At 71.9% G+C, this 57561-nt stretch carries 50 protein-coding genes (2 of these 50 cut by a window edge); 25 read left to right on the forward strand and 25 right to left on the reverse strand.

Going from position 1 to position 57561, the window contains the following annotated elements; all coding sequences use genetic code 11:
• Positions 1 to 73 carry the end of a response regulator transcription factor gene (locus HA039_RS21385; RefSeq protein WP_167032446.1) on the forward strand. 605 nt of this gene lie to the left of the window's left edge, so only the last 73 of its 678 coding nucleotides appear in the window; its start codon lies off the left edge, out of view; its stop codon occupies positions 71 to 73.
• A gap of 5 nt (positions 74 to 78) precedes the next feature.
• Positions 79 to 1371, forward strand: a complete 1293-nt coding sequence (locus HA039_RS21390) for an ATP-binding protein (RefSeq protein WP_167032448.1) — start codon at positions 79 to 81, stop codon at positions 1369 to 1371.
• Positions 1372 to 1385: 14 nt separating this feature from the next.
• On the opposite strand, the gene HA039_RS21395 is transcribed toward HA039_RS21390, so the two are convergent.
• Positions 1386 to 1883, reverse strand: a complete 498-nt coding sequence (locus tag HA039_RS21395) for a GtrA family protein (RefSeq protein WP_167032450.1) — start codon at positions 1881 to 1883, stop codon at positions 1386 to 1388.
• Positions 1884 to 2170: 287 nt separating this feature from the next.
• On the opposite strand from HA039_RS21395, the gene HA039_RS21400 reads away from it, so the two are divergent.
• The 3 genes from HA039_RS21400 to HA039_RS21410 are packed head-to-tail and all read left to right on the forward strand — an operon-like array spanning position 2171 to position 5009.
• Positions 2171 to 3289 (forward strand): 5-(carboxyamino)imidazole ribonucleotide synthase, encoded by a 1119-nt coding sequence (locus HA039_RS21400; RefSeq protein WP_243870202.1) that lies wholly within the window; start codon positions 2171 to 2173, stop codon positions 3287 to 3289.
• Positions 3286 to 3810: a 5-(carboxyamino)imidazole ribonucleotide mutase gene (gene purE, locus HA039_RS21405; RefSeq protein WP_167032454.1), complete on the forward strand. Its 525-nt coding sequence runs from the start codon at positions 3286 to 3288 to the stop codon at positions 3808 to 3810. The genes HA039_RS21400 and purE overlap by 4 nt, the downstream gene beginning before the upstream one ends.
• Positions 3807 to 5009: a dipeptidase gene (locus tag HA039_RS21410; RefSeq protein WP_208298680.1), complete on the forward strand. Its 1203-nt coding sequence runs from the start codon at positions 3807 to 3809 to the stop codon at positions 5007 to 5009. Before purE ends, HA039_RS21410 begins: the two co-directional genes overlap by 4 nt.
• Before the next feature lie 253 nt (positions 5010 to 5262).
• Here the strand turns inward: HA039_RS21410 and HA039_RS34150 are convergent, their stop codons facing one another.
• Positions 5263 to 7293, reverse strand: a complete 2031-nt coding sequence (locus tag HA039_RS34150) for a sensor histidine kinase (protein ID WP_243869642.1) — start codon at positions 7291 to 7293, stop codon at positions 5263 to 5265.
• On the reverse strand, positions 7283 to 8077 hold the full coding sequence (locus HA039_RS21420; RefSeq protein WP_167032456.1) for a response regulator transcription factor: 795 nt from the start codon (positions 8075 to 8077) through the stop codon (positions 7283 to 7285). The genes HA039_RS34150 and HA039_RS21420 overlap by 11 nt, the downstream gene beginning before the upstream one ends.
• 457 nt (positions 8078 to 8534) lie before the next feature.
• Between HA039_RS21420 and HA039_RS21425 the strand changes: the two genes are divergently transcribed.
• Entirely contained in the window at positions 8535 to 9698 is a 1164-nt protein-coding gene (locus HA039_RS21425) for a dipeptidase (RefSeq protein ID WP_167032458.1), read from the forward strand.
• A gap of 82 nt (positions 9699 to 9780) precedes the next feature.
• On the opposite strand, the gene HA039_RS21430 is transcribed toward HA039_RS21425, so the two are convergent.
• Positions 9781 to 11127 (reverse strand): UDP-glucose dehydrogenase family protein, encoded by a 1347-nt coding sequence (locus HA039_RS21430; RefSeq protein WP_167032460.1) that lies wholly within the window; start codon positions 11125 to 11127, stop codon positions 9781 to 9783.
• A gap of 219 nt (positions 11128 to 11346) precedes the next feature.
• On the opposite strand from HA039_RS21430, the gene HA039_RS21435 reads away from it, so the two are divergent.
• Complete coding sequence (locus HA039_RS21435) at positions 11347 to 12519, forward strand: acyl-CoA dehydrogenase family protein (RefSeq protein WP_167037295.1); 1173 nt, start codon at positions 11347 to 11349, stop codon at positions 12517 to 12519.
• Between the two features lie 75 nt (positions 12520 to 12594).
• On the opposite strand, the gene HA039_RS21440 is transcribed toward HA039_RS21435, so the two are convergent.
• The 5 genes from HA039_RS21440 to HA039_RS21460 all read right to left on the reverse strand — a co-directional run bounded on the left by HA039_RS21440 (position 12595) and on the right by HA039_RS21460 (position 17007).
• Positions 12595 to 13704 (reverse strand): methyltransferase domain-containing protein, encoded by a 1110-nt coding sequence (locus HA039_RS21440; RefSeq protein ID WP_167032462.1) that lies wholly within the window; start codon positions 13702 to 13704, stop codon positions 12595 to 12597.
• Between the two features lie 221 nt (positions 13705 to 13925).
• Positions 13926 to 14774, reverse strand: coding sequence for a helix-turn-helix domain-containing protein (locus tag HA039_RS21445; RefSeq protein WP_167032464.1), 849 nt, complete (start codon positions 14772 to 14774; stop codon positions 13926 to 13928).
• 26 nt (positions 14775 to 14800) lie between these two features.
• Positions 14801 to 15331, reverse strand: a complete 531-nt coding sequence (locus tag HA039_RS21450) for a DUF6879 family protein (RefSeq protein ID WP_167032466.1) — start codon at positions 15329 to 15331, stop codon at positions 14801 to 14803.
• On the reverse strand, positions 15306 to 15563 hold the full coding sequence (locus HA039_RS21455; RefSeq protein WP_167032468.1) for a hypothetical protein: 258 nt from the start codon (positions 15561 to 15563) through the stop codon (positions 15306 to 15308). Before HA039_RS21455 ends, HA039_RS21450 begins: the two co-directional genes overlap by 26 nt.
• Before the next feature lie 214 nt (positions 15564 to 15777).
• On the reverse strand, positions 15778 to 17007 hold the full coding sequence (locus HA039_RS21460; protein WP_167032470.1) for an LCP family protein: 1230 nt from the start codon (positions 17005 to 17007) through the stop codon (positions 15778 to 15780).
• A 130-nt stretch (positions 17008 to 17137) separates the two neighbouring features.
• On the opposite strand from HA039_RS21460, the gene HA039_RS21465 reads away from it, so the two are divergent.
• Positions 17138 to 17701 carry an acyl-CoA thioesterase gene (locus HA039_RS21465; protein WP_167032472.1) on the forward strand — a complete coding sequence of 188 codons (564 nt, stop codon included), beginning with the start codon at positions 17138 to 17140 and terminating at the stop codon, positions 17699 to 17701.
• A gap of 28 nt (positions 17702 to 17729) precedes the next feature.
• Here HA039_RS21465 and HA039_RS34155 read toward each other — a convergent pair whose 3' ends face one another.
• From HA039_RS34155 to HA039_RS21490, 5 genes are all read right to left on the reverse strand, one after another.
• Positions 17730 to 19451 carry an LCP family protein gene (locus tag HA039_RS34155; RefSeq protein ID WP_481906680.1) on the reverse strand — a complete coding sequence of 574 codons (1722 nt, stop codon included), beginning with the start codon at positions 19449 to 19451 and terminating at the stop codon, positions 17730 to 17732.
• 130 nt (positions 19452 to 19581) lie between these two features.
• Complete coding sequence (locus tag HA039_RS21475; protein WP_167032474.1) at positions 19582 to 21324, reverse strand: LCP family protein; 1743 nt, start codon at positions 21322 to 21324, stop codon at positions 19582 to 19584.
• A gap of 50 nt (positions 21325 to 21374) precedes the next feature.
• Positions 21375 to 23213, reverse strand: coding sequence for an LCP family protein (locus tag HA039_RS21480; protein ID WP_167032476.1), 1839 nt, complete (start codon positions 23211 to 23213; stop codon positions 21375 to 21377).
• A gap of 231 nt (positions 23214 to 23444) precedes the next feature.
• Entirely contained in the window at positions 23445 to 25013 is a 1569-nt protein-coding gene (locus HA039_RS21485; RefSeq protein WP_167032478.1) for an LCP family protein, read from the reverse strand.
• A gap of 236 nt (positions 25014 to 25249) precedes the next feature.
• A complete protein-coding gene (locus tag HA039_RS21490) occupies positions 25250 to 26029 on the reverse strand; it encodes a TIGR03089 family protein (protein WP_167032480.1) in 780 nt (259 codons plus the stop codon).
• Between the two features lie 137 nt (positions 26030 to 26166).
• On the opposite strand from HA039_RS21490, the gene HA039_RS21495 reads away from it, so the two are divergent.
• Both HA039_RS21495 and manB read left to right on the forward strand, forming a co-directional pair.
• Complete coding sequence (locus HA039_RS21495; protein ID WP_167032482.1) at positions 26167 to 27669, forward strand: N-acetylmuramoyl-L-alanine amidase; 1503 nt, start codon at positions 26167 to 26169, stop codon at positions 27667 to 27669.
• Positions 27670 to 27805: 136 nt separating this feature from the next.
• Positions 27806 to 28888 carry a mannose-1-phosphate guanylyltransferase gene (gene manB, locus HA039_RS21500; RefSeq protein ID WP_167032484.1) on the forward strand — a complete coding sequence of 361 codons (1083 nt, stop codon included), beginning with the start codon at positions 27806 to 27808 and terminating at the stop codon, positions 28886 to 28888.
• Positions 28889 to 28953: 65 nt separating this feature from the next.
• Here manB and HA039_RS21505 read toward each other — a convergent pair whose 3' ends face one another.
• On the reverse strand, positions 28954 to 29160 hold the full coding sequence (locus HA039_RS21505) for a DUF397 domain-containing protein (protein ID WP_167032486.1): 207 nt from the start codon (positions 29158 to 29160) through the stop codon (positions 28954 to 28956).
• Positions 29157 to 29993, reverse strand: a complete 837-nt coding sequence (locus HA039_RS21510) for a helix-turn-helix domain-containing protein (protein ID WP_167032488.1) — start codon at positions 29991 to 29993, stop codon at positions 29157 to 29159. The genes HA039_RS21505 and HA039_RS21510 overlap by 4 nt, the downstream gene beginning before the upstream one ends.
• A 498-nt stretch (positions 29994 to 30491) precedes the next feature.
• On the opposite strand from HA039_RS21510, the gene HA039_RS21515 reads away from it, so the two are divergent.
• Positions 30492 to 30695, forward strand: coding sequence for a hypothetical protein (locus tag HA039_RS21515; RefSeq protein ID WP_167032490.1), 204 nt, complete (start codon positions 30492 to 30494; stop codon positions 30693 to 30695).
• A gap of 242 nt (positions 30696 to 30937) precedes the next feature.
• On the opposite strand, the gene HA039_RS21520 is transcribed toward HA039_RS21515, so the two are convergent.
• Complete coding sequence (locus tag HA039_RS21520) at positions 30938 to 31261, reverse strand: hypothetical protein (RefSeq protein WP_243869644.1); 324 nt, start codon at positions 31259 to 31261, stop codon at positions 30938 to 30940.
• Between the two features lie 352 nt (positions 31262 to 31613).
• Here HA039_RS21520 and HA039_RS21525 point away from each other — a divergent pair, with 352 nt between their 5' ends.
• Positions 31614 to 32735 carry a DNA-3-methyladenine glycosylase family protein gene (locus HA039_RS21525; RefSeq protein ID WP_425086369.1) on the forward strand — a complete coding sequence of 374 codons (1122 nt, stop codon included), beginning with the start codon at positions 31614 to 31616 and terminating at the stop codon, positions 32733 to 32735.
• Positions 32736 to 32791: 56 nt separating this feature from the next.
• On the opposite strand, the gene HA039_RS21530 is transcribed toward HA039_RS21525, so the two are convergent.
• The 5 genes from HA039_RS21530 to HA039_RS21550 form a co-directional block, all read right to left on the reverse strand.
• Positions 32792 to 33061 carry a hypothetical protein gene (locus tag HA039_RS21530; protein WP_167032492.1) on the reverse strand — a complete coding sequence of 90 codons (270 nt, stop codon included), beginning with the start codon at positions 33059 to 33061 and terminating at the stop codon, positions 32792 to 32794.
• A 221-nt stretch (positions 33062 to 33282) separates the two neighbouring features.
• Entirely contained in the window at positions 33283 to 33780 is a 498-nt protein-coding gene (locus HA039_RS21535; RefSeq protein ID WP_167037307.1) for a hypothetical protein, read from the reverse strand.
• Between the two features lie 255 nt (positions 33781 to 34035).
• Entirely contained in the window at positions 34036 to 35340 is a 1305-nt protein-coding gene (locus HA039_RS21540) for a coenzyme F420-0:L-glutamate ligase (protein ID WP_167032494.1), read from the reverse strand.
• A complete protein-coding gene (cofD, locus tag HA039_RS21545; RefSeq protein WP_167032496.1) occupies positions 35337 to 36293 on the reverse strand; it encodes a 2-phospho-L-lactate transferase in 957 nt (318 codons plus the stop codon). The genes HA039_RS21540 and cofD overlap by 4 nt, the downstream gene beginning before the upstream one ends.
• Before the next feature lie 58 nt (positions 36294 to 36351).
• Entirely contained in the window at positions 36352 to 36867 is a 516-nt protein-coding gene (locus HA039_RS21550; protein WP_167032498.1) for a cysteine dioxygenase, read from the reverse strand.
• Between the two features lie 754 nt (positions 36868 to 37621).
• On the opposite strand from HA039_RS21550, the gene HA039_RS21560 reads away from it, so the two are divergent.
• From HA039_RS21560 to HA039_RS21570, 3 genes are all read left to right on the forward strand, one after another.
• On the forward strand, positions 37622 to 37885 hold the full coding sequence (locus HA039_RS21560; protein WP_014046372.1) for a WhiB family transcriptional regulator: 264 nt from the start codon (positions 37622 to 37624) through the stop codon (positions 37883 to 37885).
• A 298-nt stretch (positions 37886 to 38183) separates the two neighbouring features.
• Complete coding sequence (locus tag HA039_RS21565) at positions 38184 to 42167, forward strand: glycosyltransferase family 2 protein (RefSeq protein WP_167032500.1); 3984 nt, start codon at positions 38184 to 38186, stop codon at positions 42165 to 42167.
• Positions 42164 to 43789, forward strand: a complete 1626-nt coding sequence (locus HA039_RS21570; RefSeq protein WP_167032502.1) for a DUF5719 family protein — start codon at positions 42164 to 42166, stop codon at positions 43787 to 43789. The genes HA039_RS21565 and HA039_RS21570 overlap by 4 nt, the downstream gene beginning before the upstream one ends.
• Before the next feature lie 66 nt (positions 43790 to 43855).
• On the opposite strand, the gene HA039_RS21575 is transcribed toward HA039_RS21570, so the two are convergent.
• Positions 43856 to 44452, reverse strand: a complete 597-nt coding sequence (locus HA039_RS21575; RefSeq protein WP_167032504.1) for a TetR/AcrR family transcriptional regulator — start codon at positions 44450 to 44452, stop codon at positions 43856 to 43858.
• A 190-nt stretch (positions 44453 to 44642) separates the two neighbouring features.
• On the opposite strand from HA039_RS21575, the gene HA039_RS21580 reads away from it, so the two are divergent.
• Positions 44643 to 45602: an alpha/beta hydrolase family protein gene (locus tag HA039_RS21580; protein WP_167032506.1), complete on the forward strand. Its 960-nt coding sequence runs from the start codon at positions 44643 to 44645 to the stop codon at positions 45600 to 45602.
• A gap of 25 nt (positions 45603 to 45627) precedes the next feature.
• On the opposite strand, the gene HA039_RS21585 is transcribed toward HA039_RS21580, so the two are convergent.
• Positions 45628 to 46056 carry a metallopeptidase family protein gene (locus HA039_RS21585; protein ID WP_167037310.1) on the reverse strand — a complete coding sequence of 143 codons (429 nt, stop codon included), beginning with the start codon at positions 46054 to 46056 and terminating at the stop codon, positions 45628 to 45630.
• Between the two features lie 275 nt (positions 46057 to 46331).
• On the opposite strand from HA039_RS21585, the gene HA039_RS21590 reads away from it, so the two are divergent.
• The 9 genes from HA039_RS21590 to HA039_RS21630 all read left to right on the forward strand — a co-directional run bounded on the left by HA039_RS21590 (position 46332) and on the right by HA039_RS21630 (position 56950).
• Positions 46332 to 46787 (forward strand): DUF3499 domain-containing protein, encoded by a 456-nt coding sequence (locus HA039_RS21590; RefSeq protein ID WP_167032508.1) that lies wholly within the window; start codon positions 46332 to 46334, stop codon positions 46785 to 46787.
• Positions 46788 to 46978: 191 nt separating this feature from the next.
• Positions 46979 to 48619: an L-lactate permease gene (locus HA039_RS21595; RefSeq protein WP_167032510.1), complete on the forward strand. Its 1641-nt coding sequence runs from the start codon at positions 46979 to 46981 to the stop codon at positions 48617 to 48619.
• A gap of 164 nt (positions 48620 to 48783) precedes the next feature.
• Positions 48784 to 50169, forward strand: coding sequence for a phosphomannomutase/phosphoglucomutase (locus HA039_RS21600; RefSeq protein WP_208298681.1), 1386 nt, complete (start codon positions 48784 to 48786; stop codon positions 50167 to 50169).
• Between the two features lie 438 nt (positions 50170 to 50607).
• Positions 50608 to 50790: a Trm112 family protein gene (locus HA039_RS21605; RefSeq protein WP_167032512.1), complete on the forward strand. Its 183-nt coding sequence runs from the start codon at positions 50608 to 50610 to the stop codon at positions 50788 to 50790.
• A gap of 124 nt (positions 50791 to 50914) precedes the next feature.
• A complete protein-coding gene (locus tag HA039_RS21610) occupies positions 50915 to 52057 on the forward strand; it encodes an SIS domain-containing protein (protein ID WP_167032514.1) in 1143 nt (380 codons plus the stop codon).
• 178 nt (positions 52058 to 52235) lie between these two features.
• Entirely contained in the window at positions 52236 to 53405 is a 1170-nt protein-coding gene (gene manA / locus HA039_RS21615; protein WP_167032516.1) for a mannose-6-phosphate isomerase, class I, read from the forward strand.
• Positions 53406 to 53492: 87 nt separating this feature from the next.
• Positions 53493 to 54470, forward strand: coding sequence for a cation diffusion facilitator family transporter (locus tag HA039_RS21620; protein ID WP_167032518.1), 978 nt, complete (start codon positions 53493 to 53495; stop codon positions 54468 to 54470).
• A 257-nt stretch (positions 54471 to 54727) separates the two neighbouring features.
• Positions 54728 to 56185 carry an adenosylhomocysteinase gene (gene ahcY / locus HA039_RS21625; RefSeq protein WP_167032519.1) on the forward strand — a complete coding sequence of 486 codons (1458 nt, stop codon included), beginning with the start codon at positions 54728 to 54730 and terminating at the stop codon, positions 56183 to 56185.
• A 150-nt stretch (positions 56186 to 56335) separates the two neighbouring features.
• On the forward strand, positions 56336 to 56950 hold the full coding sequence (locus tag HA039_RS21630; RefSeq protein WP_167032522.1) for a hypothetical protein: 615 nt from the start codon (positions 56336 to 56338) through the stop codon (positions 56948 to 56950).
• Positions 56951 to 56983: 33 nt separating this feature from the next.
• On the opposite strand, the gene HA039_RS21635 is transcribed toward HA039_RS21630, so the two are convergent.
• On the reverse strand, positions 56984 to 57561 hold the 3' portion of the coding sequence (locus HA039_RS21635; RefSeq protein ID WP_243869646.1) for an RDD family protein. Its footprint extends 370 nt past the window's final position; the window shows 578 of its 948 coding nt (coding positions 371–948); its start codon lies off the right edge, out of view — the gene reads right to left on this strand; the stop codon is at positions 56984 to 56986.

Here is a 57561-nt window from a genome sequence, read left to right on the forward strand (position 1 = left end):
CGGCGACGACGCGGCGAACCCCCGGTACATCGCGACGGTACGGGGCGTCGGCTTCCGCTTCGAGAAGAGCTAGGCACCTTGCGCCGTCGTCTCATCCAATCCACGCTCGCGGTGGTGCTCGTCGTCATCGCGGTGTTCGGGGTGTCGCTCGTCATCGTCGAGACCCGCACCATCAGCAGCAGCGCCCAGGAGAGCGTGGACAACGAGGCCGTCCGGATCGGCAGCATCGTCGACAGCCGCCTCCTCGGCGGCGAGAACATCACCCCCGGCATGCTGGCCGACCAGATCAGCAAGGACCGCTACGCCCGGGTCGACATCCCCGGCCACCCGCCCGTCCAGTTCGGCGACCACCCCACCGGCAGCGTCATCCGGGGCAAGGCGACCGGCGAGCAGGGCGAGAAGGTGGTGGTCGAGGAGCGCCGTTCCTCCGTCACCCGTGAGGTCGGCCGCACTCTCCTGATCATCGGCGGGGTCGCGCTCCTCGCCGTCATCGCCGCCGTCCTGCTCGCGGTGCGGCAGGCCAACAAGCTGGCCTCGCCGCTCACCGACCTCGCCGAGACCGCCGAGCGCCTCGGCTCCGGCGACCCGCGCCCCCGCCACAAGCGGTACTCGGTGCCCGAGCTGGACCGGGTCGCCGACGTCCTCGACTCCAGCGCCGAGCGGATCGCCCGCATGCTCACCGCCGAGCGGCGCCTCGCCGCCGACGCGTCGCACCAGCTCCGTACCCCCCTCACCGCGCTGTCCATGCGGCTGGAGGAGATCTCCGCCACCGACGACCTGGACACCGTCAAGGAGGAGGCCACGATCGCGCTCACGCAGGTCGAGCGGCTGACGGACGTGGTGGAGCGGCTGCTCACCAACGCGCGCGACCCCCGTACCGGCTCCGCCGTCGCCTTCGACATCGACGAGGTCGTCAAGCAGCAGCTGGAGGAGTGGCGCTCCGCCTACCGCAGCGCCGGGCGGGCGATCGTCTGTTCGGGCCGCAACGGCATGCGGGCCGTCGGCACCCCGGGCGCGGTCGCCCAGGTCCTCGCCGCCCTGATCGAGAACTCACTCATGCACGGCGGCGGTACGGTCGCGCTGCGCACGCGCGTCACCGGCAACCAGTCCGTCATCGAGGTGACCGACGAGGGGCCCGGGGTGCCCGCCGACCTCGGCGCCCGGATCTTCGAGCGGTCCATCAGCGGCCGCAACTCCACCGGCATCGGCCTGGCCGTGGCCCGCGACCTCGCGGAGGCGGACGGCGGGCGGCTCGAACTGCTCCAGCAGCACCCGCCGGTCTTCGCGCTCTTCCTCAGCCGGGAGGCGCGCACCCGCAAGGCGCCGCACACGTCGCGGGGCGACGACGGCGGCGACCGCCCGGTGCGCTGAGCGGCTCGTACGGCTCAGCTCTGGATCCGATCGGCGGGCCGCCGCTCCAGGAACGATTCGCCTGCCTCGTCCTCCGGCCGCGGCACGGACAGGAACACCCAGCTGCGGTACGACCAGAAGCGGAACAGCGTCGCGACCCCGATGCCCAGGAACTTGAACACGTTGCTCTGGAGCGGGGTGTCCCAGCCGAACCCGTACGTCGCGGCGTAGAGGATCCCGTTCTCGATCACCAGGCCGACCACGCTGAACAGCAGGAACAGCGACAGTTCCTTCGTACGCCGGGTCTTGTCGCGGTCCCGGTACGTGAAGTGGCGGAAGCCCACGTAGTTGAAGACGATCGCCACGACCGTGGCGAGGATGCCGGCCCGTACCACCGGTACGTCCGTGCTGTGCCGTACGAGGTTGAAGACCACCAGATTGACCAGCAGCCCCACGGCGCCCACCGCACCGAACTTGGCGGCCTCGCGCGCGAGCCGGTCCAGCCGCACACGGAGTGCGCCCCGTTCGCCCATGCCCGTTCAGCCCCGTCCGGTCGATGTCCCTGTGCCGGACATGCTAACCAGCGACCCTGTCCGCCGACGGTGGCCGGGGACCGTGGCCAACGACACACCTGGGGCCACGCAAGGACATGTCGGGGGCCACGGAAGGACACACCTGGGGCCCCGGTGACGCGCTGTAGGCCCTCCGCGGCCCCCTCCCGACGGCTCCACCGGCCCCTCCGACCCCTCCGGGACCTCTCGCGGACTCCGTCCCTTCGCGCGCCGGATACCCTGGGGGCGTGACGTTCCCGGTAGTCGGCATGGTCGGCGGCGGTCAGCTCGCCCGTATGACCCACGAGGCGGGCATCCCCCTCGGCCTCAGGTTCAAGCTCCTCAGTGACACCCCCCAGGACTCCGCGGCGCAGGTCGTCGGCGATGTGGTCATCGGCGACTACCACGACCTGGACACGCTGCGTGACTTCGCGCGGGGCTGTGACGTGATCACGTTCGACCACGAGCACGTGCCCATCGAGCACCTGCGCGCGCTGGAGGCGGACGGCATTCCCGTACGCCCGGGTCCTGACGCGCTCGTCCACGCCCAGGACAAGGGCGTGATGCGCGCCCGGCTGACCGAGCTGGGCGCCCCCTGCCCGCGCCACCGCATCGTGGCCGACCCCGCCGACGCCGCGGCTTTCGCCGCCGAGGTGGGCGGCTTCCCGGTCGTCCTCAAGACCGTGCGCGGCGGCTACGACGGCAAGGGCGTGTGGGTCGTACGGTCCGAGCGCGACGCCGAGCAGCCCTTCCGGGCGGGCGTCCCGGTCCTCGCCGAGGAGAAGGTCGACTTCGTACGGGAACTGGCGGCGAACATCGTCCGCTCCCCGCACGGCCAGGCCGTCGCCTACCCCGTCGTCGAGTCCCAGCAGGTCGACGGGGTCTGCGACACCGTCATCGCGCCCGCGCCCGGCCTCTCCGACGAGCTGGCGGGCGAGGCCCAGCAGCTCGCCCTGCGCCTCGCCAAGGAACTGGGCGTCGTCGGGCACCTCGCGGTCGAGCTGTTCGAGACGGCCGACGGCCGGATCCTCGTCAACGAGCTGGCCATGCGCCCGCACAACTCCGGGCACTGGACGCAGGACGGCGCGATCACCTCGCAGTTCGCCAACCACGTGCGGGCGGTGCTCGACCTGCCGCTGGGCGACCCCCGGCCGCGCGCGCCCTGGACCGTCATGTGCAATGTCCTCGGCGGCGACTACCCCGACATGTACCAGGCGTACCTGCACTGCATGGCGAGGGACCCGCAGCTCAAGATCCACATGTACGGCAAGGACGTGAAGCCCGGCCGCAAGGTCGGGCACGTCAACACCTACGGCGACGACCTGGACGACGTGCTGGAGCGCGCCCGCCACGCCGCCGGATACCTGCGAGGAACGATCACAGAATGAGCACCCCTCTCGTCGGCGTGGTCATGGGTTCGGACTCCGACTGGCCCGTCATGGAGGCCGCGGCGAAGGCCCTCGACGAGTTCGAGATCCCGTACGAGGTCGACGTCGTCTCGGCGCACCGGATGCCGCGCGAGATGATCGCGTACGGCGAGCACGCGGCCGGCCGCGGCCTGCGCGCCATCGTCGCGGGCGCGGGCGGCGCGGCGCACCTGCCCGGCATGCTCGCCTCGGTGACCCCGCTGCCGGTGATCGGCGTCCCCGTACCGCTCAAGTACCTCGACGGCATGGACTCCCTGCTGTCCATCGTCCAGATGCCCGCGGGCATCCCGGTGGCGACGGTGTCGGTCGGCGGCGCGCGCAACGCGGGGCTGCTGGCGGCGCGGATCCTCGCGGCGCACGACCCGGAGCTCCAGGCCCGGATGCGGGACTTCCTCCAGGAGCTCAACGAGCAGGCGACGGACAAGGGCAAGCGGCTGCGCGCCAAGGTCCAGGGTGTGGACAGCTTCGGTTTCGGGAAATGACCGCCATGGACTCCACCGACTTCCTCGAAGAGGCCCGTGACCTGCTGGCCGAGTTTCCCGTGGTCGACGGCCACAACGACCTGCCGTGGGCGCTGCGTGAGCAGGTACGTTACGACCTCGACCGCCTCGACATCGCCGACGACCAGTCGGCCCATCTGCACACCGACATCCCCCGGCTGCGGAAGGGCGGGGTCGGCGCGCAGTTCTGGTCCGTGTACGTCAGGTCCGACATGGCCGGGGACGACGCGGTCAGCGCGACGCTGGAACAGATCGACGTCGTCGGGCGGCTCCTCGCGCGCTACCCCCAGGACCTGGTCCGCGCGCTGACCGCCGACGACATGGAGACGGCCCGCCGGCAGGGCCGTATCGCCTCGCTGATGGGCGCGGAGGGCGGCCAGTCGATCAACAACTCGCTGGCCACGCTGCGGGCGCTGTACACGCTGGGCGTGCGCTACATGACGCTCACCCACAACGACAACCTCGCCTGGGCGGACTCGGCGACGGACGTGCCGTCGGTGGGGGGTCTCTCGGCGTTCGGCCGCGAGGTCGTCCGGGAGATGAACCGGCTCGGCATGCTGGTCGACCTCTCGCACGTCGCGGCGACGACGATGCGGGACGCGTTCGCGGTGACCGAGGCGCCGGTGATCTTCTCGCACTCGTCGGCGCGGGCGGTCTGCGACCATCCCCGCAACGTCCCGGACGACGTCCTGTCGCTCCTCCCCGCGAACGGGGGCCTCGCGATGGTCACCTTCGTCCCGAAGTTCGTCCTGCCCGAGGCGGTGGCGTGGTCGGCGGCGGCCGAGGCGAACATGACCGCGCACGGGGTGCACCCGCTGGCCACGACGGCGGAGGCGATGAAGGTCCACGAGGCGTTCGAGGCGGCGAACCCGCGGCCGCGCGCGTCCGTGGCGACGGTGGCGGACCATCTCGACCACATGCGCGAGGTCGCGGGCGTCGACCACATCGGCATCGGCGGCGACTTCGACGGCACGCCGTTCACCCCCGTGGGGCTGGACGACGTGGCGGGCTACCCGAACCTGATCGCGGAACTGCTGGCGCGCGGGTGGTCGCGGGCGGACGTCGCGAAGCTGACGTGGGGGAACGCGGTGCGCGTGCTCCGCGCGGCGGAGGACGTAGCGCGAGCACTGTCCACAGAACGCCCCCCTTCCCAGGCAACACTCCCCACCCTGGACCACTGACGCCCACGGACGTCCTCAAGCGCCGGACGGGCTTCGGGGCCGGTGGGCCGCGCGGGTCAAGGACGTCCTCAAGCGCCGGACGGGCTGGGGTGGGCGCTGTGCGGGCTGGGAAAGCCGGGGTGGGCCAGCCTGTCTTGGCGCGCGCCCCCGGCGACAACCCGCACCAGCGCACCCGGCCCGCAGCGGCACCATCAAGCCTGTCCGGCGATTGAGGACAACAGTGACCGCAACGCGGTCGCCACCCGCGCCCCGGCTACGCACCCGGCATGGGCAGCGTCAGCGTGAACACCGTCCCCACGCCCAAAGAACTCGACGCGCTCACCACACCCCCATGCGCCTCCGCCAACTTCCGCACGATGGACAGCCCCAACCCACTCCCTCCCGTCCCCCGACTCCGGGACTTCTCCGCCCGCCAGAACCGGTCGAAGACATGCGGAAGCTCGTCCGGAGCAATCCCACTCCCCGTGTCCTCGACCTCGATCAGCACCCGAAGCCCCTCCACCCGCGCCCGGAGCGTGACCTCACCACCCCGCGGGGTGTGCCGGATCGCGTTCGAGACCAGGTTCCCCAACGCCTGCCGCAGCCGCACCGGATCCGCTTCCAACAACAGCCCCAGCGGGGACCCCGCGACCGAGAGCGCCACCCCCGCCTGTTCCGCGCTCGCGCGGTGCGCCACCGCCGTCTGCGCCAGCAGGTCCCCCACGTCCACCCACTCCTTCCGCAGCCGCAACTCACCCGCGTCCGCCGCCGACAGATCCCGCAGGTCGTCGATGACGTGCTGGAGCAGCAGCGCCTCCTCCAGCAGCGAGGTCAGCAGGACCTGGTCGTGCGCGACCACCCCGTCCTCCGCCGCCTCCAGCCACCCGCGGATGTTGCTCAGCGGCGTCCGCAGCTCGTGCGCGACGTCGCTGACCATCGCCTTGCGTACGGACTCCAGTTGCTCGCGCCGCTCCGACATGGAGTTGAACGCGACCGCGAGGCGCGCCAGTTCGTCGCCGCCCGTCACCCGCACGCGCGCGGCCGTGTCGCCGCCCTCCATGCGCCGGGCCGCGTGGGTCAGGGCCCGGAGGGGCCGTACGAGCCGGATGCCCGCCAGGGTGGTGACCGTGACGGTCACCAGCAGGACCAGCGCCGCGCCCCCGGCGATCCGCGCCCGATTCCCCGCCGACAGGTCGAAGAACGTCGTGGCCGCGCGGGCGGGACTGCTGACGTACAGGAGCGCGGAGGGCGCCACGTACGGTGCCAGCTGCTCGGCGCGGCTCGTGCTGACGCAGGTGTTGACGAGCGAGGTGTTGGCGTCGGAGGGCGCCTTGACCGGAGCGGGGGCGGCAGCCGTGTCCTGAGGCGGGCTCGCACGCGGCGTGGCCACCGCCTCCGCCGCGCCACCCGGCCCCGTACCAGGAACCCGGCCCGTACCAGGAACCCCGCCCGCCCCCGGAACCCCTCCCCACCCCGGAGCCACCCGCGTCGCGTCACTCGGCACCACGCGGGCGGCCCCCGGCGCCGACGTGGGCGCCTGGGACATCGGCGACCACGTGTAGTCCCTGGCCAGCACCACCGGCTCCGCGTGCACCCGGTCCAGGCACTTGTCGACCAGCGTGCTCAGCGCCCCCAGCGCCCGCGTCTCCGTCCGCGTCGAGGCGTCCAGCGCCGTGTTGGCGCAGCGCTGCCCGGAGGCGTTGGCGTCGTCGCCGTTCGGGACCACCAGGCGCGGGCGGCCGTTGGGCTCGTTCGTGATCTGGGCGGTGACGCCCCACGTGTCGCTCAGGCACTTCACGGTCCGCGACGCGGCCTCCCGCAAGGCCGTACGTTCCTTCCCCGTCAGCCGGAAGGGCCCCACCGCGCGCGGGTCGATCCGGTCGGCCGACCCGGTCCGTGACAGTTCCGGGCTGACCGACAGCGGGTTGACGACGGCGGTCGGCTTCGACGGAGGCCGGTACGGGTGTCCCCGTACGGGCGCGGAGTCGGCGACCGGCACCTCGCCCTGGAGCAGCACGATGCGGTGGTTGGTGTCGTCGGCGAGGGCCGCGACCGTGGGGCCGACCCCGGCCCAGTTCGGATGGGTCGCCGCGTACCCGAGAAGGTGGTCGTAGATCTTCGCGTCGTCCGCGAGGGCCTGGCCCTGCTCCTTCTGGATCGCGACCGCCGTCGTCCGGACGACCACCCACGCGGTCGCGGCGACCGAGCACACGGAGACGAGGACGGTCACCGCCAACAGCCGCAGCAACAGGCTCCGGCGCAGCGGTACGTCCCGGCCACCGGCGGCCGGCTCCCTACGCCACACGGAAGCCCCCCTCGGCGCCCCCGGACCCGCCACCGTCCCCACGGGCGCCCCCCTCACCAGCGCCGGCCCCTGTCCCCGCCCCCGCGGCCTCCCCGTCCGCCAGCTTGTACCCCACCCCGTACACCGTGACCAGCGTGCGCGCCCGGCGCGGATGGGGCTCGATCTTCTTCCGGAGGTTCATGACGTGCACGTCCACCGTCCGCGACGTGATGTAGCGGTCGAAGCCGTGCAGCTGCTCCAGGATCTGCGCGCGCGTGAAGACCTGCCCAGGCCGCTCCGCCAGCACCTCCAGCAGCCGGAACTCGCCCGGAGTGCACTCGATCCGCCGGCCGTGCGCCCACACCTCGTGCCGCCCGGGGTCGACCCGCAGCGCCCCGACGGTCAGGACGGGGTCGGGGGCCGGCGCGGCGGCAACCGTACGGGCGCTCCTGCGCAGCAGCGAACGGATCCGCGCCATCAGCTCGCGCGGGCTGAACGGCTTGGTCATGTAGTCGTCCGCCCCCAGGTCGAGCCCCAGCAGCAGGTCGTCCTCGGTGGAGCGCGCGGTGAGCATCAGCACCGGCAGGTCGGACTCGGTCCGCAGGATCCGGCACACGTCGAGACCGTCGACCTTGGGCATCATCACGTCCAGGACGAGGAGGTCCGGGGGCCGGTGCCGTACCTGTTCCAGCGCGGCCCTGCCGTCGTGCACGACCACCACGTCGTGGCCCTCCCGCTCCAGGTAGCGGCGGACCAGCTCGGCCTGCTTCTTGTCGTCCTCGGCGACCACCACGTACGCGCACATGCGAACGAGTCTAGGAACGGGCGCCGCCCAGGAGGCCCGCGAGGGGTCCCCCCGACCCGCGGACCACGAGCGCCACACCGTTCCCTGACAAGTCTCTGACATTCCGCCGGGCGTACCCCCCCACCCCTCACCGCCCACCCCCACGGCCCCACCCGCCCCCGCACCCGCACGTGTCCGTCCCAGCCCCGTCGGCTCGACGGCTCGGAGGCATGCCGCACCCACCCGCACGGCGGCCGCACAGGGCAGCCCCCCGCCCCGCACCCGCAGGCGGCCGCACACCCCCGCCCGCACCACGGCCTCGCAGCCCCCGAACCACGCCCCCGCAGCCCCCGCGCAGGCCCCCCGCACAGCTCCCCGCAGCCCCCCGTACCCCCGAACGCCCCGTCCGCCGCGACCCCCGGCCGGTCCCGTGACACGGTGGCCTGACTGCCGTCACCGACGACCCCGGAGCCTCGTAATGGCAGATTTGCAGGACGATCCGTACACCGACACCACGACCGCCCCGTCCACCCCACCGGACACGGCCCCGGCCGACGCCGTCGACACGACCCCCGTCGACGCGACCCCCTTCGACGTGGTCGACCCCCGGGTCGGCTCCGACGAGCGGGCCCGGGCGCTGCTCGCCGCCCACCCCGTCATCGACGGCCACAACAGCCTGGCCCAGGCGCTCCGGCACATGAGCCCGCACGACCTGGAGCTGGGCGAGGCGGCGCTCGACACCGACATCCCGCGGATCCGCGCGGGCGGCGTCGGGGGACAGTTCTGGTCCCTGGTCGTCCCCGGACAGGCCGCCGACCAGAACCGCGCGATCAGCTCCACCCTGGAGCTGATCGACCTCCTGCGGTCACTGATCTCCGACTGCCCGGAAGGCCTGCGGCTCGCGCTGAACGCCGGTGACCTGTCCGACGCCCGCAACTGCGGCCGGGTGGCCTCGTTCCTCGGCCCGGTCGCCGGGTACGCCCTGGGCGACTCCATCGGCACCCTGCGCGGCTACCACGCGCTCGGCGTCCGGTGTGTCGCGCTCGCCGGCGCCGGCTGGGCGGCCGACGGGCTGACCCGCTTCGGCCAGGAGATGGTCAGGGAGATGAACCGCCTCGGCGTACTTGTCGACCTGTCGGGCACCTCCGGCGCGACGATGCGCGCCGGGCTCGCGGTCGCGAAGGCGCCCGTCCTGCTGTCGCGTTCGGCGGCCGGCGCCCTGACCGACCACCCGGCCAACGTCGCCGACGACGTCCTGGCGCTGCTCCCCGCCAACCACGGCGTCTGCATGGTGAGCTTCGCCCCGGAACAGGTCGTCCGTGCCGCGGGCCGGCCGTCTGTCCGGGACGTCGCCGACCATGTCGAGCACGTACGGAAGGTGGCGGGCCCGGAGTGCGTGGGCCTGTCGGGGACGTACGGCCTGGCCGCCGACACCCCTCGTACCGCCGGGCTGGAGGACAGCTCCCGCTACCCCGCGCTGATCGCGGAACTGTTCGACCGGGGCTGGGACGAGACCGATCTGGCGGCCCTGACCTGGGGCAACGCGGCGCGGGTGGTACGGGACGTGGAGTTCGCGGCCCGCGCGGCGCAACAGCGCCGAGGCCCGTCGAGCGCCACCATGGAGGACCTGGACGGCAGATGACCCCACGCGGCGCGTGCCCAAGGACCGGAGCCACGCGCCGACCCCCACCTCCGGGCCCCCGCCCTACGCCCCCGCCCCCACCTCAGGCGCGGGGGCGTCCCATGGCCCGGTACGTCCAGCCCGCCGCGCGCCACACCCGCGGGTCCAGGGCGTTGCGGCCGTCCAGGATCAGCCGGCGCGACGCCGCCGCGCCCAGGGCCGCCGGGTCCAGCTCCCGGAACTCCCGCCACTCCGTGAGGTGCAGGACGACATCGGCGCCCCGTACCGCCTCCAGCGCGGAGTCCGCGTACCCGAGCGTCGGGAACAGCCGCTTGGCGTTCTCCATGCCCTTGGGGTCGTACACCGTCACCTGGCCGCCCTGGAGGTGGATCTGCCCGGCGACGTTCAGCGCGGGGGAGTCCCGTACGTCGTCCGAGTCCGGCTTGAAGGTCGCGCCCAGCACCGCGACCCGCTTCCCGAGGAACGACGAGTCGCCGCCCACGGCCTCGCGGGCCAGCTCCACCATGTCGCGGCGGCGGCGCATGTTGATCGAGTCGACCTCGCGCAGGAAGGTCAGCGCCTGGTCGGCGCCCAGCTCCCCGGCGCGCGCCATGAACGCGCGGATGTCCTTCGGCAGGCAGCCCCCGCCGAAGCCGATGCCGGCCCGCAGGAACTTGTTCCCGATCCGCTCGTCGTACCCGAGCGCCTCCGCGAGCTTCTGCACGTCCCCGCCCGCCGCCTCGCAGACCTCGGCCATCGCGTTGATGAAGGAGATCTTCGTGGCGAGGAACGAGTTCGCGGCCGTCTTGACCAGTTCGGCGGTGGGGAAGTCCGTCACCACGAAGGGCGAGCCCTCGGCGATCGGCGTCGCGTACACCTCGCGCAGGACCCGCTCCGCGTGCTCGCTGCGCACCCCGACGACCAGCCGGTCCGGGTGCAGGGTGTCCTGTACGGCGAACCCCTCGCGCAGGAACTCGGGGTTCCAGGCGAGCTCCACCTCCCCGCCCGCCGGGGCCAGCTCGGCGATCCTGGCGGCGATCCGCTCGGCGCTGCCCACCGGCACGGTGGACTTGCCGACCACCAGCGCCGGCCGGTGCAGGTGCTTGGCGAGGCTCTCCATCGCGGAGTCGACGTAACTCATGTCGCAGGCGTACTCGCCGTGCTTCTGCGGGGTGTTGACGCAGACGAAGTGCACGTCGCCGAACTCCGCGACCTCCGCCCAGTCCATCGTGAAGCGCAGCCGCCCGCTGGATCCCTCGACGCCGGCGACGTGCCGGGCGAGCATCTCCTCCAGGCCGGGTTCGTACATCGGGACGCGCCCCGCCGACAGCATCGCGATCTTCTCGGGCACCACGTCGAGCGCCAGCACCTCGAAGCCCAGTTCCGCCATGGCCGCGGCGTGCGTGGCGCCGAGGTATCCGGTGCCGATCACGGTGATCTTGAGGGCCATGCGGAGCTCCTGGGGGGTGCGGGCGGGGGTGCGGTGCCTGAGCATAGCCGCGTGTCACGGGCGTTCAGCAGGGGCATTCCAGGTGTGCGGGGCGGTCGCGGGACCGCCGTCACCGAACGCGCCCGCGGCTGTCGTCAAACTCACGTAGGCCCCTTCGGCACCAGGCGCCTAAAATCGAGTTACTTAACGGTAGTTAGCATCCCTGGGGAGTGAATGACCGTGGCCGGATCGGCTGATTTCGACCTGTACCGCCCCTCCGAGGAGCACGACATGCTCCGCGAGACCGTCCGCGCGCTCGCCGAGGCGAAGATCGGCCCGTTCGCCGCCGCGGTCGACGAGGAGGCCCGCTTCCCGCAGGAGGCGCTGGACGCGCTGGTCGCGGCCGACCTGCACGCCATCCACGTCCCGGAGGAGTACGGGGGCGCGGGCGGCGACGCGCTCGCCACCGTGATCGTCGTCGAGGAGGTCGCCCGCGTCTGCGCCTCGTCCTCCCTGATCCCCGCCGTGAACAAGCTGGGCTCGCTGCCGGTGATCCTCGCCGGCTCCCCGGACCTGAAGAAGAAGTACCTGGGTCCGCTGGCCAAGGGGGACGCGCTGTTCTCGTACGCCCTCTCCGAGCCGGACGCGGGCTCGGACGCGGGCGGGATGAAGACGCGGGCGGTACGGGACGGCGACCACTACGTCCTCGACGGCGTGAAGCGCTGGATCTCCAACGCCGGTGTGTCCGAGTACTACACGGTGATGGCCGTCACCGACCCCGAGAAGCGCACCAAGGGCATCAGCGCCTTCGTGGTCGAGAAGTCCGACCCGGGCGTGTCCTTCGGCGCCCCGGAGAAGAAGCTCGGCATCAAGGGCTCCCCGACCCGCGAGGTCTACCTGGACCAGGTCCGCATCCCCGCGGACCGCCTCATCGGCGCGGAGGGTACGGGCTTCGCCACCGCGATGAAGACCCTGGACCACACCCGCATCACCATCGCGGCCCAGGCCCTCGGCATCGCCCAGGGCGCCCTGGACTACGCGAAGGGGTACGTCCAGGAACGCAAGCAGTTCGGCAAGCCCGTCGCCGACTTCCAGGGCGTCCAGTTCATGCTGGCCGACATGGCGATGAAGCTCGAAGCGGCCCGCCAGCTCACCTACGCGGCGGCGGCCCGCTCGGAACGCGTCACGGCGGGCGGCACCAAGGAGGACCTGACCTTCTTCGGCGCGGCGGCCAAGTGCTTCGCCTCGGACGCGGCCATGGAGATCACCACGGACGCGGTCCAACTCCTCGGCGGCTACGGCTACACCCGCGACTACCCGGTGGAACGCATGATGCGCGACGCGAAAATCACGCAAATCTACGAAGGCACCAACCAGATCCAGCGCATCGTCATGGCCCGCAACCTCCCGTAACGGCGACGCGGCGGCTCGAACGCTGTCCACCAAGGGCAAGCGGGCGGTATCGCGTACCGCCCGCTTGTGACCGGCCTACCGCCGTCGGCCGACGACGTGGTGTGGGTCGTCCATCCAGACCCGCTGCCCGTCCCCGTCCACCGACAGCCCGAAGCGGGCGCGCTCCGGCGTCCCCAGGTCGTGCCACTGAAGGAACGCCTCGCGTACGTCGTCCCACAGCGCCCGCGAGCCGTACTGCTCCACCTCGTACGTCTCCGAGTCCGGGACGTACTCCACCGTCGCCCATGACGCGCCGTCGTCGGCGAAGAACCACAAGGTGGCTTCCCCACTGTTGTCGTCGGCCTCGCACCACCGGAACCACGCGTCGGTGAGGGTCAGGCCGATGAAGAAGGCCGGATCGTCCTGGACAACATTCTGCGGCGGGATGTCCGTCGTCCCCTTCACCCCTTCCTCCGCGCGGTACAGGTCCGCGATACGCCCGGCCCCGCCCCGGTGGGCGCGATCCCACATGAAGGCCGGCGACCCGGAGAACGTGCCCTGGGCCTTCCCGTCCACCACGTCCAGGGTGGCGAACGAGCCGCTGAAGAAACTGCTCCCCCAGGGCGTGACGATCCGCCCGTCCGGACACTGCTCCAACCACGCTCCAGGCACGTCACGCATCGTGCAGGTGCAGACGATCCGGTCGTACGGCGCTCCTTCGCGATGCCCGTCGCGGCCGTCACCGAGAATCGTCGTCGGCCGGAACCCGGCCCGCTTCAGATTCGCCTCGGCCAGGGACAGCACCTGTTCGTCCACCTCCACACTGGTCACCCGGGTCTCGCCCAAGCGGTGGGAGAGCCATGCGGCGTGGTAGCCGGTACCGGTGCCGATCTCCAGAACGCGATGCCCGTCCCGTACGTCCAGCAGGGCGAGCATTTCGAGCATGACCGACGGCATGGACGAGGACGACGTGGGCAACCGGAAGGCATCGTCGGGCGCGGGGTGCCCGTCGTTGACCTGGGTCACGACCGGCCTGTCCGCGTAGACGATCCGTAACCATTCCTCCGGGTCCTCGGCGAAATCACCACCGACGATCACCTCAGGAATGAACAGCGCCCGATCCACCGACGCCACGGCGTCGCGCCACTCCGGTGGCAGCGCGCCCTTCCCCACGAGGCTCCGAACAAGCCGCTGCTGTGTTGTCATCGAGCCTCACTTCTTCTTGGGCGGCGGCTCGTAGGGCCGGGTCGGCCCCGGCGGCTTGTCCCGGTGGCCGTCGCTGCTGGAGGTGTCCGGCGTCCCGGAGTGGCTTCCACCCTTCTTGCTCATCTCGGACTCGCTTCCCGTTGAGTGCGGATGGTCACGACAACGACGCTACGAACCGACGAAGGTCTTGGTCCACGTTCTTGCACGACCTTGCGTGCGGACTATCCGAGACGGGTGATCGATTCCGAGATCAGAGCGCGTGCGGGAGCGCCGTGAACAGCGATCCTGGACAGCTCGGAGAAGGCTTTCGCGTAGGTGGCGACCTCGCTCGGCGCCGAGACGTTCACGGCGGCGGTCAGCAGCTCGACGCTCGCTTGCCGGCTGTCGAACAAATAGAAGGCCTCCAACGGCCAGACGCGCCGCTGAGCCGTGAAGGGGATCACCCCCAGGCTCACGTTCGGCAGAGCCATGACCGCCAACAGGTAGCCGAGTTGGCCGGCCATGGTGGCATCGTCACCGATGCGGTACCGGAGAACCGTCTCTTCCAGGAGCAGGGCGAACCGGTGGTCCCCTTCATGCAGGACGCGTGAGCGCTCGACCCGGGAGGCAGCCGCCGTATCGGAGTCGTCGGGGGTGCCCTGGAACGCGGCGATCGTGGACAGCAGGGCGGCTGCGTACGCCTCGGTTTGGAGTATGCCCGGTACCACGTTCGAGCAGTACACACGGAAGTGGCGGGTCCGCTCGTACAGCGGAACAACTTCCTCCTGGGCCCGGCGCATGCCGTGCCGGTGCAGCTTCTGCCAGTGGACGTACATCTGGTCGGCCTGGCGGTTCGCCGCGATCAGGTCGTCCGTCTGGTCCACCGCACCGCACGCTTCGCACCAGGCGCGGATGTCCGCGGCCGACGCGGGTGTCTTCGCCCGCTCGATGCGGGACGACTTCGCAGGACTCCACCCGCACCGGAGAGCCAGCTCATGCCCGGTCAGCTCCGCGTCCTTGCGCAGGTCCCCGAGGCGGGCGGCGATGGCTTCACGGGCGGCCTGGGCGCTGGAGGAGGGGGATGCGGACATGAGTGGGCTCTTCGTTCTCCGTCGGGTCAGACCGTGTAGTTCTCGTGCGGGATGCCGCGTTCCCAGACCGCCTCGAACGCAGCCGAGGCCAGTCCTGCCACCGCGGGTTCGGAACGAACCTCCCAGCCCGGCTCGGACCAGTCCCCCTCACCGGAGAAGTGGTTGAAGAGCACGATCGCTCCGTCGAACACCCAGCAGTCGTTTCCGGGAAGCGCGATGTCCGAAGCGCGCCGCCTCGGCAGCCAGCGAACCCGTTCCCCGGCGTGCAGGTTGACCACCGTGCCCGCGTGCTCGTACCGGATGTAATCGGTCACCGGTTCCGACACGACCCGAGCGCGGCGGACCACCACGCCTCGGGCGACCGTGCTCCGAACCAGATCAACCCACGGCGTCCAGTAGGAGGACGTCGGTTCGATGTCGCGCCGGCCGGTGCGCTTCCAGGTCTCGAAGTCGTCGGCTTCGTCCCCGACGCCGTACGAGTCGCGCATCTCCAGGTGTACGGCGGAGCGCTCGGCCGCGGCCAGCAGCTCGTCAAAGCCCGGCTCGTTCTGCGACATCGCACGCCTCCCTGAGCATCGGCACCATGCGGGCCGGAATCCGAATCACGGCTTCGTGCGGCGGGATGCCCGGAGCGTGCCCGGGAAGCTCGAACAGCGCGCACTCCGCCTCCAGCTTCTCGTCCGGCCGCCAGCCCTGGAGCACCAGCTCTCCCTTCTCCTCGTCCACCCATACCGTGGGGGAGCCCTGCTGCCCGGTGTCTGGATCGATTCCGATGAACCGTAGTGCCATGACTGCCTCCGGCGTTGAGGGGCTTACGCCAACTTGCACGAGCGTCATCCCTGAACCGCTTGGACGTCAAGAGGGCAGCCGGGCCCCGCAGCAGGCGACCGACGCTCCCGTGCGGCCCGCAATCGGGCGTGGCCACCGAGCCGCCGCTCAACGTGCCGCAGGGGCGCCCGGTTCGGGTGCCCCTGCGGTGGTTCCGCGCGGTGTGGTGGTCGGGTCAGTTGCCCTTGACCGTGACCTTTTCGTCGTTGTTGAGCTGGTTCACCAGTTCCTTGACCTTCGCCGTGTCCCAGAGCAGGTTGCCGCCCGAGCTGCCCGCGAGCGGGATGTTCATCGACGTGCCGTCGCCGCCCGTGACGCCCTTCATCGCGAAGAACATCTTGCCGAGCGAGTACAGGGACATGTCCTTGTCCACGATCAGGGTGTCCAGGCCCGAGCCCATGGTCGGGTAGAACTTGAACGGGTTGAGGACCGTGCCCGGGGTCGCCGTCTGGGAGGCCAGGGCCGCGAGGAACTTCTGCTGGTTCTTCGTACGGTCCAGGTCACTGCCCGCGAACGCGTACCGCGTCCGGACGAACGCCAGCGACTGCTCGCCGTCCAGGGTCTGCTTGCCCGCCTTGAAGTCCGCGCCGGACTTCTTGTCCTTGAAGGCCTTCGGGATGTCGAGCTCCACCCCGCCGATCGAGTCCACGATGTTGGCGAAGCCGGCGAAGCCGATCTCGACGTAGTGGTCGATCCGCAGGCCGGTCTTGGCCTCGACGGTGCGGACCAGCAGGGTAGGGCCGTCCTCGGCGTAGGCCGCGTTCAGCTTCTTGTGCTGGTTCGGCTGGGCCGGGAACAGCTTGCCCGACTCCGAGCCCTTGAACGACGGGATCGTCACGTCCGAGTCACGCGGCAGCGAGATCAGCGTCGGACCGTTCGACCCCGTGTGCAGGATCATCATCGAGTCGGTGCGCTTGCCCTCGGCCGAGCCGGTGTGGAGGTCCTTCTTCTCCTCCGACGACATGCCCTCGCGGCTGTCCGAGCCGACGATCAGGTAGTTCGTGCCGTCGCCCTGCGCCGGGCGGTCGATGACCTGCGACAGGTCGACCTCGCGCTTGAGCTTGCCGTCCGCCCAGAAGTACGTGCCGATGGAGACACCGAGGACCGCGACGACCAGCACCAGCGAGCCGATCTTGAGCCGGCGCCGCCAGTCCGGCGCCTGCCGCGGCGCGGATCCCGCCGGGGGCGGGGGATAACCGCCCCGGCCACCGCCGCCCGCGCCCCCCGCGGGCGAGCCGTAGACCTGGCCCGTGTTGTAGCCGCTGTCGTACCCCTGCTGCTGGGGTACGCCCTGCGGTGCCTGTACGTGGGGCATCGCGCGGGCGCCCTCGGGCTGCGCGCCCGTACTGCCGCGTCCGTAACGCCCGCCGCTCTCGCCGTTCCGCCCCTCGGGCCACTCGTTCATGTCAGCCAGTGTGCCGGGCCGTGCCCGGCCGCTGACAGGGAGGATGGGGAATCGGGTCGGCCCTGTTGCCAAGCTGATGCAATGCGACCCGTATCGGAACGCCACAGACCTCCCACATAGGGTGGAGGGCATGACAGCCCAGCCGGACCGTCCGGACCTTCCCGGGAAACCGACCTCCGCGTCCCGGACCACGCTCAGCCACATCATGACCGGCAGCGACACCAATCTGCTGGGTACGGTGCACGGCGGCGTGATCATGAAGCTCGTGGACGACGCGGCGGGCGCCGTCGCGGGCCGGCACTCCGGCGGCCCCGCCGTCACCGCCTCCATGGACGAGATGGTCTTCCTGGAGCCGGTCAGGGTCGGCGACCTCGTCCACGTACGCGCCCAGGTCAACTGGACCGGCCGCTCCAGCATGGAGGTCGGCGTACGGGTCATGGCCGAGCGCTGGAACGAGTCGACGCCCGCGACCCAGGTCGGCACCGCGTACCTCGTCTTCGCCGCCGTCGACGCGGACGGCAGGCCCCGCCCCGTACCGCCGGTGGTCCCGGAGACCGAACGGGACCGGCGCCGCTACCAGGAGGCGCAGATCCGCCGTACGCACCGGCTCGCCCGGCGCCGCGCGATCAAGGAACTGCGCGAGAAGCGCGCGGCCGAGGGCTTCGACGACACGCGCGAGGCGCGGGAGAACTGACCGCCGGCCGAGGACAGGGCGTGCCGTCTCAGGGGCACGCCACCTGGTCGCCCGTCATCGCCTCGAACCGACCCGCGGGCGTCGCCTCGACCCGTACCGGCGCCACCGTCCGGTACTCCGACCCCGCCATCACCTTCAGCGTCCCGCCCTGCCCCTTCACGGCCCGCAGCTCGCTGCCCGGCAGCGCGGCCGCCAGGGACCGCGCCGAACGGTCCCAGCGCGGGTCGTAGAGCACCTGTGTGCGCTTGACGTCCCGTACGCCGGCGGCGAGCGGCGCGCCCGTCGTACGGAAGCCGGTGGCGCGCAGCGCGTCGTCCACCTGCTTGCCCAGGCCGTCCGTACGGGTCGCGTTGTAGACCTGCACCCGGATGTCCGCCGGCTTCACGTCGACGAGGGCGGCCTTGGGAGCCGCGGAAGGTGCCCCCGGAGGTGCCGCGGAAGCTGCCGCGGAGGGTGCCGCGGAAGGCGCCCCGGCCGCCGCCGTCCCCGGGGCCTTCGACGCGGCGGGCGGCGGTACGGACGCCGGCGGCGCGGCGGACGGCCCCGGCGCACCCGCCGCCCCAGGTGCCGGCCCGGCGGCCGGGTCCCGGGGGACCGACGGTCCCGGCAGCGCCAGCGGCTTGTCCTCGCGCAGCGCCCGGAACAGCTTCTTCGACTTCTCCGGGTCCCACTTCACCGTCGAGCCGATGCCCGGCAGCGACACTCCCTTGGCCAGCAGAGGTACGGAGGTGAACTCCGAGGACGACGGGGAGAAGCCGCGCATCGCCTTGTTCAGGCTCAGCAGCTGCTGCGCGCCGAAGCCCGCGTCCGCCCGTACCGAACCGAGCAGGGCCCGCGTCACGTCGCGGAACTTCACCGGGTTCAGCAGCACCCCGTTGCTCGTGGCCCGGCTGATCAGCGCCGCGACGAAACGCTGCTGGCGTTGCATCCGGCTGAGGTCGGCGTTGCCGTCGATGTGCCGCGACCGCACGTACTGGAGGGCCTGGCCGCCGTCGAGCCGGTGCGTGCCGGGGGTCAGGTCGAGTCCGGTGTACGAGTCCTTCAGCGCCCGCGGCGTGCAGATCTCGACCCCGCCGATCGTGTCCACCGTCTTCATGAAGCTGGTGAAGTCGACCTCCAGGTAGTGGCTGATCTTCACGCCCGTCATGTGCTCCACGGTCCTGACCGTGAGGTTGGGACCGCCCTCCGCGTACGCCGCGTTGATCTTCACCGGGTGCGCCTTGTGCTTCTTGCCTGTGGTGGAGTCGGTGTGCGCGGGGATCTCGGCGTAACTGTCGCGGGGCAGGCTCACGACGCTGGCCCGCTTCCCGTCCTCCGAGAGGTGGACCAGCATGATCGTGTCGGTGCAGTGGCAGGGCGCGCCGCCCAGCCGGTACTTCTGCCGCTCGGCCTCGGTGATCCTGTCCCGGCCGTCGGTGCCGACGAGGAGGAGGTTGAGGCCGTGGCCCGCGTCGGGCCTGTTCTTCATGTCCTTGAAGGCGTCGACCCGGTCGATCCCGGTGTCGAGGCTGGTCACCACCGCGTGGCCGATCCCGCCGGCGCCCAGCACGAGCACGGACAGGGTGGTCGCCGCGCGCATGCCCCAGCGGGGCCGCCCGTCACGCCGTACCGGCTGCCGTCCGGCGCCGCGCCGGGCGGGCGGCCTCGGGCGGGCGGCGGCCGGGCGGCGGGCGGGACGGGGGGAGCGGGGCGGCGTGGGCACGGGGGACACCTCCGCGGTGGGTAGGGATCGTGAGCACCGTAGGCCCATACGATCAGCGACCTCGGAAGCGACCGGACGGCGCGCGCCGCTGTCCCCCGTTCGCGGTAACGCGACGGCCGCGCCTTGCCCGCCGTACCCCCTCCTACCTACCTGCCTGCCTGCGTGCCTGCCCGCCCGCTCAGAAGCGGTACGGCGCGTACACGTCCATGCACGCCTTGCTGTCCGACCCGTTGATGGCGTCCGCCGTACCGGGGATGCCCCCCGCCTTCGGCTTCGCCTTCGCCGGGTACGACGTGCCGGTGCGCCAGTCGGCGCCCACGACGACCGTGATCCCCGAGACGCTCGTGGACTGTGTGACCGACGTCAGCGGGATCCCGAGGGCCTTCGCGACGGCCTGGGCGTCCCCCTCCAGGTCCGCGCTCGGGTACGTCACCTCCGTGGCCTCCTGCGGGCTCTGCTGCGTGCCCGCCTCGGCCCGCGTGAAGCCCTTGCCGTCGAGCACGTCCGCGACGGCCCGCGCGCGGCCCGACACCGGGGCCTGCTCCCCGCCGGTCCCGTTGAGCACCGTCACGCCCGTGTCGGCGGGCGCGTCGGACGGCGCCTTCGACGCGGGCCCGGTGGGCTTCCCGGCCGCCTCGGCCTTGTCGCCGTTGGCGTCGAACGCCACGTCGTCGCGGATCATCGTCCACATGCGGTCGGCGTCCGCCTTGTTGGGGACGACGTGGTTCCGGTTCTGCGGGTCCTCGATCCACGGCATGGTCGTCATCGTGAGGCGGTTGGTCGGCACGGCCTTGAGCTGCATGCCGAGGTCGAACAGCTTCTTGACCGTACCGATCTCCTTGGAGACCTCCAGCGACTTCGTGGCCGCCTCGGCGAGGCCCCTGAGCCGCAGCGAGTCGGTGAAGACGTTCTGCGACTTGAGCTCACGGATCATCGAGTTCATGTACATGTGCTGGGCCCTGGCCCGGCCGATGTCGCTGGAGAACGCGTGCCGCGTCCGCAGCCACTGCAAGGCCTGCTTGCCCTGGATACGGGTCGTGCCCTTCTCCAGCTTCAGCCCGGAGCCGCCCGGCACGCCCGGCAGCGGCCGGTCCCAGACGTTGTCCTTGACGCAGACGTCGACCCCGCCGATCGCGTCGGCCATCTGCACCACACCGGAGAAGTCGATCGTCATCCAGTGGTCGATGTAGACGCCGGTGAGGTTCTCCCAGGTGCTGAGCGTGCAGCCGGGGCCGCCGCGCCCCAGGGTCTCGTTGATGATGCCGTTGGTCTTCGGGTAGACCTTGCCGGTCGCGCTGTCCTTGCACTCCGGGATGTCGACGCGGGTGTCGCGGGGGATGCTGACGACCGAGGCGTTCTTGCGGTCGGCGGAGACGTGGAACAGCATCTGCACGTCCGCGAGCGGGGGATTGCCCGCGGTGTCCTTGCTGCCGCCGAGCTTGACGTTCTCCGGATCCGCGCGGCTGTCCGAGCCGATCAGCAGGATGTTGAGAGGGGTCTGCCCGGCCTCGTTGGCCGCGGGCTTCTTGAGGCCGGTGTCGCCGTTGTTGCGGTCGTCGGTGCGTATGTTGCCGTTGAGGTGCCGGTAGTACAGGTATCCGGCCCCGGCGGCCACGAGCAGCAGCAGGGCGAGGACACCCGCGGTCCAGCGGACGACGCGCCAGCCCCGGCGTCTGGGGGGTTTCCCGCCTTTACGGGCCTTGCGGGGCGCGGTCCCGTCCGTACCGTGCCCGTCCGCCCCGCCGGCCCTGTCAGCCCCGTCACCGGCCGGCCCGTCCACCGCGCCGCCCGAGCCGCCCGTACCGTCCGACGGTGCGCCGCCGTCGGAGCCCGCGTCGTACAGGCTGTCGTCCCAGCCCAGTTCACGGGCGTGCGGCTGGCGCCGCCGCGACCGCTCCCTGGGCGTGCTGCTGTGACCCACGCGGGTCCCCCTTGCTCAGGCCGCCGTGCGCGTGAGCCGGGAATCCGGCGTCACTTGGCGCAGACCTGTTTGTCGGCTTTTGTGGTCGGCACCGGCGCCTTTGCCGGACCGGTGATGGGCACCCCCGCGCCCTTGAAGTCCTTGCCGAGGGTCAGCTCCATCGCCTGGAGACCCACCGCGTCCTCCGTCCCCTGCTTCAGCGCCGCGCCCGGCAGCCCCATCATCGCGGCGAGCGCGCGGGCCTGGTCGGCCTGGTTGGGCGCGTACACGAGGGTCGTCTTGGCCAACGGCGCCGGCGCGTTGCCCTTGTTCGTGGACTTGAGCACGCCCTCGTCGTTCTGGAGCCAGTTGAGCGTCGTCTGCGCCGAGCCCTGCGGGCCGCCGCCGTTGAAGACGTCCACGCGCACGTCCGCGGCATCCGCCTTCGGGCCCTGGAGGACCTTGTTCTGCGCGGCCTTGGCCGCGCTCTCCTTCTCCTTCACCTCGCTCAGCGAGGTGTCGTTCGCGATCAACGAGAACAGCTGCTCGGCCGGCGCCTCGTTGACGACCACCGTGGCCCTCCTCGTCGGGGCCTCGCCCGGGTTGTCCAGCACCGGGACGGTGGCGAAGGTGATGTTCTTGGGACTGACCTTGGCGATTTCCTTCGCCAGCGACACGAGCTTGGTGATGGAGCCGATGCCGGAGTCGACCGTCAGCGACTTCGTCGCCGCCTCGGCCAGGTCCGTCACCTTGGAGACGTTGGTGAGGGTGTCCTTGGACGCCATCTGCCGCAGCAGCGAGCTCAGGAACTGCTGCTGCGTCTTGATACGGGTCAGGTCGCTCCCGTCGCCGAAGGCGTGGCGCGTACGGACGAAGGCGAGCGCCTGCTCGCCCGCGATGGTGCTCTCGCCCGCGGGAAGCTTGAGGTGCGACTTGGGGTCGTCGACGGCCTTGTCGACACACACCTGGACCCCGCCCACCGCCGTGCTCATCGTCTTCACGGCGTTGAAGTCGGCCATCATGAAGTGGTCCGGTGTGATCCCGGTGAGTTCCTTGACCGTGGCCATCGTGCAGCCGGGGTCGCGGCCGTCCTGGCCGAGGCTGGTGTTGAACCGCGGTTCCGACACACTGTGCGGTGTGGCCGGAATGACCTTGGTCTCGCCGTCCGCGGTCTTGGTCGTGCACTCCGGGATGTCGAGGACGAGGTCACGCGGGATGGACAGCACCGTCGCGTTCGTCCGGTCCTGGGAGACGTGGAAGAGGAGGGTCGTGTCGGCGTGGCCGACGCTGCCCGCGTCGCCGTAGCTCTGGTTCCCGGCTCCGGTGCGCTTGTCCGTGCCGATCACGAGGATGTTGATGGGCTTGTCCTTCTCGAAGCCCTTGTCGCTCGCGCCCGCCACGTCGATGGTCGAGATGTTGCCGTTCAGGTGCCGGTAGTACAGGTACCCGCCGGTGGACGCGGCGATGAGTACCACCGCCATCGTGCCGCCGGTCCACAGCAGCACCTTCTTCGCCCGCGACTTCTTCTGCTTGCGCTTGCGCCGGCCGGCCGCCGCCTGCGTCTCGTTCGCGGGGCCCTTGCCGGCCCGGCGGCTGCGCTGCCCCGGTACGTCGGCGGCGCGCGTCCCGCTGTCCGCCGCGCCGCCCTTCCCCCGGGCACCGCCGCGCCGGGGCGTGCCCCCGGCGGGCGTGTCCGTCCTCGGCGTGTCCCTGCCCCGCCCGGGCGCCTCCGACTTGGCGCTCGGCGGCGTGCCACGCCTGCCGGAGCGGGCCCCCGGCGGCGGCGACGCGGGGGCCGACTGCCCTCCGGAGTGGTCCAGTCGCAGTTCGTAATTACCGGTTCGCGGGTTGAGTACCCACTGGTCGGCGGGGTCGATCTCGTCCGCCTGTCCACGGTTCTGCGCATCCACGGTTGCTTGAATCCTCCGTCGGTGCCACGCGAGGCGCCTCCCCCCGAAAGCGCTCGGTCAGTCGATCCAGCAGTGCGCGGCCCGAAGGCCGGACGCACCGGATCGCGTCACACTATCCGCCCCGTCTGGCGTCCAGTGACGCCAGTGACCCATTGCACGCTCCTTACAAGCGGGCAATACGCCTATTCCTCATCGATCCCCGCCGGACCCGCGTTCTCCTTGGGCCCTGCTTTACCCGCACATCCCCACTGCGGCGTTCGTGCCCGAGAACGTGGGACTCTCCTCGGGGCGTTCCGACGGCTCGGGCGTTGACGTCCCGTCGCTGTCGCCCGCCGCCTCGGTGTCCCCGCTGTCACGCGCCGTGACGGAGATCGGGGCGTCCTCGCGCAGCGCCTTGAACAACTGGTCGGCCTGCGGCTGCACCAGTTCGTCCCGGTTCCTGTTGCCCGAGTACGGTTGGCGCGGAGCCGTCAGGAACTGCACCTTTTCCGTCGGTACGTTCCGCATGGAACTCGCCAGGTCGTACAGGTCCTTGAGGCTGTTCAGCCCGGGGTCCGTGGTGATGGACTTCGTCGCCGCGTTGAGCACCGGGTAGAGCCGCGTCGGGTTGAGCAGGACGCCGTTGCTCTGCACCTTCTTGAACAACGCGCCCAGGAAGCGCTGCTGGCGGTCCATGCGCTGCGTGTCGCTGCCGTCGCCGAATCCGTGGCGGCTGCGCACGAACCCGAGGGCCTGCTCGCCGTCGAGCTTCTGGCGGCCCTTGGGGAGCTTGAGGTGGGCGTCCACGTCGTCGACGGGCTCGGCGAGGCAGACCTCGACGCCGTCGACCGCGTTCACCATGTCCTTGAATCCGCTGAAGTCGATCACCATGTGGTGGTCGATCCTGATGCCGGTGAGCTTCTCGACGGTACGGATGGTGCAGGCGGCGCCGCCCAGCTCGAAGGCCGAGTTGAACTGCGCGAACTGCTCCCGGCTGCGGGAGCCGTCCGACTCGCGGCAGCTGGGGATCTCCGCCATCAGGTCGCGCGGTATCGAGACGGCCGTCGCGCTCTTCCGGTCCGCGGCCAGGTGCAGCAGGATCACGGTGTCCGAGCGCTGCGAACCGCCGTCGTCCTTGCCGTACTTGTCGTTGTCGCCGGCCCGGCTGTCGGACCCGATCATCAGGATGTTCGTCGCGTCGGTCACGACCGGTACGGGGCGTTCCTTCTCGTACGTACGCAACTCGGAGGCGGCGGCGGTGTCCGTCGTGATGTTGCCGTCGAGCTTCCGGTAGAGCCACCAGCCGGCCGCCGAGACGCCGAGCAGGACGACGGAGGTGCCGACGGCGGTCCAGCGCAGCCAGTGCCGACGCCGCCGGGCGCGGCCGGTCCCGCTCTCGGCATCGTTGTCGCCGAGCGCGGCGACGGGGGTGGGCGCGGTGGGCGCGGCGGGTGCGAAGGGGAGTGCGGAGGCGCCGGAGACCGGGAGCTTCTCGGGGGCGTCGGCGGCGTCCGCGGTGCCCGCGCCGCTGTCCGCGCTGCCGTCCGGGGTGTCGGTGGTGACCGCGTTCTCCGCGCTGTCTGTTGTGTCTGTTGTGTCCGTACGGGAGGTGGCGTCCGCCTCCGGGGTCGCCGCGGGGGCGGGAGCCGTACGGTCGTCGGCGTCCCCGTCCGCGGTGGGTTCCGCGGGCGGGTCGGTCACGGGGGGCCGGGGCGCCGTCGCCTTCTCGTCAAGCCCAGGCGCCCCGCCCTGCGGCTCGTCCTCGGCCGGGTTGTCCGGTTCGGCCGGGGTGCCGGCACTGTCGGTCACGTCTGCGTCCATCCTTCAAGGCGTCGGCGGCGCGCTGGGCCACCGGTTGCAGGGGTAGACGGGCGAACCCCGCGCTTGGTTGTGCGAAGTGCCGCACGTTTCGCCGATCATGTCGTGCCGTGCGCCTTCCCTCCCGGGGGCTCGGCACGCTGTCCGCCGGACGGGTATCGCCGCAGGGATTGTCCTACTCGTATGTGAGAGGTGCGTTAACGCGGCACACGCGGGGCGTCTCGCGGCCGCCCGCGCGCTCACACCGTACGGTCGGTCACCCGCTCGCTCTCCACACGCTTTTCGAGGCTCTCCGCCGACAGCTCCCCGAGGTTCCGGCAGAGCACGACCGACCCGCCCGCGGCCAGCGGCGCGAACAGCCCGGCCGAGAGCCCGGCCCACGTGTCGTACGCGAGCCCGGAGAGCACCCGGGACCCAGGCCCCAGCCCGCGCGCCCCGGCGTCCGCGCGGGCGCGCGCGACGAGCCCGGCCCACGTCAGCTTCGTACGACCGGAAGCGCCCGCACTGCCCTCTTCACCGACCACCAACCCCGGCGCGTCCGGGTCCACCGGCGCGAACGGCGCGAACCGGTCGCCCTGCCCCGGCACCTCCACCGCGTAGTCCGCGAAGCCCGCCGGAGCCGCCGGGAACCGGCCGCCCAGCGGACGCAGCGCCAGCGCCACCCGCTCGCCGCCGCACGCGCGCGCCGCGTCCAGCGTGTCGGGACCGCTGACGACCAGATCGGCCGCCGCCGGGTCGCCGCCGATCTCCACGGTCACCCCGACCGACGCGCAGGCGAGCAGCCACACCGCGCTCTGCCAGTGCTGGGGCAGCAGCAGCGCGAGCCGGTCGCCCGGCTCCGCGCCCAGGTCGCCCTGGAGCAGATTGGCCGTCTTGGACACCCAATTGGCGAAGGTCGCGACGGACAATTCCACGCGCTCTCCGGTGGCATCGTCGTAGAAAGTGACCAAGGGGCGGGCGGGATCCGTGGCGAGCGCGGATCGCAGCAGGTCGGCAGGGGTGCGGTCGGTGGCGTTCACCCGGGAAAGGGTACGCGGCGGGCCGGGCGCGCCGCCGCCGTACCGGTGACGGCGTCCACCGGTCGGCCCGATGGCCCGTCAGCTTTCCGCGGGTTTCTGGACGGGCGGGGGCGGCCGGTCGCGCCGACGATCTTCACATGCGTGCCTACCTTGCTTCTTCGATCGGCGTCGCGTGCACCGCCGCGCTGGTCCTGCCCCTGTCGCTCCCGTCCGGCGCGGTCGCCTCCCCCCAGGCCTCCGTGCCCCACACGGCCGTCCAGGCCGCCCCCCGTACCGCAGTCCAGGCCATGACCCCCCGTACCGCCCCTTCCGCCCCTTCGGCTGCCGACCCCCGCGCCGTCGCGGGCTCCACCCAGTCGCTGCCGCTGGCCCCCCTCGCCACCGACCGCGCGACCGGCGTCGCCACGGTCCAGGGCCTGGCCCGCCGGGACGTACGGCCCTTCTCGCTCCTCGGCGTCGTCTGGGACAGCGCCGACGACGAACTCAACGGCACCGTCCAGGTCCGCACCCGCGCGACCGGGACGCAGGTCTGGTCCGGCTGGCTGGACCTGGAGACGCACAACCAGGAGCACGGCGCCGACCTCGGTACGGAGGAGCGCTCGGCGGCCACCGTCCACGGCGCCACGGCCCCGCTGTGGGTCGGCGACTCGGACGGCGTCGAGCTGCGCGTACGCGCGGTCGAGGAGTCGAGCCCGAAGGGTCCGGCCCGTCCGCTGCTCCCGCGCGGGCTGCGCCTGGAGCTGGTCGACCCGGGCGCGGAGCCGGCGGCGACGACGACGGCGGGCGGCCCGCAGGCCACCCGCCCCAACGGCCCGTCCGACACCCCCGATACCCCGGCGGTCCCCGGCACCGTGCCCGGCACGGCCGGCACCCCCGCCGAGGAGGAGCGCATGCCCGTCGCCATGACGGCCGGGGACGCGGCCAGTTCGGCGGTCAACGCGGACCTGGCGGAGCTGGGCGCGACCGAGATCGCCGCCCAGACCAAGGAGCAGACCGAGGCCGACCTCGCCGACCAGGTCGGCTTCGCGCAGCCGTACATCGGCGCCCGTCCGCGCATCGTCACCCGCAAGGGCTGGGGCGCCGACGAGAATCTGCGCGAGCGGAAGTTCGGCTACACGAAGTCGGTCAAGGCCGCGTTCGTGCACCACAGCGCGACAGGGAACAACTACACCTGCGCGCAGGCGCCCTCCGTTCTGCGCGGTATCTACCGGTACCACGTCGTGAGCAGCGGATGGCGTGACATCGGCTACAACTTCGCCATCGACAAGTGCGGAAACATCTACGAGGGACGCGCCGGTGGTGTGGCCAAGCCGGTCATGGGCGCGCACACCCTCGGTTTCAACACCAACAGCGTGGGCATCGCCGTTCTCGGAACGTACAGCAGCACCAATCCGCCGGCGGCCGCCACGACCGCCATCGCCAAACTGACCGCGTGGAAGCTCGGGCTCTACGGAGTCAATCCGCGCGGGAAGTCCACGCTGACGTCCGGGGGGAGCAACAAATACAAGAAGGGCACGAAGGTCGCGCTGAACGCCATCTCCGGTCACCGGGACGGCTTCGTCACCGAGTGCCCGGGAAGCCGGCTCTACGAGAAGCTCGGCACCACGCGGACGACATCGGCCAAGTACCAGGGCCGCTGAGGAAGGCCGACGTCGTCGGGCGCGGGAATCGCGGAACGAAGCGGGACGTACCGAAAGGCTGCATACACTGGCCGGTCATATGTACGGAGAAGTTGTGTACGCGGTGCCGGCCCCAGCAGGAAGCAGAGACGACACGGTGACAGAAGCGATCCTCCTGGTCGGCGGCAAGGGCACCCGGCTGCGGCCGCTCACGGTGCACACACCCAAGCCGATGGTGCCGGCGGCGGGCGTCCCGTTCCTCACGCATCAGCTGGCCCGCGCGCGGGCGGCGGGGGTCGAGCACATCGTCCTCGCCACGTCGTACCTCGCCGAGGTCTTCGAGCCGTACTTCGGCGACGGCTCGGCGCTGGGGCTGCACATCGAGTACGTGACGGAGCGCGAGCCGCTCGGCACGGGCGGAGCGATCCGCAACGTCGCCGGACGGCTCCGCTCGGGTCCGGACGAACCGGTCCTGATCTTCAACGGCGACATCCTCACCGGCCTCGACATCAAGGCACTCGTGCGGACCCACGAGGTGTCGGGGGCGGACGTCTCGCTGCACCTGACCCGGGTCGAGGACCCGCGCGCGTTCGGCCTGGTGCCGACGGACGCCGACGGGCGGGTGACGGCCTTCCTGGAGAAGCCGCAGACGCCGGAGGAGATCGTCACCGACCAGATCAACGCGGGGGCCTACGTCTTCCGCCGCTCGGTCATCGACACGATCCCGGCGGGCCGGCCGGTCTCCGTCGAGCGGGAGACCTTCCCGGACCTGCTGGCGTCGGGCGCCCACCTCCAGGGCATGGTCGACTCCACGTACTGGCTGGACCTGGGGACCCCCCAGGCGTTCGTACGGGGCTCGGCGGACCTGGTCCTGGGCCGCGCCCCGTCCCCGGCCGTCCCGGGCCGCTGCGGCGACCGCCTGGTCCTCCCGACGGCCACCGTCGCCTCCGACGCGAAGCTGACGGGCGGCACGGTGGTGGGCGAGAACGCGGTGATCGGCGAGGGCGCCCGCATCGCGGGCAGCGTGCTCCTCGCGGGCGCGGTGGTCGAGGCGGGCGCGGTGATCACGGACTCGCTGATCGGCGCGGGCGCGAGGGTGGGCGCGCGCACGATCCTCGCGGGCGCGGTGATCGGCGACGGCGCGACGGTCGGCGCCGACAACGAACTACGCGAGGGCGTCCGCATCTGGTGCGACGCAACCCTCCCCCCGGCGTCGATCCGCTTCTCCTCGGACGCGTAACGTCCCCCGAACGCGCTGAGCCCCGCCGCGCCGCGGACGGCGAACGGCGGGGCCCAGTAGGGGCGTTACGCCTGAACGCACCCGCGACGGGCAAGCGCGACCAGCCCGGCGAAGGCAGCGGGGGAGAGCGTGAGCTGCCCGGCGAGGGGGTCCTTGGAGTCGCGGACGGGGACGATGCCGTGGGTAGCGGCCAGGTTGGTGGCGACCTCGACGCAGTTGCCACCGTTGGAGCTGTACGAGGATGTGAACCAGCGCGGGGATGGGGTCGTCACGGGGTGCCCTTTCGTAACTGGTTGATCATGGCTACAGATGCCGCTTGCGACAGCGCTTCGGCCTGTAGTTGATGGTAGGCCGTCAGCATGCGCAGTACGGAAGTGGTTTCGCGCTCCAGATGTCCTTGAGCTTGCGACTCTGAGTATGCGAGAACCGAGCGGTCGGACAGCGTGAGCAGGTTGACGGGCAAGTTGAACGGGCGCCGTTCTCCCATGCTGAACGGTGCTACCTGGAAAACGGTGTTGGGGCGGGCCGCGAACTCGACCAGTCGTTCAAGTTGCGCGTCCATGACCTCGGGGCTGCCGATGGGCCGTCGGATGCAACTCTCGTCCATCACCAGAAACACCATGGGCGGACGACGCCGTACCAGAGCCGCCTGTCGTTCCGCGAGGAACGAAACCCGTTCCGAGGCCTGCTCGGGTGTGATGGCCCCCCGCTGTACGTCGCTACCCGCCAACACACCTGCGTACTCAGGAGTTTGCAGCAACCCGGGGATGATCCCGATCTCGAAGAGCCGAAGTTCAGCAGCCCGGCCTTCGTAGCCGACGTACTCCGGGAAGCCTTCCAGCAGCGACCCGTTCCGGATCTCCTGCCACTGACGCTCGAAGGAGTCGGCTGTGCCGGCCGTTCCGAAGGCGACGTCCAGGCGGCGCGAGAACCGAAGAGTCGTCATCTTGCGACCAGTTTCCACGGCCGAAATATGCGTACTGGAATATTCCGTCCGCTCCGCGAGCTCTTCCTGCTTCCATCCGTGCGCTTCCCGAAACCTGCGGACCCGCGCTCCGAATGCTGCCGCCGGACCACTGTCGGGGTTCAACTCCTTGATGTTCAAAGCCCAGACACCGACCTTCCGTTCGTGCCGTACAAGTTGAAGGGATATCGACTCTAGGCGACGCTGAACCCGCTTGGTAGCGAAATGGCTACGGAGAGGAGTCGGCTAGTGCTGCCCAACCCCCCTGAACCAGAGCCGGACAACGCCCCGGACGACGAACTCGCCTCCCTCGTGGAGGCCGGCGGATTCTGGCGATTGGCGCCCGAGTGGGTGCCGCGTACCGGCTATGCCGAACCAACTCCCGCCCTGCTAAGGGATGTTGAGTTCGGACTTCGAAGGCTGCTGGCGGCGGATGAGTAACACCTCACCCCACGCACACCCCGAGCCGGCCGACGACCGGTCGTTCAGCCCGACCATGCGGCGCATCCGCCCCCTCGTGGAGGCGGCGAACCGGCGGAGCCGGGGATGGGATCCGGCCGCCGACCGGGAGCGCTGGGAGCGGTGCGCCGAGACGACAAACGACCACGACCACGACGAAGCAAGGCGGAAAGGCACACCATGACGGACACGGGCACGGACGCTCAGACGCAGTACGTGGCGGGCACGGTAGGTGACGACGTACTGACCGTGCACAAGCTCAAGGCCACCCCGAACGCCCGCGGCGCGGCCACGCTGGAACCGGTCTGCCCCGTACCCGGCGCGGAACCCACGCAATGGCTGCGAGCAGTGAATTGCGCGGATTGCCTGGCCGTCGTCGGCTGAACGACCTGGCGGCTGAGGCCGTCCTCCCCGGGGCCTATGCGCCGGCCCACCCGACTGTGTTGGAGTACGACTCGTAGCTGTAGCGAGTGCTGCGGTCCCATTCCTCGCCGGTGAGCTGTTCGGCAAAGCCGATCACAATCGTGGGCGTGGGCGTGACACGCCCAAGGCGTCAGTCGCACGCTGTCGGAACCCGAAGGGGCCACGAAAGTCGACGACGACGTCTTCGACCGTCTGGCATCCCTTCAGGCGGCCGGGTCCTGAACCGGGCACCCCCCATAGACGTACTCGTCGATCTCGTTGCCCGCCCTGTCGCTGAGGTGGAAACAGTGGCCGTTGGCCCACACCGTGACCCACTCAGGTCCGTGGCCGACCTGAAACGGCTCGTCCCCAAGCTGCGTCCCAGGCCAAGAGCCATCTCCCGCAGAGAGGTGAGTGACAACGACGCACGTCTCTTTCGGCAAGATCCGATAGACGTCGCCCCAGGGCTCCAGCATCAGATCCAGCGGCTTCTCACCGTCATTGCTGACCACCAGCCGTGCCGCTTTACCCGCGAAGATGCGCGCCACTCCCCTTCCGACCGCCTCGGGCGGCCGCGAGCAGCCCCCCCCCACACACACACGAGACAACCCTCACATGCACGACCAGCCGAACCAAGCGTGCACGCCCGATTCGCCAAGCGCCCCGCAGGGGAAAGCGCTCTTGCACGACCACCTTCGCCACTTCCGCCGGAGCCGCCACCCTCGCCGGGATCGCCCGGGCCACAGGGGGGACCGGGACCGCAGGGGTTGCCGGGCCTCCAGGACCACAGGGGCGACGGGGCCACCAAGGCGACCAGGACGGCCGGGGCGGGGGAGCACCCGGCAGGGGCAACCGCCTACCCTCTGGAGTGACCCCGCCCCCGACGAACCCGGACACCCCGTGGCAGGCCGCTTCGCTCCGCGCCCCCGTACCGCCCCCGTAAGCGCGCCCGCGCTCCCCACCGCCCCGGCGCTCCCGGCAACCACAACCGAAACCGCCTCGGGTACAGCAACGGTCCCGGGCACCGAAACCGCCCAGGCAACCGAACCCACCCCGGCAACCCCGAGCGCGGCGCTCCCGAGCGCCCCCGCCTGCGGCCCCCGCGCCGTCCACCGTCGCTGGACGCCACCCGACGGCGGCCCCTACGACCTCGCCCTCGTCCTGGGCCCGCTACGCAGAGGTCCCGGCGACCCCACGTTCCAGGCCGCCGCGGACGGCTCCTTCTGGCGGGCGACCAGGACACCGGCCGGCCCCGCCACCCTCCGCGCCGCACCCGCCTCCCACGCGGGCGCCGTCGAGGCACAGGCATGGGGCCCGGGCGCCGAGTGGCTGCTCGACCACCTCCCCGACCTGCTCGGCGAGGCGGACGACCCCAGCACCTTCACCCCCCGCCACCGCGCGGTCCTCACGGCGTACCGCAACCGCCCGGGCCTGCGCCTGTGCCGTACCGGCCTGGTCCTGGAATCCCTGATCCCATCCGTCCTGGAACAGAAGGTCACCACCGTCGAGGCGTACCGCGCCTGGCGCCTCCTGGTACGGAAGTACGGCGAACCGGCCCCGGGCCCCACCCCCACCCGCCTCCACGTCATGCCCGACGCCCGCACGTGGGCGATGATCCCGTCGTGGGAGTGGCACAAGGCGGGCGTCGACGCCAAGCGGTCGTCCACGATCCTGCGCGCGGTCCGGGTCGCGGCCCGCATGGAGGAGGCCGCCTCGATGGAACCCGAACAGGCCGCCGCCCGCCTCCAGTTGATCCCCGGCATCGGCCCCTGGACGGCCGCCGAGGTGATCCAGCGCACCAACGGCGCCCCCGACGCCGTCACGGTCGGCGACCTCCACCTCCCCGGCATCGTCGGCCACGCCCTCGCGAACGACCGCCACGCCGACGACGAGACGATGCTGAAACTCCTCGCCCCCTACGCGGGCCACCGCCACCGAGCGATCCGCCTGATCCTCCTCAGCGGCCACACCCCACCCCGCCGAGCCCCCCGCATGCCGATCAGAAACTTCGCCGGCATGTGAGACGTGTGAGACGTGCGAGAGGGGCGAGGCGCGTCGAGCCTCCCCGCGGGCACGGATCAAACACTCGGAATGTCCGGTTTCGCGGCGATGAGCATGCTCCTGGGAATCACCACGAGCCGCTCGTCCGGACCGATCGACACCCCGGCGGGCAGCCTTGTGCCGAGCGCACCCGAAAGGTCCCTGCCTATGACGGCGACATCGCCGTTCTCCAACTCCCACATGTCGGGGCAGTCAGGAGTGTCGGAGGTGATCCCCAGTTCCTGCGGGGACTTGCCGATCCTTCTCAGGAAGGCCGTCTCCGGATCCGCTTCCCACGATCTCGCCACAACGACTCCCTCGCTTCGGGCCAGAACCGACCGACGGCGGTGCCGCCGTGGTGCTCACCCTCGCGGTCGTTCACCCGGTCCGTCAGGTGAACGACCTCAGGGATGATGAATCCCTACGGAAGTCGGCCGGAAGGCGACGGAGCGGTCGAGTTCCCGGCTCATGAAGAAGGTGACAAGTTCGAGTACTTCGGCGTCGTCCTCACTCCCCACTGGGCGGCGCGTCAGTCCTCGTCCTCGTAATCGTCCGCGTCCATCCGCGACAGCGCCTCCGTGACCATCCGGGTCGCGAAGTCGCGGTCCTCCGTGATGCGGTTGATGTGGTCCGCCAGCAGCAGTGCGGTGACCTCCAGAGGCGTCATCTCCACCTCCGTCCAGTCCCCGTACTGCTTGCGCCACAGGTTGGGGCTCAGGCCCGTGCCCGCCGCGATGACCAGGCCCGCCATGATCGGGATGGCCTCCGGGCGGACGCTCTTGGGCATCCGGCGCATCGAGGCCACGAGGGTCGGTACGACGTACTCGATGACGTCCTTGTCCACGTCTTCGTGGGCCTTCCGCAGCCACGTCATGTACAGGTAGATGAGCGTGCACGCGCCGTCCAGCACGTCGTCGAGACCGTCGGGGCCCAGCGACGCGGTGACGTGGTCGAAGAGGGCCTGCCGTTCGGGGTCGGTCCCCGACCTGCCGTCGTGGACGGCCTTGAGCTGGGAGTCGATCATCATCAGCGCCGCGCCCACATCGCCGACCGGAGCGTTCGCGGGGCTGTAGGGCGACAAGGGCGACGACACAGGGTTCCTCCGGGGCGGCTGCGTGGCTGGCGTGGTGTGCGGACGTACGTGGTGTGTACGAACGGCGGACAGCCGAAAGCAAAGCGCACGCCGGGAGGGGTACGGGCGGTTTCCCGCCTTCCCGCCCCGTACGGTTCTCGTACGGCTACGATGCGTCACCACGTCGACCGACCTGCCACCGTCGCCCCGTCACCGCACCTCGATGAACGCCTCCGCCTCCCGCGCCGGGCGCTCCTTCGGCGGCGTCGCCGCGTGGCCCACCGCCACCGCGCCCATCGGGTCCCAGCCCGCCGGCAGGCCGAGGACGTCCCGTACCACGTCGCGGCAGAACATCGTCGACGAGACCCACGCCGAGCCCAGCCGCTCGCCCGCCAGGGCGACCAGGAAGTTCTGGACCCCCGCGCCCGCCGCGACCACGAACATCTCGCGCTCCGCCGCGTCGCGCCGGGCGTCGCCGTAGGTGTGCGAGCCGTCCATCACCAGGCAGGGCACGACGAGGTACGGCGCGGTACGGAGGAAGTCGCCCCGCTTGACCCGCTTCGCGATGGACTCCGGGGACTTGGCGTCGCCGCGCAGGTCCGCGATCCACGCGTCGCGCATCGCGTCCAGGAGCCGCAGCCGCGACGCGGCGGACTCCAGGAGGACGAAGCGCCACGGCGTCGTGTGGTGCGGCGCGGGCGCGGTGACCGCGGCCGCGACCGCGCGCCGGACCGCGCCCGGGTCGACGGGCTCGTCCGTGAACTCCCGTACCGTACGGCGCTGCGTCACCGCTTCCCGTACGGCCTCCGACGTGCCCAGCCGGAACATGTCGTCCGCCGCCACCCGCACCATCGCGCGGGCGCCGTCCGCCGAGGACGGGTCGGTGTCGCCGACCAGGTGCGGCAGACCGCTCACCACCGCCACCGGCAACCCCGCCGCCTTGCCCTTCACCAGGTCGCCGGCGGCGGCCAGTTCGTCGGCCAGCGCCACGACCGTCGCGCTCAGCGGGTTGCCCTGCGCGTCCGTACCGCCGCGCAGGTCGTCCAGGACCCGCACCCCCGCCGCGCCGATCGCGACGTCCGTCAGCCCGTTGCGCCAGGGCCGCCCGAACGTGTCCGTGACGATCACCCCGACGTCCACCCCGAGCGCCTCCCGCAGCCCGGTCCTGATGACCCGCGCCGACGCGTCCGGGTCCTCGGGCAGCAACAGGACCGTCCCGGGGGCGGTGTTCGAGGCGTCGACCCCGGCTGCCGCCATGACCAGGCCCTGCCGGTTCTCGACGATGCGCAGCGGGCCGCGCCGCGCCACCACCCGTACCGTCTCGGCGTCTATCGCCGCCTCGCGGTCCGTCGCCTCCATGATCCGGCCCTCGGCCTTGGAGACGATCTTCGAGGTGACCAGGAGGACGTCCCCGTCGGCCAGTCCGGGGTCGGCGGCCGCGATCAGCTTCGCGAGGTCGTCGCCGGGGCGGACCTCCGGCAGCCCGGGCAGGGCCCGTACGGAGAACGACGTCATGCCCGCACCTCTTCGGCCAGCGCCAGCGCCTCACGCGCCATCGCGGCGGTCGCGTCCACGTCCGTCATCATCAGCGGGATCGCGCGGGCCCGGATGCCGGCGCCCTCGATGCCGGCCACCGCCGCCGCGTCCACGGTGTCGACGAGCCAGCCGTCGAGCAGCCCCGAGCCGTAGTGCTCGGCGACGGCCGTGGCCGTCGACTCGACGCCGATCGCCGCGAGCACCTTGTCGGCCATGCCCCGCACGGGCGCGTCCCCGACGATGGGGGAGAGGCCGACGACCGGCACCCCCGCGTCGGCGATGGCCTCGCGGATGCCGGGGACGGCCAGGATCGTGCCGATGCTGACGACGGGGTTGGACGGCGGGAAGAGGATGACGTCGGCGGCGCCGATGGCCTCCAGCACGCCGGGCGCGGGCTTGGCCTGGTCCGCGCCGACCGGGACGACCGCCAGCGCGTCCACGGACGCCCGCATCTTCACCCAGTACTCCTGGAAGTGCACGGCCTTCCGCTCGCCGTCGACCTCGACGGCCACATGCGTCTCGACCCGGTCGTCCGACATCGGCAGCAGCCGCACGCCGGGCTGCCAGCGGGCGCACAACGCCTCGGTGACGGCGCTGAGCGGGTAGCCCGCGCCCAGCATCTGCGTACGGACGATGTGGGTGGCGAAGTCGCGGTCGCCGAGGCCGAACCACTCGGGTCCCACCCCGTACGCCGCCAGCTCCCCCTTGACCTGGAAGGACTCGTCCGTACGCCCCCAGCCCTGCTCTTCATTGATGCCACCGCCGAGGGTGTACATCACCGTGTCGAGGTCGGGGCAGACCTTCAGCCCGAACAGATGGATGTCGTCACCGGTGTTGCCGATCACCGTCACGTCCGCGTCGGGCGCGGCCTGCTTGAGGCCGCGAAGGAAACGGGCGCCGCCGATACCGCCGGCCAGAACCACAATGCGCATGAACCCATCGTGTCAGGCCGCGGGGACGTTCCCCTCCCGGAGGGGGTGGGTGACCTCGCTACGCCGGTACGGACTCCTCCGGTACGGACTCCGTCGCGTGCGGCGCGCAGCTCGCCGCGTGCATCGGCATCTCCGTCAGGCCGGGGAAGTAGATGTGCAGGCTCACGGCGGGCTCGATCGTGTCGTTGACGACGTCATGCACGTACCCGGGCGCGAAGACGCGCTGCGCGCCGGGCGCGAGCGTACGGGCGCCGCTCCTCGTCCGCTCGGTCAGCTCGCCCTCCAGCACGGTGAGGACGCCGGAGGACCGACCGTGGTCGTGCGGGCCGCTGCCCTGGCCCGGCACCCAGGAGAGCAGCCACACCTCGTACCCGGGGCCGGTGCGGAGCCGGTGGTACCAGCGGGTGGTGGTGTCGTACCGGACGAGCGGGGCCCACTGCGCGCGGTCGGCGGCGAGTGCGCGGGCGAGCCCGGCGAACTCGGCCACCGTGAGGGGGTGCTCGCGCGGGGGCTGGAGGAGGTGCGGGACCTCGAGGAGGTCGCCGGCGATCTGGAGGTCGCTGTCGCTGTTCATGGGTGCGGTGGTTCCTCGGCGGGAAGAGCTCGGAGCCGACGGGCGCCCGGACACGCGGGCGTGACGACCGGAGGAGACGAACGAGCCAACGGGGGGGGGGAAAGCCAGGAGGAGGCTGGAGCGCTGGGGCGTCAACGACGCGGGAGCGTCGACAACGCGGGAGCGTCGGGACGCCGGAACGTCAACGACGCCAGGGCATCAACAGCGGGAAGAACACGGACAGCAACAGCCGGCCTGGGCAACGCTGCGGAATCCACGGACGTGGGTCGCGGTGTGCACGGCGATCGCTGGCATGTCACTAAAGGTGGCGAATCTGGTTGCCAGTGTCAACTCAATGCCCGATTTGGGGGTAATGTTTCACCACATCCGGTTACTCCGAGCGGAGAAAGGTTTGTGCACGGGCACCTGCGGAGACATGGCGCAGCAACCGCGTACGCAAACACCGTCGCGCCCTCGTGATCGGACTGTGATCCGGATCGCTTTCCGTGGCCGGACCGGCACGGGCCCGGGGCTCGTGGCGTCTCTCCCGGAGAGGGGAGGGGGTGGGCGCGGGCAGGCCAGTGGCATGTGTCAGGTTTTTGGTGATTTGAACACTTTCCGCATAGCCTTGGTTCCGCAGAGTGAATACCGGGCCCAATAGCAGATCTCCGCTTGACTGCCCCGGAGCCACCCACTTGTAATTTCACTCGTGTCGTTCGGCCGGAATCGGTAGCGGCCACCGCACGGGGACGCAAAAGACAGACGAGGGGCGCACATGACCGAGCTGTTCCAGCAACTGCTGGTCGAGGACGCGGACGAGGAACTCGGCTGGCAGGAGCGCGCCTTGTGCGCCCAGACCGACCCCGAGTCCTTCTTCCCCGAGAAGGGCGGTTCCACCCGCGAGGCCAAGAAGGTCTGCCTCGCCTGTGAAGTCCGTTCAGAATGCCTTGAATACGCCCTGGCCAACGACGAGAGATTCGGTATCTGGGGCGGCCTGTCGGAACGTGAGCGTCGGCGATTGAAGAAAGCCGCGATCTGATCGCGCTCCGATCACTTTCTTTCGTTGATTGTCTTACCGTCTGACGATCGGCGGTCGGCAACTGGCGACGCACGGCCGGCGATCCGCGAGCGACGGCCACACGCGCGACAACTACGCGCGCGACGACCGGTCCACGCGACCAATCCGCGCAAACCCGTACGTAGGGAACGGTCCGCGGTCTGCGACAACACCGCAGGCGGCGGACCGTCATGGTGTCAGCCGTTAGTGTGGGGCCCCGTCCGAGACGCATCGACGCCCCCCTCGGGGCGACCCCCCGGCCGGAGGGCCCGTTACCTCAATGTCCCCCACCAACGCCGCGTTCGTCCCCGCCACCGCACCCGAGTTCCCGCGCCACGTCGTGACCGCGGTCCTCGTCGCCCATGACGGTGCGCGCTGGTTGCCCGACGCCCTCGCCGGGCTGCTGGGCCAGGAACGCCCCGTGCAGAACGTCATGGCCGCCGACACCGGAAGCGCCGACGACTCCGCCCAGCTGCTCACCGAGTCGCTGGGCGACGAACGGGTGCTGCACCTCGCCCGCAGGTCCGGATTCGGTACGGCGGTCGAGGAGGCCGTGCACGCCGCGGGGACGCTCACCCCCGACGACCTGCCGTACCTGAAGCGGCCCAGCGGCTGGGACCCCGAGACCAGGACCTGGCGCGACGACACGTACGACCTGCCGGAACTGCCCCACGGCGAACCGGTGCAGTGGCTCTGGCTCCTCCACGACGACTGCGCGCCCGACCCCCGGGCCCTCGCCGAACTCCTGCGCGTCGCCGACTCCGACCAGTACGCCGCCGTCGTCGGCCCCAAGCTCCGCGGCTGGTACGACCGCAAGCAGCTCCTCGAGGTCGGCGTCTCCATCGCCAACAGCGGACGCCGCTGGACCGGCCTCGACCGCCGCGAACAGGACCAGGGCCAGCACGACCAGGTCCGTACCGTCCTCTCCGTCTCCAGCGCCGGCATGCTCGTCCGGCGCGACGTCTGGGACGAACTCGGCGGCTTCGACCGCGCCCTCCCGCTCATGCGCGACGACGTCGACCTGTGCTGGCGCGCGCACGCGGCCGGACACCGCGTCCTCGTCGCCCCCGACGCCGTCATGCGGCACGCCGAGGCGGCCGCCAGGGAGCGCCGTACCGTCGACTGCGCGGGCCGCTCCGTCGTCAACCCGCACCGCGTCGACAAGGCCGGCGCCGTCTACACGATGCTCGTCAACGCGCGGGCCGCCGTGCTCCCGTTCGTGTTCTTCCGGCTGGTCCTCGGCACCCTCCTGCGCACCCTCGCCTACCTCGTGGGCAAGGTGCCGGGACAGGCCGTCGACGAGGTCATGGGGCTGTTCGGGACCCTGCTGCGCCCCGGACGGATCATGGGTGCCCGGCGCGCGCGGGGCAAAGGGGTCACCGAGGCCTCCGAACTGCGCCCCCTCTTCCCGCCGCCGGGCGCCACCATCCGCGCCACCGTCGAACAGATCGCGGGCAGCCTCGGTCGGGACACCGACACCGACGCGGGCGGCTCCCGCCACGGCGTCGTCGAGTCGGGCCCCGGCGGCGAGGACGCCGACTTCATGGAGGTCGAGCAGTTCGCCCGGCTCAAGAAGCTGGCCCACCGGCCGGGACCCGTGCTCTTCGGGATCCTGCTGCTCGTCTCGCTCGTCGCCTGCCGCTCGCTGCTCAGCGGCGGGGCACTGGCCGGCGGCGCCCTGCTGCCCGCCCCCGGTGACGTCTCGGCCCTCTGGTCCCGGTACGCGGACGGCTGGCACCCGGTCGGTACGGGCGGCACGCAGACCGCCCCGCCGTACCTCGCCGTCCTCGCCGCCCTCTCCGCGCTGTTCCTCGGCTCCACCGGCTTCGCGCTGACGCTCCTGCTCGTCTGCTCCGTCCCGCTCGCCGGGGTGAGCGCCTACTTCGCGTCGCGGCCCCTCACCGAGTCGCGGCTGCTGCGGGCCTGGGCGAGCGTCGCGTACGCCTTCCTGCCCGCCGCGACCGGCGCCCTGGCCACCGGACGCCTCGGTACGGCCGTCCTCGCCATCCTGCTGCCCCTGATCGCCCGCGCGGCCGTCGGCGCGTACGCGCTGCGCTCCGGCGGCGGCGGGCGCGCCGGGGCGCGCGCCGACTCCGACTCCGACGACGAGTGGGACGACACCGAGCACCCGAAGGAGCAGGCGGACCCTCCGGCGCGCGGCAGTTGGCGCGCCACCTGGGCCTACGCCTTCCTGCTGACGCTCGTCACCGCCTTCACCCCCGTCGCCTGGCCGCTGGCCGTCGTGCTCGGCGTCGCCGTCCTCGCCCTGCGCCGCCGCGACCTCGCCGGGTACGTCCCGCGCGTCCTCGCCGCACTCGGCACGCCCCTCCTGCTCCTCGCGCCCTGGTCGCTCTCCCTGCTGACCGACCCCGCCGCCTTCCTCCGGGAGGCGGGCCTGGAGTTCGGTACGGGCTCCGCCACCGCCCTCGACCTGCTCGGCATGAGCCCCGGCGGCCCCAAGGCGGCCGGCGGCATCGTGCTCCTCGGCATCGTCCTGGCCGCACTCGGCGCCCTGCTGCGCGGCGAGCGGCAGTTCGCCGTCCGCGCGGCCTGGGTCGTCGCCCTGGTCGGGCTGGTCTTCGCCGTCGTCACCAACAACTCCGGCTGGGCGGGCCCCGCCACCCTCGTCTACGGCCTCGCGCTGATCGCCGCCGCCGTCGTCGGCGCGGAGGGCGCGCGCGAACGCGTCGCCGCCCAGAGCTTCGGCTGGCGCCAGCCCGTCGCCGCGCTCGTCGCCGCCGCCGCGCTCGTCGCCCCGCTGTTGTCCGTCTTCGGCTGGATGATCAGCGGCGCCGCGGGACCGCTGGAGCGCCGCGACCCGGTCCAGGTGCCCGCCTTCGTTGCCGAGGAGTCCATCACCCGCGACCAGCCCCGCACCCTCGTCCTCGACGGCACCACCACCGCCGAGGTGTCGTACGCCCTGGTCCGGGGCTCCGGCAGCCGCCTCGGCGATGCCGAACTGACCGCGTCCGGCGGCAGCGACCCGCGACTCGACAAGGTCGTCGCGAACCTGGTCGCCGGATCGGGCGCCGACCAGACGCAGCAGCTCAGCGGCTTCGCGATCCGCTACGTGCTGGTACGGGACGGCGCGCCGCGCGAGATGGGCCGCGTCCTCGACGCCACGCCGGGCCTCAGCCGGCTGAGCCAGCTGGACGGCAGCGCGCTGTGGCGCGTCGACCGCCAGATCTCCCGGGCCACCATCGTCAACGGCAAGGCCGACGGCGAACCGCTCGCCGTCGCCGCGGGCCCGGTCGAGGCGCACACGAGGATCCCGGCGGGCGCCGACGGACGGGTGCTGCGCATCGCGGACCGCGCCGCCGAGGGCTGGCAGGCCACCCTCGACGGGAAGCCGCTCGCCGCGCGGACCGTCGACGGCTGGGCGCAGGGCTTCGCGCTGCCCGCCGCCGGGGGCCGCCTGGACCTCACGTACGAGGACCCGATCACCCACACCGCGTGGATCTGGGCGCAGGGCGCGCTCGCCGTGGTCCTGCTGGTGCTCGCCCTGCCGGGGCGGCGCCGGGAGATCGACGACGACCTGCCCGACGAGGAGCTGGCGTACGCGGCGCAGGCGGTCGAGGGCGAGGGCCGCAGGGCGCGCAGGCTGCGGGCCGCGGCGGAGGCCGAGGGGGAGACCTCCGGCGGTACGGACGCGGTCGGCGCGGGGGAGACGCCGGACGGGTTCGGCTTCGACCTGCCGGAGCAGCGGCAGCCGGGGAGCGCGGACCCCTCGGGTGACGATCAGGGCCAGGGCCAGGACCAGGGCCAAGGTCAGGGCCAGGGGCCGGACCGAGCGGGCGTTCCCGACGCGCCTCCGGTGCCGTCCGCGCCTCCCGGCTCCGACGGGTACGCGGCGGTGCCGCAGCAGCAGCCGTACGGGGAGTGGGACGGCCAGACGTACGCGGAGCCGCAGTACGCGCCCTACCAGGGCGACCAGTACCAGGGCGAGTACCCGGCCGGGCAGTACCAGGGCGACCCGTACCAGCAGCAGCCGTACCAGCCCTACCCGGACCAGCAGCAATACCCCGGCCAACAGGGGTACCCCGACCAGCAGTACGGGGACCAGCAGCAGTACCCCGCGCAGCCGTACCCGGACCAGCAGTACCCGGCGGACCCGTACCAGCAGGGGACGTACGAGGAGGGGCAGCAGCCCCCGCCGTACGACCCGGCCTCCTACGACCCGTACGGCTACGGGCAGCAGCAGCCGTCCCCCGAGGGCCCTGACAACGAGCGGCGTCCGCGCCCCGACGGGAGCACCGACCAGTGAACCGTACGACTCTCTCCCTGCTCGCGGCCGCGACCGCCCTCGCGGCGGTCACCGGATTCGCCACCCTGTCCGCGCCCGCCGACGACGGGAAGGCGCCGGTGGCGGCGACGCCGAAGCTGCTTCCCGTGGAGCGGAGCAGCCTGGTCTGCCCCGCGCCGAGCGTCTCGGACCTCGCGGAGACGACGTACACGTCCTTCACGCCCGCGGGCGGCACGTCCGGCGGGAGCACGACGGGTACGGCCGAACTGGTGCCGTCCGCCGCCGCGTCGGCGGGTACGGACAGTTCCACGGGGGACGACAAGAAGAGCGACGACAAGAAGGACGACGCGAAGCAGGACGACGCGGCGAAGGACGACGCGGCGAAGGACGACGCGGCGAAGGACGGCGACAAGAAGGCGGCGGACCAGAAGGCCGACGCGCCCGCGAAGGCGTTCGTCGGCGTCAAGGCGCCCGGCACCCCCGTCTCCAAGGAGGCGGAGGGGGCGGACACCCCCGCCCTCATCGGCACGGCCACCGGCAGCCTCGCCCCCGGCTGGACCACCCAGCAGTCCACCGTGGACTCCGTGGGCGGCTCGCGCGGCCTGCTCGGCCTGTCCTGCACGCCGCCCGACACCGACTTCTGGTTCCCCGGGGCCAGTACGGAGAAGTCCCGGCAGGACTACGTCCACCTCACCAACCCGGACGACAGCGCCGCCGTCGTCGACGTCGAGCTGTACGGGAAGAACGGCGCGCTCAAGTCCGAGGTGGGCGAGGGCATTCCGGTGCCGGCCCGCTCCAGCGTCCCGGTGCTGCTCTCGACGCTGACCTCGGAGGCGTCCCAGGACGTGACCGTGCACGTCAGCACCCGTACGGGCCGGGTCGGCGCCGCGGTGCGCGTGGCCGACGACACGGTGGGCAGCGACTGGCTGGCCGCCTCCGCCGACCCGGCGGCCACGCTGGTGCTCCCCGGCATCCCGGAGGACGCGACCGACGTCCGGCTGGTGGCCTTCGCGCCCGGCGGGGACGACGCGGACCTGAAGGTCCAACTGGCGGGCGCCGACGGCACGATCACCCCGGCCGGGAGCGAGAGCCTGCACGTCAAGTCGAAGATGACGGCGTCGCTCGACCTGGCCGACGTCACCAAGGGCGAGGCCGGCTCGCTGATCCTCAGCCCGTCGCAGGCCGGCAGCCCGACCCCGGTGGTCGCGGCGCTGCGGGTCGTACGGGGCAAGGGCAGCGACCAGGAGATCGCGTTCATCCCCGCGACCGGGCCCGTCACCGCCCGCGCGAGCGTGGCCGACAACCGCGCGAAGGGCACGACGCTCTCGCTGACCGCGCCGGGCGCGGCGGCGACGGTGAAGGTCGTCGCCTCGGCGGGGAGCGGCGGGGGCGAACCGGCCGAGAAGACGTACAACGTCAAGGCTGGTACGACCCTGGACGTCACCCCGCCGGTGCCGGCCGGGCTCAAGGGCCAGTACGCGCTGACCGTCGAGCCGCAGTCGGGCGGGCCGGTCCACGCGGCGCGCATGCTGGCGCTGCCGGAGGACGGCGTACCGATGTTCACGGTGCAGACGCTGCCGGACGACCGGGGGACGGTGTACGTACCGACGGCCAAGGAGGACCTGTCGATCCTCGGCGACTGAGATGACCGAGGCCTGCCCGGCAGATTGTCGGGCGGGCAGGCCGCCGGGTCTTCGTGGCCGGCCCGCTCAGGACGGCCGCGGGCCCTCCAGCCCCCGGAGGAGCAGGTCGACCAGGCGGCGCGGGTCGTAGCGCGGATCGCTGTCCCGCCCGGCGCACAGGTTGCCGACGCCGCGCATCAGCTCGTACGGCCGCGTACCCGGCCTGATCTCCCCGGCGCCGGCCGCCGCGTCGAGCAGGTGCCCGCAGACGGGCACCAGGCGGTCCAGGAAGTACGTGTGCAGCGCGTCGAAGCCGCCGCCGTCCGACTGCAGGGCGTTGGCGAGCCCGTGCTTGGTGACCAGGAAGTCCACGAACAGGTCGACCCACTGCCGCAGGGCCGCCAGCGGGGACGCGGCGCTCTCCAGCAGGCTCGGCCCCGCCTCGGCGCACGCCTCGACCTGGTGGCGGTAGACGGCGACGACCAGGTCCGCCCGCGTCGGGAAGTGGCGGTAGATCGTTCCCACCCCGACGCCCGCCTTGCCCGCGATCTCGCGGATCGGCGCGTCGACGCCGGAGGTGACGAACACCGCGGCGGCGGCGGCGAGCAGCGTCTGCTGGTTGCGCTGCGCGTCGGCCCGCTTGCTCCGGGCCGGCACCTCCCCTGACTGGCTCGTGCTGGGCACCACCGCGCTCCTTCCGACGACCTCGGGCCAACGATTTCGGGCCGACAACCCTGGGCCGACGACCTCGGGCCGACGACCTTTGACAAAGCGGAACAGTGTTCCGTATCGTAATCGGAACAACGTTCCGCTTTCAGCTTAGCCGAAAGCGGCGGCTTCCGACCGCCTCGGCCGTCGAAGGGACCTCCCCGACATGAACACGCCCACGCACCCGGCCGGCCTCCCCGGCCCGCCCGCCCCCGTCCTCTCCGTCAGCCCCGTGGTGCTGGCGGCCCCCGGCCGGCCCGTCGACCTGGAGGTACGGGTCTCGGTGCCCGTGACCGGGAACAACCTGCCGGTCGTCCTCCTCTCGCACGGCCAGGGCCACTCCCACCACCTGTCCTCGCTGAACGGCTACGCCCCGCTCGCCACCTTCTGGGCGGCGCACGGCTTCGCCGTGATCCAGCCCACCCACCTCAGCTCACGGTCGCTGGACCTGGACCCCGCCACTCCCGGCGCGCCCATGTTCTGGCGCTCGCGGGTGGAGGACATGAAGCACGTCCTGGATCAGTTCGACGCCATCGAGGCCGCCGTCCCGCAGCTACGCGGGCGCCTGGACCGGAGCAGGGTCGCCGTGGCGGGGCACTCGATGGGCGGGCACACCGCGAGCCTGCTGCTCGGCGCCCGGCTGACCGACCCGGACGACGGTACGGAGGTGGACCTCGCCGACGACCGGGTCAAGGCGGGGGTCCTGCTGGCCACGACCGGCCGGGGCGGCGACGCCCTCACCGGGTCCATGGCCGAGGCCCTCCCGTTCCTGTCGACCGCCGACTTCTCCGCGATGGCGACGCCCGCGCTGGTGGTGGCTGGCGACCAGGACACGTCCCCCCACCTGACGGTCGCGGGCGCGGACTGGCACGCCGATCCGTACGTCCTCGCCCCGGGGCCCAAGTCCCTGCTCACACTGTTCGGCGCGGAACACGGGCTGGGCGGGATCTCCGGGTACGACGTCGCCGAGACCACGGACGAGAACCCCGGGCGGGTGGCCGCGCTCCAGCGGCTCACCTGGGCCTACCTCCGTACCGCGCTGCACCCCGGGGATCCGGCCTGGGCGGTGGCGCGGGACGCGCTGGAGGCGGATCCGGCCCCGGTCGGACGAATCGAGTCGAAGTAGGCGGGGTCGTCACCGGGCCCCCGCGTCACTCCTGCCCGTACCGCGGATCCACCGACTCCGGTGCCAGGCCCAGCAGTTCGGCGACCTGCTCGACCACCACCTCGTGGACCAGCAGCGCCCGCTCGTCGCGGTTCTTGGTGCGGATCTCCACCGGGCGCCGGTAGACCATGATGCGCGCCGGGTGATCCTTGCCGGCGGAGACCGAACTCCCCAGCGGTACGGACTCGTCCTGCGTGCCGGGCACGTCCAGGACCAGGAACTCGACCTCGGCCAACTGGGGCCAGCGCCGCTCCAGCCGGTCCACGGAGTCCCGTACGAGATCACGGAACGTCTCCGAGCGGCTGGCGGAGAGGGGCACCTGCGGCGGGGCGACGGGGCCACGCATGCCTCGGCCGTGGCGGTCGCGGCGGCGCGGCCGGGGCTCGGTCGGGCGGGGCGGTACAGGACTGTCCATCACTGACGCAGGGTAGCTCTCTCCGCGCCCCGGCGATCGCGGCTCCCGCCCCCCGCGGCCCCCATGTCGCATATTGAGCATTCCGGCCAAGCTTGGGCTCATTTACATGGGGTCGCGCGATCGCCGACCTTGCCGTCCTTGACGGGATTTGCCCCAAGTGATGACTGTGTCACGGGCTGTCGCCACCTGGCCACGCGTCTTCCCGCGCAGGTCAGGCCAGTTACTCCGGAGGCCGTTGTGCGGGATGTCACAGCGCGACACGGGCGAGTGACCTGGTGGAGAGTCGTCGCGGCCCGCTCAAGAGTGCGGTACCGTCCAACGTCGTGAGCCCTGTACGTCGCTGTTCGCGCACCGCGTGCGGCCGTTCCGCTGTCGCGACACTGACGTACGTCTATGCCGATTCGACCGCGGTCCTCGGCCCGCTCGCCACCTATGCCGAGCCCCACTGCTACGACCTGTGCGCGGAACACAGCGAGCGGCTGACCGCTCCGCGCGGCTGGGAGGTCGTCCGCCTGACGGACGGCTCGGCCCCGCCACGCCCGAGCGGTGACGACCTGGAGGCCCTCGCCAACGCCGTACGGGAAGCCGCCAGGCCCCAGGAGCGCGCCGCCGGTGGCGGCGGCAAGGGGAACGGCGGCGGGAGCGGTGGCGGCAAGGGGGCGCGGGGGGCGGATCCGGTCGAGGTCGGGCGGCGCGGGCATCTGCGGGTGCTGCGTTCCCCGGAGTCCTGATGTCGGAGTCCTGACCTCATGTCGGGGTCCTGACGCCGCATTCTCCCGTTTGCCGCCACGGTTGCCGCTTGTTATCAGCCCGCTCCGCCACAGTTCCTGTCCGCGCCATTGACCTGTGCTTGTCATGCGCATGACCATTCCTCCACCGGTGAGAGATTCAGTTTCCGTATCGCGGAACCCGGAGGGCTGTCATGTCCGTATCCGTACACCAGCTGGCCTTCGAACAGCGACTGCACCCCGTCGGCGGCTCGCTCGCGCTCTCCGCCCTCGTCGCGGCCCTTCCCCTGGCCGCCGTGCTGATCCTGCTCGGCGGCCTGCGCGTGAGAGCGCACCGGGCCGGGCTGACCGGTCTCGCCGTCGCCGTCCTGGTCGCGTGGCTCACCTTCGGGATGCCGCTCGGCCAGACCCTGTCCGCCGGGGCGCAGGGCGTGCTCTTCGGGCTCTTCCCGATCATGTGGATCGTCGTCAACGCCCTCTGGGTGTACCGGATGACGGTCCGCACCCACCACTTCGACATCCTGCGGCGCTCGTTCGGGCGGCTGTCCGACGATCCGCGCATCCAGGCGCTGGTGGTCGCCTTCTGCTTCGGCGCGCTCCTCGAAGCGCTGGCCGGCTTCGGGGCGCCGGTCGCGATCTCCGCGGTGATGCTGGTCGCGCTCGGCTTCGACCCGGTGAAGGCCGCCGTCGTCGCGCTCGTCGCCAACACCGCGCCCGTCGCCTTCGGCGCGATGGGGACGCCGGTCGTCACCCTCGCGCAGGTCACCGGGCTGCCCCTGGACACCGTCGCCTCCGTCGTGGGCCGGCAGACACCGCTGCTCGCGCTGGTCGTGCCGCTGGTGCTGGTCGGGCTGGTCGACGGGCGCCGGGGACTGCGCGAGACGTGGCTGCCCGCCCTCGTCTGCGGAATCGCCTTCGCCGCCGCCCAGTTCGCCGCCTCGAACTTCGTCTCCGCCCAACTCGCCGACATCGCCGCGGCGCTGGCGGGCGCGGCGGCCCTGGTCGCGGTGCCCTCGGCACGCGAGCCGGCGCGCGAGGAGGTGCGGGTCGCGGTCCTCACGGGCGTACGGAGCGGGGATCTCGACGAGGAGGACCCGCGCCGCGAAGTGCTGCGCGCCTACGCCCCGTACGCCCTGATCGTCGTCATCTTCTCGCTCGCCCAGGTCCCGCCGGTCAAGGACCTGCTGGCGAGGGCGACCCAGGTCTTCGACTGGCCCTTCCTCGACGTCTCCGACGCGGAGGGGAAGCCGGTGGGCGCCAACGTCTTCTCGCTGCCGCTCGTGGCGACCGGCGGGACGCTCGTCCTGCTGGCGGGTCTGCTCACGGCTGGGGTGCTGGGGGTACGGGTGGCGGACGCGGCGCGGGAGTGGGCGGCGACGGTGGGCGAGTTGCGGTACGCGATCCTCACCGTCACCTCCGTCCTGGCCCTCGCCTACGTCATGAACCTGTCCGGACAGGCGGCCACCATCGGCCACTTCGTGGCGGCGGCGGGCGCCGGGCTGGCCTTCCTGTCGCCGATCCTGGGGTGGTTCGGCGTCGCGGTCACCGGCTCGGACACCTCGGCCAACGCACTGTTCGGCGCCCTCCAGGTCACGGCGGCACGGGAGTCGGGCCTGTCCCCCGCGCTGCTGGCCGCCGCGAACAGCTCCGGGGGAGTGCTGGGCAAGATGATCTCCCCCCAGAACCTGGCCATCGCGTGTGCGGCGGTGGGGTTGGCGGGGAAGGAGGGGGATCTGCTGCGCAAGGTGCTGCCGTGGAGCCTGGGGCTGTTGCTGGTGATGTGCCTGATCGTGGTGGGGCAGAGCACGGCGGTCCTGGGGTGGATGCTTCCGTGACCGGCTGATGACCGGCCGATGACCGGACGATTCCGTAACGCGATCGTCAACGAGTACGCCGCCCCGTACGGGTAGTTTGAGCCGATCGCAGCGGTGCGGTCGGCGCGCGGTTCCGGGCGCACGGCCGCGGCACGCGCTGGCGGAGAACTCAGGAGGGGTAGCTCGTGGCGGACTTGTCGGGGATCGTGAAGGCCTACGACGTGCGTGGGCTGTATCCGGAACAGCTGGACGACCGGCTCGCGGAGCTGTTCGGCGCGGCTTTCGTGGAGGTCACCGAGGCCGAGGCGATCGTGATCGGCCACGACATGCGCCCGTCGTCGCCCGGGCTGGCGGCGAGCTTCGCGCGCGGAGCCGTCTCGCGCGGCGCGGACGCCACGATCATCGGCCTCTGCTCGACGGACCAGCTGTACTTCGCGTCGGGGGACATGGGGCTGCCGGGGGCGATGTTCACGGCGTCGCACAACCCGGCGCAGTACAACGGCATCAAGCTGTGCCGGGCGGGCGCGGCCCCGGTGGGGCAGGACACGGGGCTGGGGGAGATCCGCGCGAAGGTGGAGGCGTGGCTGTCGACGCAACCCGCGTCTCCGTCCCCCTCCTCCCCTTCCCCCACTCCCGGAACGATCACAGAACGCGACACGCTGTCGGAGTACGCGGCGTACCTGCTGTCCCTGGTCGACCTCTCGGAGATCCGCCCCCTGAAGGTGGTCGTGGACGCGGGCAACGGGATGGGCGGCCACACGGTCCCCACAGTGTTCGCCGGGCTGCCGCTGGACCTGGTGCCGATGTACTTCGAGCTGGACGGCACGTTCCCCAACCACGAGGCGAACCCCCTCGACCCCAAGAACCTGGTGGACCTCCAGGCCCGCGTCGTGGCCGAGGGCGCCGACCTGGGTCTGGCCTTCGACGGGGACGCGGACCGCTGCTTCGTCGTGGACGAGCGCGGCCGGGGCGTCTCGCCGTCGGCGATCACGGCGCTGGTGGCGGCGCGCGAGCTGGCCAAGCACCCGGGCGGCACGATCATCCACAACCTGATCACGTCCTGGTCCGTCCCCGAGGTGGTGAAGGAGCACGGGGGTACGGCGGTGCGGACCCGGGTGGGCCACTCGTTCATCAAGCAGGAGATGGCGAGGACCGGCGCGGTCTTCGGCGGCGAGCACTCCGCGCACTACTACTTCCGCGAGTTCTGGAACGCCGACACGGGCATGCTGGCCGCCCTCCACGTCCTGGCGGCCCTCGGCGGCCAGCCCGGCCCGCTCTCCGACCTGGTCGCGTCGTACGACCGCTACGCGGGCTCGGGCGAGATCAACTCGACGGTCGACGACCAGATGGCCCGCACGGCAGCGGTACGGGAGGCCTTCGCCACGCGCGAAGGAGTCACGACGGACGACCTGGACGGCCTGACGGTCACAGCGAAGGACTGGTGGTTCAACCTCCGCCCCTCCAACACGGAACCCCTGCTGCGCCTGAACGTAGAGGCAAGGGACACCCCTTTGATGACCAAGATCAGAGACGAGGCCCTGACCCTGATCCGCACACCCCCCACCCCCTAGAACCACCAACTCCGAAAGCCACCCCCTCCAGCCCGTCCCCCTCCAGCCCGTCCGGCGTTTGAGGACGGACCGTTGCACGGGACGGGCGTCCCCAACCTGCCCGGGTCCAGCCACGCCCCCCTCCAGCCCGTCCGGCGCTTGAGGACAGACGCGCGCCTGTGGTGGGCGCACCCACCGCCTCCCTCCAGCCCGTCCCCCTTCAGCCCGTCCGGCGTTTGAGGACGGCCCGTTGCGCGCGACGGGCGTCCCCAACCTGCCCCGGCCCAGCCACACCCCCTCCAGCCCGTCCGCCACGAGGACACCCCCGCACCCGCCGAGCAGGCGCACCCCCCAAGCTCCCGCAGCCCCCTCCGTACCCCGTACATCGACACACCCCCCCACCCCCCAGCGGTACGCTGACATGGCCAGATCCACGCACCCCGAAGGGATCCCACCGACATGCCGCTAGAAGCCGGCCTCCTCGAAATCCTCGCCTGCCCGGCCTGCCACGCCCCCCTGAACGACCGCACCACCGCCGAGCCCCCCGAGCTGGTCTGTACGTCCGACACCTGCGGCCTGGCCTACCCGGTACGGGACGACATCCCCGTACTCCTCGTCGACGAGGCCCGCCGCCCCGCCTGACAGGCAGAGGCGCAACGCCCCAGCGCCACGCCCACGTCCCACCGCACCCCACCGCACCCCACACCACCCCCGGCGAACAGCGCGCCCAGCGCCCCCCGCGCCCGGCGATCGGAGGCCCACTCCCATGCTCGACGAGTCGCTCCTCGACGCCCCCGACGCGCTGACCCGCGCCGACCGCCACGGCCTCCTCCGCGGCGCCGCGGAAGCCGGCGCCCGCGTCCGCACCGCGCTGCGGCACACCGCCGAGGCCGGCGTCACCCAGCTCAACCCCGAGGGCCGCCCCCGCGCCGTACTGATCGCGGGCTCCGGCACCGCCGCCACCGGCGTCGCCGAACTCATCGCCGCCCTCGCCGGCGGCACCGCCCCCGTGACCCGCCTCCACGCCACCGGCGTCGCCCCCGCCGCGGGCGCCCTGCGCTGGACGCTACCGGGCTGGGCCGGCCCCGTGGACCTGCTCCTCGTCGTCACCACGGAGGGCACCGAACCAGGCCTCGCCCTCCTTGCCGAGCAGGCCTACCGCCGAGGCTGCACCATCGTCGCCGTCGCCCCCGCGGGCTCCCCGCTCAGCGAGACCGTCGACGGTTCGCGCGGCCTCCTCGTCCCCATGGCGACGACACCCAGCGAGCAGTACGAGACCGAGCCGCCCCCCGCGGCGGGCCCCGGCGCCCTGTGGGCCCTGCTCGTCCCGCTGCTGGCCCTCCTCGACCGCGTGGGCCTGCTCACCGCGCCGACCGAGACCCTCCACCTCGTCGCCGACCGCCTCGACCGCACCGCGGAACGCTGCGGCCCGTCCATCGCGACGTACAGCAACCCCGCGAAGACCCTCGCCGCCGAGCTCGCCGACAGCCTCCCGCTCATCTGGACGGAAGGCGTCGCGACTGCCCCGGCCGGCCGCCGCTTCGCCGCCGTACTCGCTGAACTGACCGGCCGCCCCGCCCTCGCCGCCGAACTCCCCGAGGCCCTCCCCGCCCACGGCGCCCTCCTCGCGGGCGACCTGACCGGCGGCGGCACGGACCCCGACGACTTCTTCCGCGACCGGGTCGACGACCCCCAGACCCTGCGCCCCCGCATCGTCCTGCTGCGCGACCGCCCCGCCGGCGGCCTGACCGCCGCCCCGGCCGCCCGCGAACTGGCCCTCGGCCACGACACCCCCCTCAGCGAACTCGAACCCGACGAAGGCACCGAGCTGGAAGCCCTCGCCGAACTGATCGCCGTCACCGACTTCGCCACCGTCTACCTGGCGCTGGCCGGCGGAGCCCCCGCATGACGCGAACACCCCACCCCGGACCCTGAACCCGCCCCACCGGCACCGCCGCCCCCGCGGACCCCGACCCCAACGCCCCGGCACACGAACGCCCCGTACAAGAACGCGCCCCACCGCAGACCCGCTGCAAACCCACCCCCCGCCCCACCCACCTCCCCTCCCTCGCACAAGGAACCCACCCATGGACCGCCTCTCCAACACCGTGCGCCCCTACGCCTGGGGCTCCACGACCGCCATCCCGGAACTGCTCGGCATCGCCCCCACGGACGAGCCCCAGGCCGAGATGTGGATGGGCGCCCACCCCGGCGCCCCCTCCCGCGCCGACCGCGGCCGCGGCGCCGGGGAACAGCCGCTGCACGAGATCATCGCCACCGACCCCGCCGCGGAACTGGGCGCGGCCACCGTCGAGAAGTTCGGCCCCCGCCTGCCCTTCCTCCTCAAACTCCTCGCCGCCGGCTCCCCGCTCTCCCTCCAGGTGCACCCCGACCTGGCCCAGGCCAAGGAGGGGTACGCCGACGAGGAGCGCCGGGGCGTCCCGATCGACGCCCCGGAGCGCAACTACAAGGACGCCAACCACAAGCCCGAACTGATCTGCGCCCTCACCCCGTTCGACGGCCTCTGCGGCTTCCGCGCCCCCGAGGACGCAGCCGACCTCCTCGCCGGACTCGACGTCGACTCCCTCAAGCCGTACGTCGACCTCCTCCGCGCCCACCCCCAGGAAGCGGCGCTACGCGAGGTCCTCACCGCCGTCCTCGCCGCCGACCCGGCCGAGATGGCCGCCACCGTCGCCGAGACCGCCGTCGCCGCGGAACGCCTCGGCGGCCCGTACGAGCCGTACGTCTCGATCGCCCACCACTACCCCGGCGACCCCGGCGTCATCGCCGCCCTCCTGCTCAACCACGTCCGACTCCAGCCCGGCGAAGCCCTCTTCCTCGGCGCCGGCGTCCCGCACGCCTACCTCGACGGCCTGGGCGTCGAGATCATGGCCAACTCCGACAACGTCCTGCGCTGCGGCCTCACCCCCAAGCACGTCGACGTCCCCGAACTGCTCCGCATCGTGCGCTTCGAGACCACGGAACCGTCCGTCCTGCGCCCCGAGGCCTCCGCCACCGGCGAGGAGCTGTACGAGACCCCGATCGACGAATTCCGCCTGTCCCGCTACCTCCTGGCACCCGGCGCCGCCCCGCGCGACCTCACCGCCCCCACCCCCCAGATCCTGCTCTGCACGGCCGGCACGCCCCGCGCGAACGACCTGGAACTCACCCCGGGCACCTCGGTCTTCGTCGCGGCGGGAGAAAAAGCCGAACTGTCCGGTGACGGGACCGTATTCCGGGCAACTGTTGTGGTCTGAGTGGGTGACCGCGCCGACGGCTGCAACAATGTGCCGCCGTAGCGCGGCGCCAGGGCCGCGGCACCGAAGAAGGGACTCCAGGCACCCATGAGCGCGTCAGGCGGAACCAAGGCGATCGTGGCGGCGCTCGGCGCCAACCTCGCGATCGCAGTAGCCAAGTTCGTGGCGTTCCTCTTCAGTGGCTCGTCGTCGATGCTCGCCGAGAGCGTCCACTCCCTCGCCGACTCCGGCAACCAGGGACTGCTTCTCCTCGGCGGCAAGCGGGCGCAGCGCGAGGCCACCCCCCAACACCCCTTCGGCTACGGCCGCGAGCGCTACATCTACGCGTTCCTCGTCTCCATCGTCCTCTTCTCCGTCGGTGGCATGTTCGCGATCTACGAGGGCTACGAGAAGATCAAGCACCCGCACGAGATCGAGGCCTGGTACTGGCCGGTCGGCGTGCTGGTCTTCGCGATCATCGCCGAGTCGTTCTCCTTCCGTACGGCCATCAAGGAATCCAACGTCACCCGCGGCTCGCTCTCCTGGACGGAGTTCGTCCGCCGCGCGAAGGCCCCCGAACTGCCCGTCGTCCTCCTGGAGGACCTCGGCGCCCTGATCGGCCTGATCCTCGCGCTCTGCGGCGTCGGTATCGCCCTGGCCACCGGCGACGGTGTGTGGGACGGCATCGGCACCCTCTGCATCGGCATCCTCCTCATCGTGATCGCCCTGGTCCTCGCCGCCGAGACGAAGTCGCTGCTCCTGGGCGAGGCCGCCGGCACGGAGGACGTCGAGAAGATCAAGACCGCCCTCGTCGACGGCGACGTCGTCACCGGCATCATCCACATGCGTACGCTCCACCTCGGCCCGGAGGAACTGCTCGTCGCCGCCAAGATCGCGGTCCAGCACGACGACACCGCCGGCGAGGTCGCCCAGGCCATCAACGCCGCCGAGAACCGCATCCGCGAGGCCGTCCCGATCGCCCGCGTGATCTACCTGGAGCCGGACATCTACAGCGAGTCCGCCGCCGCGGCCGGCACCAACCCGGCCAAGCACCCGGGCGGCCCCACGCCGACCCCCGCCTCCTGATCGCTCCCGGCACTCGACTTTCCCTGGAGCGCTTGCCCGATCGACTGTGGGCGGCTGAGCCGATCGGTGTAGATTCGTGCACAGAGCCAGACGTCGCTGCTGATGGCGGTCGGGCGGCCCGCTCACGCGGACCGACCGAGGGAGAGAGGGCCTCCGACGGACCGGTCCGCGAGTGCTCGGGCATTCGTATGCCCGGACACCGCAGAGCCAGCCGAACGTATCCACCCTCGACCCACCCTTCACGAGGAGCAGCTCGTATGACGACTGTCGCCAACCGACAGGACTTCAAGGTCGCCGACCTCTCGCTTGCCGAGTTCGGCCGCAAGGAGATCACCCTCGCCGAGCACGAGATGCCCGGCCTGATCTCGATCCGCGAGGAGTTCGCCGCGGCCCAGCCGCTGGCCGGCGCCCGCATCACCGGCTCCCTGCACATGACCGTCCAGACCGCGGTCCTCATCGAGACCCTCGCCGCCCTCGGCGCCGAGGTCCGCTGGGCGTCCTGCAACATCTTCTCCACCCAGGACCACGCCGCCGCCGCCATCGCGGTCGGCCCCAAGGGCACCCCGGACAACCCCCAGGGCATCCCCGTCTTCGCCTGGAAGGGCGAGACGCTGGAGGAGTACTGGTGGTGCACCGAGCAGGCCCTCACGTGGCCCAACACGCCCACCGGCGGCCCGAACATGATCCTCGACGACGGTGGTGACGCCACCCTCCTCGTCCACAAGGGCGTCGAGTTCGAGAAGGCCGGCGCGGCCCCGGACCCGGCGACGGCGGACAGCGAGGAGTACGCGCACATCCTCACGCTGCTCAACCGCACGCTCTCCGAGAACCCGCAGAAGTGGACGAAGCTGGCGTCCGAGATCCGCGGCGTCACCGAAGAGACCACCACCGGTGTCCACCGTCTGTACGAGATGCACCGCGACGGCGCCCTCCTCTTCCCGGCGATCAACGTCAACGACGCGGTCACCAAGTCCAAGTTCGACAACAAGTACGGCTGCCGCCACTCCCTGATCGACGGCATCAACCGCGCCACCGACGTCCTGATCGGCGGCAAGGTCGCCGTCGTCTTCGGCTACGGCGACGTCGGCAAGGGCTGCGCCGAGTCCCTCCGCGGCCAGGGCGCCCGCGTGATCATCACCGAGATCGACCCGATCTGCGCGCTCCAGGCGGCCATGGACGGCTACCAGGTCTCCACGCTCGACGACGTCGTCTCCATCGCGGACATCTTCGTCACCACGACGGGCAACAAGGACATCATCATGGCCTCCGACATGGCCAAGATGAAGCACCAGGCGATCGTCGGCAACATCGGCCACTTCGACAACGAGATCGACATGGCCGGCCTCGCGAAGATCGACGGCATCGTCAAGGACGAGGTCAAGCCGCAGGTCCACACGTGGACGTTCCCCGACGGCAAGACCCTGATCGTCCTCTCCGAAGGCCGCCTGCTGAACCTCGGCAACGCGACCGGCCACCCGTCCTTCGTGATGTCGAACTCGTTCTCGGACCAGACGCTGGCCCAGATCGAGCTCTTCACCAAGCCGGAGGAGTACCCGACCGACGTCTACGTGCTCCCGAAGCACCTGGACGAGAAGGTCGCGCGCCTCCACCTCGCCGCGCTCGGTGTGAAGCTCACGACGCTCCGCCCGGAGCAGGCCGCGTACATCGGCGTCGAGGTCGAGGGTCCGTACAAGCCCGACCACTACCGCTACTGATCGACCGGCGCTTCCCACGGACCAGCGCCACCGATCGCACCGCACGTCGACGGACAGGCCCCCGCACCCCCGTGCCGGGGGCCTGTCCCGTGTACGGCGCCCGACGGCGCGCGATCAGTACCCGCGTACCGGAAAGACCTGAAGGACCCCATGCCCCGCGGCCGTTATTCGCTCCATGACCCGCACGACCACACCCCTCTCGGCGAAGAACACTTCCACTGCGCCCCCGGCCCGTCCGGCTGGCGCTACGTCTCCCAGATCACCACTCCGGCGGGCGACCACGCGGGCTCCGTCGACCTGGCCCTCGACGAACTCGGCCGCCCCATCCGCCTCGAACTGCACGCCGCCAGCTGGCAGATCCGCGGCGCCGCCCTCGACGGCGTCACCTGGGTCCGTACCGACCCCTCCGGTGTCCACGCCACCGAAGGCAACGTCGGCGCCCACGCCTTCACCGGCACATCCCCCGCCTTTCTCGTCGCGACCGCCCGTCTCCTGCGACTCAGCCCCGGCGCGCCCGCGACCCGCGTCCGGCTCGTGGCATTCACCGACCCGGTCCTCGCCCCCCGCACGCTGGACCAGTCCTGGGCCTTGATGAACAGTGAAGCGCACGCCACTGACAACGGGCCCCTGACGGTGGACGAGTACCAGGTCAGCGCCCTGGACACCGGTGAGCAGCACACCGTTCACCTCAGCGGCGACGTCGTGCTCTCGGCGCCGGGCATCGAGCTGGAGGACCTGGAGACACCCCCGTCGACCCTGCCCTGACCCGTACCTCCCGCGGCTCCCGGCGGAGTGACCTCAGGCAGGCGGCGCGAAGCCGGTGGCCGGGGGGAGCTGCTGAACGGGGGCAGGGGCGGTCTGCGGCGCAGGTGCCGGTGCGGGTGCCTGTGCGGGTTCGGGGGACAGGGCCGGGTACGGGTACGGGTGCGGCGACGGAGGCAGGAAAGCAGCCGCGGCCGCAGATGCCTGCGCGGCCGTACCGCGCCCACCGGCCTCGGGCCCGCTGAGCGTCCGCCGGGCGTCCCGCGCCCGCCGCTCACTCACCACCGCCGCCAGGAACGCCGCCGGAGGAACCCCCTCCGGCGCCGGCGTCCCGGTGCGCGCCACCAGATCCCCCGCCAACCGCTGCGCCATCGACCAGCTCACCGCCGGATCCAGCTGCGTCATCCGCGTCAGGTACTGGCGGATCGCCAGCCACAGGCCGTCCGGCACATCGGAGAGGTCGAGCTCGGAGAAGCGCCCGACGAGCCACGGCGGCGGAGGCGGGACGACCACCATGGGCGCGTTCGGCACCCGCTCCCGTACGACCAGGGTCCCCGCGAAGACATCCCCGAGCCGGCGCCCCCGCGCCGACACGAGGGAAGCGATGCAGGAGA

Source organism: Streptomyces liangshanensis, assembly GCF_011694815.1.
GTDB classification, from domain to species: domain Bacteria; phylum Actinomycetota; class Actinomycetes; order Streptomycetales; family Streptomycetaceae; genus Streptomyces; species Streptomyces liangshanensis.

Excerpts from the sequence above, each read along its gene's own strand:
- HA039_RS21395 (WP_167032450.1), bottom strand. The coding sequence starts at position 1,883 with ATGGGCGAACGGGGCGCACTCCGTGTGCGGCTGGACCGGCTCGCGCGC.
- HA039_RS21400 (WP_243870202.1), top strand. The coding sequence starts at position 2,171 with ATGGTCGGCGGCGGTCAGCTCGCCCGTATGACCCACGAGGCGGGCATC.
- purE (WP_167032454.1), top strand. The coding sequence starts at position 3,286 with ATGAGCACCCCTCTCGTCGGCGTGGTCATGGGTTCGGACTCCGACTGG.
- HA039_RS21410 (WP_208298680.1), top strand. The coding sequence starts at position 3,807 with ATGACCGCCATGGACTCCACCGACTTCCTCGAAGAGGCCCGTGACCTG.
- HA039_RS21420 (WP_167032456.1), bottom strand. The coding sequence starts at position 8,077 with ATGTGCGCGTACGTGGTGGTCGCCGAGGACGACAAGAAGCAGGCCGAG.
- HA039_RS21425 (WP_167032458.1), top strand. The coding sequence starts at position 8,535 with ATGGCAGATTTGCAGGACGATCCGTACACCGACACCACGACCGCCCCG.
- HA039_RS21430 (WP_167032460.1), bottom strand. The coding sequence starts at position 11,127 with ATGGCCCTCAAGATCACCGTGATCGGCACCGGATACCTCGGCGCCACG.
- HA039_RS21440 (WP_167032462.1), bottom strand. The coding sequence starts at position 13,704 with ATGACAACACAGCAGCGGCTTGTTCGGAGCCTCGTGGGGAAGGGCGCG.
- HA039_RS21445 (WP_167032464.1), bottom strand. The coding sequence starts at position 14,774 with ATGTCCGCATCCCCCTCCTCCAGCGCCCAGGCCGCCCGTGAAGCCATC.
- HA039_RS21450 (WP_167032466.1), bottom strand. The coding sequence starts at position 15,331 with ATGTCGCAGAACGAGCCGGGCTTTGACGAGCTGCTGGCCGCGGCCGAG.
- HA039_RS21455 (WP_167032468.1), bottom strand. The coding sequence starts at position 15,563 with ATGGCACTACGGTTCATCGGAATCGATCCAGACACCGGGCAGCAGGGC.
- HA039_RS21460 (WP_167032470.1), bottom strand. The coding sequence starts at position 17,007 with ATGAACGAGTGGCCCGAGGGGCGGAACGGCGAGAGCGGCGGGCGTTAC.
- HA039_RS21465 (WP_167032472.1), top strand. The coding sequence starts at position 17,138 with ATGACAGCCCAGCCGGACCGTCCGGACCTTCCCGGGAAACCGACCTCC.
- HA039_RS34155 (WP_481906680.1), bottom strand. The coding sequence starts at position 19,451 with ATGGGCCTACGGTGCTCACGATCCCTACCCACCGCGGAGGTGTCCCCC.
- HA039_RS21485 (WP_167032478.1), bottom strand. The coding sequence starts at position 25,013 with ATGGACGCAGACGTGACCGACAGTGCCGGCACCCCGGCCGAACCGGAC.
- HA039_RS21495 (WP_167032482.1), top strand. The coding sequence starts at position 26,167 with ATGCGTGCCTACCTTGCTTCTTCGATCGGCGTCGCGTGCACCGCCGCG.
- HA039_RS21515 (WP_167032490.1), top strand. The coding sequence starts at position 30,492 with ATGACGGACACGGGCACGGACGCTCAGACGCAGTACGTGGCGGGCACG.
- HA039_RS21535 (WP_167037307.1), bottom strand. The coding sequence starts at position 33,780 with ATGATGATCGACTCCCAGCTCAAGGCCGTCCACGACGGCAGGTCGGGG.
- HA039_RS21540 (WP_167032494.1), bottom strand. The coding sequence starts at position 35,340 with ATGACGTCGTTCTCCGTACGGGCCCTGCCCGGGCTGCCGGAGGTCCGC.
- cofD (WP_167032496.1), bottom strand. The coding sequence starts at position 36,293 with ATGCGCATTGTGGTTCTGGCCGGCGGTATCGGCGGCGCCCGTTTCCTT.
- HA039_RS21550 (WP_167032498.1), bottom strand. The coding sequence starts at position 36,867 with ATGAACAGCGACAGCGACCTCCAGATCGCCGGCGACCTCCTCGAGGTC.
- HA039_RS21560 (WP_014046372.1), top strand. The coding sequence starts at position 37,622 with ATGACCGAGCTGTTCCAGCAACTGCTGGTCGAGGACGCGGACGAGGAA.
- HA039_RS21565 (WP_167032500.1), top strand. The coding sequence starts at position 38,184 with ATGTCCCCCACCAACGCCGCGTTCGTCCCCGCCACCGCACCCGAGTTC.
- HA039_RS21580 (WP_167032506.1), top strand. The coding sequence starts at position 44,643 with ATGAACACGCCCACGCACCCGGCCGGCCTCCCCGGCCCGCCCGCCCCC.
- HA039_RS21585 (WP_167037310.1), bottom strand. The coding sequence starts at position 46,056 with ATGGACAGTCCTGTACCGCCCCGCCCGACCGAGCCCCGGCCGCGCCGC.
- HA039_RS21595 (WP_167032510.1), top strand. The coding sequence starts at position 46,979 with ATGTCCGTATCCGTACACCAGCTGGCCTTCGAACAGCGACTGCACCCC.
- HA039_RS21605 (WP_167032512.1), top strand. The coding sequence starts at position 50,608 with ATGCCGCTAGAAGCCGGCCTCCTCGAAATCCTCGCCTGCCCGGCCTGC.
- HA039_RS21610 (WP_167032514.1), top strand. The coding sequence starts at position 50,915 with ATGCTCGACGAGTCGCTCCTCGACGCCCCCGACGCGCTGACCCGCGCC.
- manA (WP_167032516.1), top strand. The coding sequence starts at position 52,236 with ATGGACCGCCTCTCCAACACCGTGCGCCCCTACGCCTGGGGCTCCACG.
- HA039_RS21620 (WP_167032518.1), top strand. The coding sequence starts at position 53,493 with ATGAGCGCGTCAGGCGGAACCAAGGCGATCGTGGCGGCGCTCGGCGCC.
- ahcY (WP_167032519.1), top strand. The coding sequence starts at position 54,728 with ATGACGACTGTCGCCAACCGACAGGACTTCAAGGTCGCCGACCTCTCG.
- HA039_RS21630 (WP_167032522.1), top strand. The coding sequence starts at position 56,336 with ATGCCCCGCGGCCGTTATTCGCTCCATGACCCGCACGACCACACCCCT.